47 protein-coding genes, 1 tRNA gene and 1 pseudogene are annotated in these 40,697 nt (G+C 68.8%); 27 read left to right on the top strand and 22 right to left on the bottom strand.

What is annotated here, in order from left to right:
- The 3 genes and pseudogenes from FE811_RS14210 to recR all read left to right on the top strand — a co-directional run.
- Positions 1-553 (top strand): annotated as a pseudogene (locus FE811_RS14210) (DNA polymerase III subunit gamma/tau); the annotation flags it as partial.
- Between the two features lie 3 nt (positions 554-556).
- Positions 557-901 (top strand): YbaB/EbfC family nucleoid-associated protein, encoded by a 345-nt coding sequence (locus FE811_RS14205; protein WP_036759723.1) that lies wholly within the window; start codon positions 557-559, stop codon positions 899-901.
- A 3-nt stretch (positions 902-904) separates the two neighbouring features.
- Positions 905-1,507 carry a recombination mediator RecR gene (gene recR, locus FE811_RS14200; protein ID WP_116222260.1) on the top strand — a complete coding sequence of 201 codons (603 nt, stop codon included), beginning with the start codon at positions 905-907 and terminating at the stop codon, positions 1,505-1,507.
- A 179-nt stretch (positions 1,508-1,686) separates the two neighbouring features.
- Here recR and FE811_RS14195 read toward each other — a convergent pair whose 3' ends face one another.
- Both FE811_RS14195 and FE811_RS14190 read right to left on the bottom strand, forming a co-directional pair.
- Positions 1,687-2,133, bottom strand: coding sequence for an Hsp20 family protein (locus tag FE811_RS14195; protein WP_036759727.1), 447 nt, complete (start codon positions 2,131-2,133; stop codon positions 1,687-1,689).
- 212 nt (positions 2,134-2,345) lie between these two features.
- A complete protein-coding gene (locus tag FE811_RS14190) occupies positions 2,346-2,588 on the bottom strand; it encodes a YdcH family protein (RefSeq protein WP_072461994.1) in 243 nt (80 codons plus the stop codon).
- Positions 2,589-2,681: 93 nt separating this feature from the next.
- On the opposite strand from FE811_RS14190, the gene FE811_RS14185 reads away from it, so the two are divergent.
- The gene (locus FE811_RS14185) at positions 2,682-3,449 is read left to right on the top strand and encodes a DUF599 domain-containing protein (RefSeq protein WP_116222259.1); all 768 of its coding nucleotides are present in this window, start codon (positions 2,682-2,684) and stop codon (positions 3,447-3,449) included.
- On the opposite strand, the gene FE811_RS14180 is transcribed toward FE811_RS14185, so the two are convergent.
- From FE811_RS14180 to FE811_RS14150, 7 genes are all read right to left on the bottom strand, one after another.
- The gene (locus tag FE811_RS14180; protein ID WP_036759730.1) at positions 3,360-4,556 is read right to left on the bottom strand and encodes an MFS transporter; all 1,197 of its coding nucleotides are present in this window, start codon (positions 4,554-4,556) and stop codon (positions 3,360-3,362) included. The genes FE811_RS14185 and FE811_RS14180 overlap by 90 nt on opposite strands.
- Before the next feature lie 279 nt (positions 4,557-4,835).
- Entirely contained in the window at positions 4,836-5,621 is a 786-nt protein-coding gene (locus tag FE811_RS14175; RefSeq protein ID WP_116222258.1) for a crotonase/enoyl-CoA hydratase family protein, read from the bottom strand.
- Positions 5,618-6,472, bottom strand: coding sequence for a hydroxymethylglutaryl-CoA lyase (locus FE811_RS14170; RefSeq protein WP_072461997.1), 855 nt, complete (start codon positions 6,470-6,472; stop codon positions 5,618-5,620). The genes FE811_RS14175 and FE811_RS14170 overlap by 4 nt, the downstream gene beginning before the upstream one ends.
- The gene (locus tag FE811_RS14165) at positions 6,459-7,112 is read right to left on the bottom strand and encodes a glutathione S-transferase family protein (RefSeq protein ID WP_036759735.1); all 654 of its coding nucleotides are present in this window, start codon (positions 7,110-7,112) and stop codon (positions 6,459-6,461) included. The genes FE811_RS14170 and FE811_RS14165 overlap by 14 nt, the downstream gene beginning before the upstream one ends.
- A complete protein-coding gene (locus FE811_RS14160) occupies positions 7,109-9,037 on the bottom strand; it encodes a biotin carboxylase N-terminal domain-containing protein (protein ID WP_116222257.1) in 1,929 nt (642 codons plus the stop codon). Before FE811_RS14160 ends, FE811_RS14165 begins: the two co-directional genes overlap by 4 nt.
- 79 nt (positions 9,038-9,116) lie before the next feature.
- A complete protein-coding gene (locus FE811_RS14155; RefSeq protein WP_036759738.1) occupies positions 9,117-9,617 on the bottom strand; it encodes an O-acetyl-ADP-ribose deacetylase in 501 nt (166 codons plus the stop codon).
- A gap of 5 nt (positions 9,618-9,622) precedes the next feature.
- Positions 9,623-11,227 carry a carboxyl transferase domain-containing protein gene (locus FE811_RS14150; protein WP_116222256.1) on the bottom strand — a complete coding sequence of 535 codons (1,605 nt, stop codon included), beginning with the start codon at positions 11,225-11,227 and terminating at the stop codon, positions 9,623-9,625.
- A 143-nt stretch (positions 11,228-11,370) separates the two neighbouring features.
- Between FE811_RS14150 and FE811_RS14145 the strand changes: the two genes are divergently transcribed.
- The gene (locus tag FE811_RS14145; protein WP_116222255.1) at positions 11,371-11,979 is read left to right on the top strand and encodes an OmpW family protein; all 609 of its coding nucleotides are present in this window, start codon (positions 11,371-11,373) and stop codon (positions 11,977-11,979) included.
- A gap of 62 nt (positions 11,980-12,041) precedes the next feature.
- Here the strand turns inward: FE811_RS14145 and FE811_RS14140 are convergent, their stop codons facing one another.
- The 3 genes from FE811_RS14140 to FE811_RS14130 are packed head-to-tail and all read right to left on the bottom strand — an operon-like array spanning position 12,042 to position 14,136.
- Positions 12,042-12,479, bottom strand: coding sequence for a lysozyme inhibitor LprI family protein (locus tag FE811_RS14140; RefSeq protein WP_072462002.1), 438 nt, complete (start codon positions 12,477-12,479; stop codon positions 12,042-12,044).
- Positions 12,479-12,976: a lysozyme inhibitor LprI family protein gene (locus FE811_RS14135; protein ID WP_116222254.1), complete on the bottom strand. Its 498-nt coding sequence runs from the start codon at positions 12,974-12,976 to the stop codon at positions 12,479-12,481. Before FE811_RS14135 ends, FE811_RS14140 begins: the two co-directional genes overlap by 1 nt.
- Positions 12,976-14,136, bottom strand: a complete 1,161-nt coding sequence (locus FE811_RS14130) for an isovaleryl-CoA dehydrogenase (RefSeq protein WP_072462004.1) — start codon at positions 14,134-14,136, stop codon at positions 12,976-12,978. Before FE811_RS14130 ends, FE811_RS14135 begins: the two co-directional genes overlap by 1 nt.
- A 184-nt stretch (positions 14,137-14,320) precedes the next feature.
- Here FE811_RS14130 and FE811_RS14125 point away from each other — a divergent pair, with 184 nt between their 5' ends.
- Both FE811_RS14125 and cbiB read left to right on the top strand, forming a co-directional pair.
- A complete protein-coding gene (locus tag FE811_RS14125; RefSeq protein WP_116222253.1) occupies positions 14,321-14,875 on the top strand; it encodes a histidine phosphatase family protein in 555 nt (184 codons plus the stop codon).
- The gene (cbiB, locus tag FE811_RS14120) at positions 14,872-15,801 is read left to right on the top strand and encodes an adenosylcobinamide-phosphate synthase CbiB (protein ID WP_116222252.1); all 930 of its coding nucleotides are present in this window, start codon (positions 14,872-14,874) and stop codon (positions 15,799-15,801) included. The genes FE811_RS14125 and cbiB overlap by 4 nt, the downstream gene beginning before the upstream one ends.
- Here cbiB and hemC read toward each other — a convergent pair.
- The gene (gene hemC, locus FE811_RS14115) at positions 15,798-16,739 is read right to left on the bottom strand and encodes a hydroxymethylbilane synthase (RefSeq protein ID WP_181180870.1); all 942 of its coding nucleotides are present in this window, start codon (positions 16,737-16,739) and stop codon (positions 15,798-15,800) included. The genes cbiB and hemC overlap by 4 nt on opposite strands.
- Before the next feature lie 75 nt (positions 16,740-16,814).
- Here hemC and hemE point away from each other — a divergent pair, with 75 nt between their 5' ends.
- From hemE to FE811_RS14100, 3 genes are all read left to right on the top strand, one after another.
- Positions 16,815-17,843, top strand: coding sequence for a uroporphyrinogen decarboxylase (gene hemE, locus FE811_RS14110; RefSeq protein ID WP_116222251.1), 1,029 nt, complete (start codon positions 16,815-16,817; stop codon positions 17,841-17,843).
- A 16-nt stretch (positions 17,844-17,859) separates the two neighbouring features.
- Positions 17,860-18,738, top strand: a complete 879-nt coding sequence (locus FE811_RS14105) for an EamA family transporter (RefSeq protein WP_116222250.1) — start codon at positions 17,860-17,862, stop codon at positions 18,736-18,738.
- Positions 18,739-18,925: 187 nt separating this feature from the next.
- Positions 18,926-20,461, top strand: coding sequence for an ATP-dependent RecD-like DNA helicase (locus tag FE811_RS14100; RefSeq protein WP_036759760.1), 1,536 nt, complete (start codon positions 18,926-18,928; stop codon positions 20,459-20,461).
- On the opposite strand, the gene FE811_RS14095 is transcribed toward FE811_RS14100, so the two are convergent.
- Positions 20,458-21,279 carry an EcsC family protein gene (locus FE811_RS14095; protein ID WP_114536686.1) on the bottom strand — a complete coding sequence of 274 codons (822 nt, stop codon included), beginning with the start codon at positions 21,277-21,279 and terminating at the stop codon, positions 20,458-20,460. The two genes, FE811_RS14100 and FE811_RS14095, sit on opposite strands and share 4 nt — an antisense overlap.
- Before the next feature lie 156 nt (positions 21,280-21,435).
- Here FE811_RS14095 and FE811_RS14090 point away from each other — a divergent pair, with 156 nt between their 5' ends.
- The gene (locus tag FE811_RS14090) at positions 21,436-21,999 is read left to right on the top strand and encodes an Ivy family c-type lysozyme inhibitor (protein WP_116222249.1); all 564 of its coding nucleotides are present in this window, start codon (positions 21,436-21,438) and stop codon (positions 21,997-21,999) included.
- On the opposite strand, the gene FE811_RS14085 is transcribed toward FE811_RS14090, so the two are convergent.
- Positions 21,987-22,547 carry a GNAT family N-acetyltransferase gene (locus tag FE811_RS14085; protein WP_036759764.1) on the bottom strand — a complete coding sequence of 187 codons (561 nt, stop codon included), beginning with the start codon at positions 22,545-22,547 and terminating at the stop codon, positions 21,987-21,989. The genes FE811_RS14090 and FE811_RS14085 overlap by 13 nt on opposite strands.
- 231 nt (positions 22,548-22,778) lie before the next feature.
- Between FE811_RS14085 and FE811_RS14080 the strand changes: the two genes are divergently transcribed.
- The 6 genes from FE811_RS14080 (at position 22,779) to FE811_RS14055 (ending at position 26,720) form a co-directional block, all read left to right on the top strand.
- Positions 22,779-23,375: a flavin reductase family protein gene (locus FE811_RS14080; RefSeq protein WP_036758073.1), complete on the top strand. Its 597-nt coding sequence runs from the start codon at positions 22,779-22,781 to the stop codon at positions 23,373-23,375.
- Positions 23,375-23,938, top strand: coding sequence for an adenine phosphoribosyltransferase (locus tag FE811_RS14075; RefSeq protein ID WP_140847953.1), 564 nt, complete (start codon positions 23,375-23,377; stop codon positions 23,936-23,938). Before FE811_RS14080 ends, FE811_RS14075 begins: the two co-directional genes overlap by 1 nt.
- Before the next feature lie 39 nt (positions 23,939-23,977).
- The gene (gene ispH / locus FE811_RS14070) at positions 23,978-24,928 is read left to right on the top strand and encodes a 4-hydroxy-3-methylbut-2-enyl diphosphate reductase (RefSeq protein WP_036758077.1); all 951 of its coding nucleotides are present in this window, start codon (positions 23,978-23,980) and stop codon (positions 24,926-24,928) included.
- Between the two features lie 93 nt (positions 24,929-25,021).
- Complete coding sequence (locus tag FE811_RS14065) at positions 25,022-25,627, top strand: glutathione S-transferase family protein (RefSeq protein ID WP_036758079.1); 606 nt, start codon at positions 25,022-25,024, stop codon at positions 25,625-25,627.
- The gene (gene rnhA, locus FE811_RS14060) at positions 25,624-26,091 is read left to right on the top strand and encodes a ribonuclease HI (RefSeq protein WP_072462013.1); all 468 of its coding nucleotides are present in this window, start codon (positions 25,624-25,626) and stop codon (positions 26,089-26,091) included. Before FE811_RS14065 ends, rnhA begins: the two co-directional genes overlap by 4 nt.
- Positions 26,088-26,720 carry a trimeric intracellular cation channel family protein gene (locus tag FE811_RS14055; RefSeq protein WP_114536690.1) on the top strand — a complete coding sequence of 211 codons (633 nt, stop codon included), beginning with the start codon at positions 26,088-26,090 and terminating at the stop codon, positions 26,718-26,720. The genes rnhA and FE811_RS14055 overlap by 4 nt, the downstream gene beginning before the upstream one ends.
- 6 nt (positions 26,721-26,726) lie before the next feature.
- Here FE811_RS14055 and FE811_RS14050 read toward each other — a convergent pair whose 3' ends face one another.
- From FE811_RS14050 to FE811_RS14040, 3 genes are read right to left on the bottom strand one after another with little or no spacing between them, the layout of a single operon-like run.
- The gene (locus FE811_RS14050; protein ID WP_116222248.1) at positions 26,727-27,050 is read right to left on the bottom strand and encodes a VOC family protein; all 324 of its coding nucleotides are present in this window, start codon (positions 27,048-27,050) and stop codon (positions 26,727-26,729) included.
- A gap of 48 nt (positions 27,051-27,098) precedes the next feature.
- Complete coding sequence (locus tag FE811_RS14045) at positions 27,099-27,500, bottom strand: group III truncated hemoglobin (protein ID WP_114536691.1); 402 nt, start codon at positions 27,498-27,500, stop codon at positions 27,099-27,101.
- A gap of 40 nt (positions 27,501-27,540) precedes the next feature.
- Positions 27,541-28,713, bottom strand: coding sequence for an NAD(P)/FAD-dependent oxidoreductase (locus tag FE811_RS14040; protein WP_116222247.1), 1,173 nt, complete (start codon positions 28,711-28,713; stop codon positions 27,541-27,543).
- 182 nt (positions 28,714-28,895) lie between these two features.
- Between FE811_RS14040 and ileS the strand changes: the two genes are divergently transcribed.
- Positions 28,896-31,826: an isoleucine--tRNA ligase gene (ileS, locus tag FE811_RS14035; RefSeq protein WP_116222246.1), complete on the top strand. Its 2,931-nt coding sequence runs from the start codon at positions 28,896-28,898 to the stop codon at positions 31,824-31,826.
- A 56-nt stretch (positions 31,827-31,882) separates the two neighbouring features.
- Here ileS and FE811_RS14030 read toward each other — a convergent pair whose 3' ends face one another.
- Positions 31,883-33,097 carry a hypothetical protein gene (locus FE811_RS14030; protein WP_116222245.1) on the bottom strand — a complete coding sequence of 405 codons (1,215 nt, stop codon included), beginning with the start codon at positions 33,095-33,097 and terminating at the stop codon, positions 31,883-31,885.
- A gap of 710 nt (positions 33,098-33,807) precedes the next feature.
- Between FE811_RS14030 and FE811_RS14025 the strand changes: the two genes are divergently transcribed.
- From FE811_RS14025 to FE811_RS14005, 5 genes are all read left to right on the top strand, one after another.
- On the top strand, positions 33,808-34,008 hold the full coding sequence (locus FE811_RS14025; RefSeq protein WP_116222244.1) for a CsbD family protein: 201 nt from the start codon (positions 33,808-33,810) through the stop codon (positions 34,006-34,008).
- Between the two features lie 209 nt (positions 34,009-34,217).
- Entirely contained in the window at positions 34,218-36,635 is a 2,418-nt protein-coding gene (gene lon / locus FE811_RS14020) for an endopeptidase La (RefSeq protein ID WP_036758095.1), read from the top strand.
- 71 nt (positions 36,636-36,706) lie between these two features.
- A complete protein-coding gene (locus tag FE811_RS14015; RefSeq protein WP_072462018.1) occupies positions 36,707-37,000 on the top strand; it encodes an HU family DNA-binding protein in 294 nt (97 codons plus the stop codon).
- Positions 37,001-37,056: 56 nt separating this feature from the next.
- Positions 37,057-37,131, top strand: a tRNA-Val gene (locus FE811_RS14010).
- A gap of 269 nt (positions 37,132-37,400) precedes the next feature.
- On the top strand, positions 37,401-37,781 hold the full coding sequence (locus FE811_RS14005; protein WP_140847951.1) for a DUF6180 family protein: 381 nt from the start codon (positions 37,401-37,403) through the stop codon (positions 37,779-37,781).
- 66 nt (positions 37,782-37,847) lie between these two features.
- Here FE811_RS14005 and FE811_RS27485 read toward each other — a convergent pair whose 3' ends face one another.
- The 3 genes from FE811_RS27485 to FE811_RS13995 all read right to left on the bottom strand — a co-directional run bounded on the left by FE811_RS27485 (position 37,848) and on the right by FE811_RS13995 (position 39,151).
- Positions 37,848-37,997: a hypothetical protein gene (locus FE811_RS27485; protein WP_166435543.1), complete on the bottom strand. Its 150-nt coding sequence runs from the start codon at positions 37,995-37,997 to the stop codon at positions 37,848-37,850.
- A 194-nt stretch (positions 37,998-38,191) separates the two neighbouring features.
- Positions 38,192-38,752 (bottom strand): hypothetical protein, encoded by a 561-nt coding sequence (locus FE811_RS14000; protein WP_140847948.1) that lies wholly within the window; start codon positions 38,750-38,752, stop codon positions 38,192-38,194.
- 57 nt (positions 38,753-38,809) lie between these two features.
- Positions 38,810-39,151: a helix-turn-helix transcriptional regulator gene (locus FE811_RS13995; protein ID WP_140847945.1), complete on the bottom strand. Its 342-nt coding sequence runs from the start codon at positions 39,149-39,151 to the stop codon at positions 38,810-38,812.
- Positions 39,152-39,250: 99 nt separating this feature from the next.
- On the opposite strand from FE811_RS13995, the gene FE811_RS13990 reads away from it, so the two are divergent.
- The 4 genes from FE811_RS13990 to FE811_RS13980 all read left to right on the top strand — a co-directional run bounded on the left by FE811_RS13990 (position 39,251) and on the right by FE811_RS13980 (position 40,696).
- Positions 39,251-39,538, top strand: a complete 288-nt coding sequence (locus FE811_RS13990) for a hypothetical protein (protein WP_140847942.1) — start codon at positions 39,251-39,253, stop codon at positions 39,536-39,538.
- The gene (locus tag FE811_RS13985) at positions 39,510-40,031 is read left to right on the top strand and encodes a hypothetical protein (protein ID WP_140847939.1); all 522 of its coding nucleotides are present in this window, start codon (positions 39,510-39,512) and stop codon (positions 40,029-40,031) included. The genes FE811_RS13990 and FE811_RS13985 overlap by 29 nt, the downstream gene beginning before the upstream one ends.
- Positions 40,028-40,168: a hypothetical protein gene (locus tag FE811_RS27480; protein ID WP_181180869.1), complete on the top strand. Its 141-nt coding sequence runs from the start codon at positions 40,028-40,030 to the stop codon at positions 40,166-40,168. The genes FE811_RS13985 and FE811_RS27480 overlap by 4 nt, the downstream gene beginning before the upstream one ends.
- 105 nt (positions 40,169-40,273) lie before the next feature.
- The gene (locus FE811_RS13980) at positions 40,274-40,696 is read left to right on the top strand and encodes a hypothetical protein (protein WP_140847936.1); all 423 of its coding nucleotides are present in this window, start codon (positions 40,274-40,276) and stop codon (positions 40,694-40,696) included.
- The last annotated feature ends 1 nt before the right edge of the window (position 40,697 follow it).

The following is a 40,697-nucleotide window of genomic DNA, read 5'->3' as shown; positions in this document are numbered from 1 at the left end:
CGCCGCCGCGCCCCGCGCGCCCATGGCGGTGCGCCAGGACGGCAGCGCCGCGGCGCTGGCGGTCTCGCCCGATGCGCTGGCGGGGTTCCCGGACTTCGAATCGGTGATCGAGTTGATCCGGCGCATGCGCGACATGAAGCTGCTGCTCGATGTCGAGGATCACCTGCGTCTCGTGCGCTATTCCCCCGGCCGGATCGAGTTCCAGCCGACCGAGCAGGCGCCGCGCGACCTGGCGCAGCGGCTGGCGGAACGGCTGCGCGGCTGGACCGGCGGCCAACGCTGGGCGGTGACCGTGACCTCGGACCCCGGCCGGCCCTCGATCAGCGAACAGCGCGCCGAACGCGAGGCCGAGGCCCGCGCCCGTGCCATGCAGAACCCGACCGTGCAGGCGATCTTCGCCGCCTTCCCCGGCGCCAGGATCACCCGGATCCGGCCGATCCCGGTGCCGGTCGCGGTTGAAAAACCGGCGGGCGAGGATACATCCCCGCATGAGCTGACCGAAGGCCCGGTGGCCGAGGTCGAGGAATGGGATCCCTTCGAGGACGAGGATTAGGCGATGTTCAAGGGCCTTGGCGACATGGGCGACCTGTCGAAGATGATGGAAGCCGCCCAGCAGATGCAGACCAAGATGGCCGAGATGCAGGAAGGGCTGAACCGCCTGACCGTCACCGGCGAATCGGGCGGCGGGCTGGTCAAGGCTACCGCGACGGCCAAGGGCGAGTTGACGGCGCTCGACATCGACCCCTCGATCTTCCGGGCCGAGGACAAGGAAGTGGTCGAGGACCTGATCCTGGCCGCGGTCAGGGATGCGCAGCGCCGGGCGCAGGACAAGGCGGCCGAGGAGATGGCTCGCCTGACCCGCGAACTCGGCCTGCCCGCCGACATGAAGATGCCGTTCTAGGCGATGCCGCCCACCTCCGGCGACGAGATCGAGACGCTGATCGCCACCATGGCGCGGCTGCCGGGGCTCGGGCCGCGCTCGGCCCGGCGCATCGTGCTGCACCTGATCCGCCGCCGCGCCGGGCAGATGGCCCAGCTGGCGGCGCTGATGGCCAGCGTGGCGGAGCATGCCCGCGAATGCCTGGTCTGCGGCAATATCACCCAGTCCGACATCTGCCCGATCTGCGAGGATCCCGGCCGCGCCATCGGCGAGATCTGCGTGGTGACCGACGTGGCCGACCTCTGGGCGCTGGAACGCGGCCGCGCCTTTCACGGCCGCTACCACGTGCTGGGCGGCAGCCTCTCGGCGCTGGACGAGATCGGCCCCGAAGACCTGCGCATCCCCCAGCTCATCGCCCGCATCGCCGAGGAAAAGGTCACCGAGGTCATCCTCGCCCTCTCGGCCACGGTCGAGGGCCAGACCACCGCGCATTACATCGCCGAGGCGCTGGCACCCACCGGCGTTGCCGTCACCGGCCTGGCGCAGGGCGTGCCGATCGGCGGGGAACTGGACTATCTCGACGACGGCACCATTACCGCCGCGCTCCGCGCCCGCCGCCAGTTCTAGCGGCGCCCGCCGAGCCGGGGCTCTGCCCCGGACCCCGAGGGTATTTTCACAACAGAGAAAGACGCAGGACACGGATCGGCGGTGTGCATGAGAAAAGGGGCTCCGAAACCGGCGCCCCTTGGCTTTCACCGTTCTGCAAATACTCCGGGGGTCCGGGGGCGGCGCCCCCGGCCGCGCCGTCAGGCGTCCAGCTTTTCCACCGCCTTGGCCGGCTTGGCGATCTCGATGCGGCGCGGCTTCAGCGCCTCGGGGATCTCGCGCACCAGGTCGATGTTCAGCATGCCATCTTCGTGGCTGGCGCCCTGCACCCGGACATGATCGGCCAGGGTGAAGCGGCGTTCGAAGGCGCGGGTGGCGATGCCGCGATGCAGGTAGCTGCGGCCCTCGTCCTCGGCGGCCTTGCGGCCCGAGACGATGACGGCGCCGTCCTTGACCTCGACGCTCAGTTCGTCGGCGGAAAAGCCGGCGACGGCGATCGAGATGCGATAGGCATTCTCGCCGGTCTTCTCGATGTTATAGGGCGGGTAGCTGGCGATGTCGGCCGACAGGGCACGGTCCATGACATCGGCCATGCGGTCGAAGCCGACCGAGGCACGATAAAGCGGAGTCAGGTCGAAATTGCGCATGTTTCGCATCCTTCTTCAAGCGATACAAAGGCTTGCCCCCCGGTGCGGGCGGGCAGGTCCGTCGGCGCCCCAGGGGCCCTCCGACAGGGTTGAAGTAGGAATGCGCCCGGCGGCTTTCAAGCCCCGGCCCACGGGCCGGACAGGCAAGGAAAAAGGGCGCGCGGACCCGCCGCACGCCCCATCCAGCCCCAGGCCGGCAGCCGGGCGGCCCGTCAGGCGCGGGCGGCGGCCAGCATGCGGGCGATCTCGTCCTTCAGCCCGGCGCGCTGCTTGCGCAGCTGGGTCTCGGCCTCTTCCGACATCGGCGTATGGCGGCTTTCGGCCGCGGCGACCTGGTCGTTCACCTCGTCATATTCCTCAAGCAGGCGCGCGAAATGCGCGTCCGAGAGCTTCAGCTCGTGAATGCGCTCCGCATCGTTGGGAAATTCCTCGTGGATGGCGTGGGGTGCTGCCATTTTCATCTGCTCCGGTACAAAGATAACCAGGTTGCTGGATAGACGCCGCGACGCAGGCTGGCAACAGCAAGACCACGAGGATAGAACCGCGCCATGGACCCGAACACCGCCCTGCCCGGCCTGCCCGCCTTTGGCCCGCTGTCGCCGGCCGACCTTGCCGCCCTGCTCTGGCTGTTCCTGGCCTGGCTGGGCATCGGCTGGATCACCGAGAACCCGCCAAGGGCCCATCCCTCGGTCACGGTGCTGATGAAGACCTATCGCCGCGAATGGATGCGACAATTCATCACACGCGACCCGCGCATCTTCGACAGCGCCATCCTGACCACCCTGCGCGAGGGCACGGCCTTCTTCGCCTCGGCCTGCCTGATCGCGGTCGGGGGCGGGCTGGCGCTGATCGGCAATACCGACCAGCTGGCCGGCGTGGCGCGCCAGTTCGACCTGGGCCACGTGCCGACACTGAAATGGGAAATCAAGATCGTCGTGGTGCTGTTCTTCGTGGCCAACGCGCTTCTGCGCTTCGTCTGGTCGCACCGGCTGTTCGGCTATTGCGCGATCATCATGGCCTCGGTCCCGAACGAGCCCGACGACCCCCGCGCCGTGCCGCTGGCCATGCAGGCGGCCGACATCAACATCACCGCGGCGAAAAGCTTCAACTCGGGGCTGCGCTGCGTCTATTTCGCGCTGGGGGCGCTTGGCTGGCTGGCGGGGCCCTGGGGGCTGTTCCTGGCCACCAGCTACGTGCTTTTCATCTCGTGGCGGCGCGAATTCGCCTCACACTCGCGCCGGGCGATCATGAAGCCGGTTCCCGGCAAGACGGGCCTGCTGCCAGGCAAGCCCGAGGGCGAGCATCCCCGCCCCTGACAGCGCCACCGCCACCAGCCCCGAGGAACGCCAGCCCCAGCCCGCCGCCAGCGCCAACCCGGCGAGCCAGGGCCCCAGCGCATTGGCGGCGTTGAAGGCGGCGTGGTTCATCGCCGCGGCCATGCTCTGCGCCTCGCCCGCGACCTCCATCAGCCGGGTCTGCAAGGGCACCACCATGCCCGAGCCCAGGCCCAGCAGGAAGGACGAGGCCAGCATCATCCCCCAGTCGCCCACCGCCCAGGCGGCGAAAGCCTGGGTCGCGGCCATGAACAGCATCAGCCGCAGCGCCGCGCCCCAGGTGCCATGGCGCATGGTCAGCCGGGCGGCCAGGATGCTGCCCAGCGTGCCGCCGATGCCGAAGGCCGACAGCGTCGCCGGGATCGCCCAGCCCGGCGGCTGCGTCGTCGCCAGCATCGCGGCCGAGAGATAGGAATAGACCGCGAAGAGCCCGCCGAAGCCGATGGCGCCGACCAGCAGGATCAGCATGACCGCCGGATTGCGCAGCGCCTTCAGCTCGGCCAGCGGCCGCGCATCCCTGGGCGCGCCGACCCGCGGCGCCAGCCGCAGGATCAGCCAGCCCGCCAGCAGCGCCAGCACGCCGGGCAGCGCAAAGCCCCAGCGCCAGCCGAGCCCCTGCCCCAGCACCCCGGCCAGCGGCACCCCGGCAATATTGGCGACGGTCAGGCCCAGAAGCACCTGCGTCACCCCCTTGGCGCGCTGGTCCCGCGGCAGGGCATCGGCGGCAAACAACATGGCCACGCCCAGGAAGCCGCCATGCGGCAGGCCGGCCAGGAAGCGCGTGCCGACCAGCGTGCCATAGCCCGGCAGCACCGCCGCCAGCAGGTTCATCACCCCGTAAGCCGCGATCAGCCCCGCCAGATAGCGCCGCCGCGGCAGCCGCGCGCCCAGGATCGAGGTGATCGGCGCCCCCACCACCACGCCCAGCGCATAGGCCGACACGACATGGCCGGCCTGCGGCTCGCTGATGCCCAGGTCGCTCGCATACCAGGGCAAGAGCCCCATGGCGGCGAATTCCGAGGTGCCGATGGCGAAGGCGCCAAGGCCCAGGGCAAGGATGGCAAGCTTGAGATTGGGCTGCGGCGGCATGGCGGCACCTTCGGGGCTGGCGGATGTGGGAAAATCAGGCCCGCTAGCGTTAACAGATGCGACCATATGCCGCCAAGCCGCCCGCCGCGAAGCCCTGACATGCAATAGGCGCAAGGCTGCGACGGCATGCCGCCGGTTGTCTTCTTCGTTCCCCAAATACTCAAATCCCGCAGCGCGGGCAGGCGCAGCGTCGATGCGGCGACTGAACCTGCAATCCCGGCGCTGCAGAAAACCTTCCGATGAGTATTTTCAGAACGAAGAAGCTGTCGGGCCAGCGCCTCAGCCCGGCTGCCAGCGCGGCTTGCGCTTGTCGAAGAAGGCGGCGATGCCTTCCTGGGCCTCGTCGCCTTCCCAGACATCGACCAGGGCCTGGATGCTGGCCTCGATCTCGGCCTCGCCGATGGGCGGGCCGAGGCGGCGGGCCAGGCGCTTGGCCGCCGCCACCGCGCCGGGGGCGCAGGAGAGATAGGGCGCGATCTCGGCCTCGACGGCCGCGTCCAGCACCGCGGCATCGGCAAGGCTCGCCAGCAGGTTCAGCCGCATCGCCTCGCCCGCGTCGAAGAGGCGCGCGGACATGAAGACGCGGCGCGCCCTGTCCTCGCCCATGCGGGCCAGGACATAGGGGCCGATGGTGGCGGGGATCAGGCCGAGCCGGGTCTCGGTCAGGCCGAAGCGCGCCTCGGGCACGGCCACGGCGACATCGCAGACCGAGATCAGGCCGATCCCGCCGCCGAAGGCATTGCCCTGGACCCGGCCGATCAGCGGCTTGGGCAGGGTGTTCAGCGCATTCAGCATCATCGCCAGTTCGCGCGCGCCGGCCCGCCGGGTCTGGGCATCGGCGCGCATCTGCTCCTGCATCCAGCCCAGGTCGCCGCCGGCGCAGAAGCTGCGCCCCTCGGCCGCCAGCACCACCGCGCGCACGGCCCGGTCGGCGCCTAGCCGCTGCGCGGCTTCGGTCAATTCGCGGATCATCCGGGCCGAAAGCGCATTGTGCTTGTCCGGGCGCGCCAGCCACAGATGCGCGACGCCGCGGACATCGGTCTCGATGCGGATCGTTTCCATCATGCGCCTCCTCTCATGCCGCGGGCCATGGCGGCGGCCTTTTCGATCACCGCCATGTCGAGCCCGGTGTCGTGGCCGCCCAGGGCCAGGTGCGCGGCGAGTTTCTCGGTCGCGACATTGCCCGCGGCGCCGGGCGCATAGGGACAGCCGCCCAGGCCCCCCACGGCGGCGTCGAATACCCGCAGCCCGCGCGCGAGGCTCGCGTCGATATTCTCCAGCGCCCGACCGGCGGTGTCGTGGTAATGGCCGGCCAGGTTTTCGGGCGGCAGTTCCTCCAGAACTGCGGCCAACATGGCGTCGATCGCCTCGGGCCGGGCCTGGCCGATGGTGTCGCCCAGGCTCACCTCGTAGCAGCCCATGTCGCGCAGGCTGGCCGCGACGCGGGCGACGCTTGCGGGCGCCACCTTGCCGTCGAAGGGGCAATCCGTCACCACCGAGACATAGCCGCGCAGCGGGATGCCGTCGACCCGCGCCGCCTCTGCCACCGGCGCGAGCCGCGCGAGGCTTTCGGCGATGGTGGCGTTCAGGTTCGCCCTGGAAAACCCCTCCGAGGCCGAGGCGAAGATCGCCACCTCGTCCGCGCCGGCGGCCCGCGCCGCCTCGTAGCCGCGCAGGTTCGGGGTCAACACCGCATAGCGGATGCCCGGCCGGCGGGCGATGCCGGCCATGACCTCGGCCGCGTCCGCCATCTGCGGCACCCATTTCGGCGGCACGAAGCTTGTCACCTCGATGCGCCGGAAGCCGGCCTGCGACAGCAGGTCGACCAGGGCGATCTTTTCCGCCGCCGGGATCAGGCGCTTTTCGTTCTGCAACCCGTCGCGCGGGCCGACCTCGAAGATCTCAACCTTGGACATCGGGCACCTCGTAGAAATCGCGGTCATAGATGGCGTCGCCCCCGGCGCGGGCCAGGGCGCGGCGATAGGCCGGCCGCGCCAGCATGCGGTCGCGATAGGCGGCCAGCGCCGGATAGCCGGCGGCGGGCAGGAAGCGGAACAGCGCCTCGATATTGAAACCCAGCATGCAATCGGCGGCCGAGAAGGTGGAAAGCAGCGTCTCGCGCCCTGCCAGATGCGCGTCGAGCGCCTGGGCGGTCACGGCCAGCCGCCGGGTATCGAGCCGCATCAGCGGCACCGAGCGCGCGCTTTCGGGCCGCAGGAAGATGTGGTGGATGTTCAGCGCCTGCAGGATATTGGCCTGGGTTTCGGCGAAATGGACCCATTCCAGGAAATCGGCGCGCTCGGGCTCGCCCGGTCTGGGGGCCAGCCTGCCCTCGCGCTCGGTCAGGTATTGCAGGATGGCGCCGGATTCGAAGATGGCGCGGCCGTCGATTTCCAGCGCCGGGATGCGGCCGGCAGGGGACAGCGCGCGAAACTCGGCGCTGCGCAGGCTGCCGTCGGTCAAGGACCAGGAGCGCAAGGTGCAATCGAGCCCCAGCTCCTCGATCAGCCAGAGCACGCGCATGGAGCGCGAGCCGGGGACATGGTGCAGGATCATGCGTCCTCTTCCTCCTCCAGCCGGATCAGGGCGGCGCCGGCCTCGACCTGGTCGCCGGCAGCCGCCAGCACCTCGGCCACGCGGCCGTCGCGGGCGGCGGTCAGCGTGTGCTCCATCTTCATCGCCTCTAGGATCGCCAGCGGCTCGCCCGCCGCCACCTGCTGCCCCGGCTCGACGAAGATCGCCTTGACGAGCCCCGGCATGGGCGACAGCGTCATGCCGCCCCCCGCCTCCTCGCCGCCGCGGGCCAGCGGGTCGAGCGGGATGAGCGTCAGCGAGCGGCCGCCGAAGACGCTGGTGCCCGCGGCATGGTTCACGATGCGCGAGCGGCGCGGGCTGCCGTCGACCCACCAGCGCCCGCCCTCATAGCCGATCTCATGCGTGCCGCCGTCCAGCGTGACGCGGGCGGCGCCGGGGCCCAGCACCTCGAGCAATGCCTCGCCGCCGTCCCAGGCGATGGTGCGGCGCAGCGGCTGCCACAGCGTGATGCCGCCGCGCAGCGTCGGATCGTCGAGCCCGGCAAGGCCGAGGACTGCCAGCGCCTTGGCCCGCGGGTCGGGTTCGGCGGCCTCGACCAGCGCCTGGAGGTCGCGGGCGATCAGGCCGGTGTCGACCTCGCCCCGGCCAAAGCCTTCGTGGCGGGTCAGCGCGATCAGGAAATCGACATTGGTGACCGAGCCCGCCACCTCGGTATCGACGAGCGCCGATTCCAGCGCCCGCAGGGCGATGGCGCGCGTCGCGCCATGGGTGACGATCTTGGCGATCATCGGGTCGTACCAGGGCGAGATGGCGTCGCCCGGCCGCACCCCGGTCTCGATCCGGGCATGGTCGGGAAAGCGCAGATGCGCCAGCCGCCCGGTGGCGGGCAGGAAGCCCGCGGGCACGTCCTCGGCATAGAGCCGGGCCTCGAAGGCATGGCCGGTGATGGCCAGGTCTTCCTGCCGGGACGGCAGCGGCTCGCCGCTGGCGACGCGGAGCTGCCATTCCACCAGGTCGATGCCGGTGACGAGTTCGGTCACGGGATGTTCGACCTGGAGGCGGGTGTTCATCTCCATGAACCAGAAGCCGTCGGGGCGAAGGCCCCGGCTGGCATCGACGATGAATTCGACGGTGCCGGCACCGGCATAGCCGATGGCCTCGGCGGCGCGGGTGGCGGCGGCGCCCATGGCCGCGCGCATCTGGGGCGTCATGCCGGGGGCCGGGGCCTCCTCGATCACCTTCTGGTGGCGGCGTTGCAGCGAGCAGTCGCGTTCGAAGAGGTGGACGGCGCGCTGGCCGTCGCCGAAGACCTGCACCTCGATATGGCGAGGCCTGGAGATGTATTTCTCGATCAGCACCGCCGGGTTGCCGAAGGCGGTGGCGGCCTCGCCCTGCGCGGATTGCAACGCGGCGGGGAAGTCCCCGGCCCGTTCGACCAGGCGCATGCCCTTGCCGCCGCCGCCGGCCACCGCCTTGATCAGGACGGGATAGCCGATCCTGTCGGCCTGGGCCTGGAGGTGGTCCGCGTCCTGGTTCTCGCCGTGATAGCCGGGGACGACCGGGACGCCGGCCTCTGCCATCAGCGCCTTGGCGGCGTCCTTGAGGCCCATCTTGCGGATCGCCTGCGCCGAGGGGCCGATGAAGGTCAGCCCCGCCGCCGTCACCGCATCGACGAAATCCGGGTTCTCGCTGAGAAAGCCGTAGCCGGGATGGATGCCTCCGGCGCCGGTGTCGAGCGCGGCGCGGATGATGGCATCGCCGCGCAGGTAGCTGTCCTTGGGCGCCGGGCCGCCGATCGGCAGGGCCTCGTCGGCCAGGGCGACGTGGCGGGCGCCGCGGTCGGCCTCGGAATAGACCGCGACGGTCCGCACGCCGAGCTTGCGGGCGGTGTCGATGACGCGGCAGGCGATCTCGCCGCGGTTGGCGATCAGGATCTTCTGGAACATCCGGCGGCTCCTGTGGCAGCGGTCGGGCCGGGGGTTTCACACCCCCGGACCCCCGTGGGGTATTTGGAAAACGGAGAAATCATCGGCGGGCCTCGTCCACCGCCTGGCGGAGCGTGGCATGGCTGCCGGCGTCGAAGCCGACCAGGATCACTTCGAGACCGGCGGCATGGTCGAGGATGGCCGCGACCGCGATGCGGGCGGCGCGCTCGGCCGGGAAGCCGTAGATGCCGGTCGAGATCGCCGGGAAGGCGATGCGGGCGATGTCATGGGCCTGGGCAAGAAGCAGGCTGTGGCGATAGGCGCTGGCGAGCAGGTCGTCCTCGCCCGCCGTGCCGCCTTGCCAGACCGGGCCGACGGCATGGATGACGTATCGGGCCGGCAGGCCGTAGCCCCTGGTGATGCGGGCCTCGCCGGTCGGGCAGCCGCCGATGGCGCGGCATTCCGCGAGCAGTTCGGGGCCGGCGGCGCGGTGGATGGCGCCGTCGACGCCGCCGCCGCCCAGCAGCGTGCGATTGGCGGCATTGACGATGGCGTCCATGGCGAGCCGGGTGATGTCGCCTTGCAGGGTGGAAATGCGCATCGGCGTCACATCCTGAAGATGCCGAAGCGCGTCGGCTCGATCGGCGCATTGAGGCTGGCGCGCAGGCTGAGCGCCAGCACGTCGCGGGTCTTTCGGGGGTCGATGACGCCGTCGTCCCAGAGCCGGGCCGAGGCATAGAGCGGGTGCGACTGGCGCTCGAACATCTCGATGGTGGGGCGCTTGAACTCGGCCTCTTCCTCGGCACTCCAGCGGCCGCCCTGGCGCTCGATCCCCTCGCGGCGCACGGTGGCCAGCACGCCCGCCGCCTGTTCGCCGCCCATCACCGAGATGCGCGAATTGGGCCAGGTCCAGAGGAATCGCGGCGAATAGGCACGGCCGGCCATGCCGTAATTGCCGGCGCCGAAGCTGCCGCCGACCAGCATGGTGATCTTGGGCACATTGGTCGTCGCCACCGCCGTCACCATCTTGGCGCCGTGCCGGGCGATGCCCTCGTTCTCGTATTTGCGCCCGACCATGAAGCCGGTGACGTTCTGCAGGAAGACCAGCGGGATGCCCCGCATCGAGCAGAGCTCGATGAAATGCGCGCCCTTCTGCGCGGCCTCCGAGAAGATCACGCCGTTATTGGCCACGATGCCGATGGGACAGCCTTCGAGATGGGCGAAGCCCGTCACCAGCGTCTCGCCGAAGCGGGCCTTGAACTCGTCGAAGCGCGAGCCGTCCACCACGCGCGCGATCACCTCGCGGATGTCGTAGGGGGTCTTGAGATCGGCGGGGACGAGGCCGAGAATTTCCTCGGGGTCATGGGCCGGGGGTTCGGGGGATTGCCATGCGACGCCCTCCGGCCGGCGGCGGTTCAGGTTGGCGACGGCACGGCGGGCGATGGCCAGCGCATGGGCGTCGTCCTCGGCCAGGTAGTCGGCGACGCCGGAAAGGCGGGTGTGGACATCGCCGCCGCCCAGGTCTTCGGCCGAGACCACCTCGCCGGTGGCGGCGCGCACCAGCGGCGGGCCGGCCAGGAAGATCGTGCCCTGGTTGCGGACGATGATGGTCACGTCCGACATGGCCGGGACATAGGCGCCGCCCGCCGTGCAGGAGCCCATGACCACGGCGATCTGCGCGATGCCCTTGGCCGACATGCGCGCCTGGTTGTAGAAGATGCGGCCGAAATGGTCGCGGTCGGGAAAGACCTCGTCCTGGTTGGGCAGGTTCGCCCCGCCGGAATCGACCAGGTAGACGCAGGGCAGATGGCATTCCTCGGCGATCTCCTGCGCGCGCAGGTGCTTTTTCACCGTCATCGGGTAATAGGTGCCGCCCTTGACCGTCGCGTCATTGGCCACGACCATCACCTCTTGCCCATGCACCCGGCCGATGCCGGCGATCACCCCGGCCGAGGGCGCGGCGCCGTCATACATGCCATGCGCCGCCGTCGCGCCGATTTCCAGGAAGGGCGAGCCGGGATCGAGCAGGTTCGCCACCCGCTCGCGCGGGGGCATCTTGCCGCGGGCGACATGGCGCTCCAGCGCCTTCGTGCCGCCGCCCGCCGCCGCGGCCAGCGCCGCCTCGCGCACCGTCTCGAGCATGGCGAGATGCGCCGCGCGATTGGCGCGGAAGGTTTCCGAGGAAGGCAGGACCGAGGTGCCAAGCTTCATCGCATCATCCTTTCGGTCGAAGCGCCGGAGGTCTGCGCCAGTTTGTCGCAGGCCGGCCAAAAGCGGAAATATTGATCCAGATCAACGTCGAAGCCCGAAACAAGGCGCGATGAGCGAGCATGCGACAAGAAAAGAGGATCGCCATGAGACACAAGCTTGCCATCGCCGCGGCACTCGCCGCGCTTGCCTCCCCCGTGCTTGCGCAATCGCAAGGCGACTGGACGCTTGGCTTCGGGATCGCGCATGTGAACCCGAAATCGGACAATGGCGTGCTGGCGGGGCCGACGCCGGTGGATGTCGGCAACAGCACCCGCCCCAGCATCACCTTTGAGTATTTCATTCGCGACAATATCGGTATCGAGGTGCTGGGCGCCCTGCCCCTCAAACATTCGATCAAGTCGAACGGGACCGAGATCGGCACGGTCAAGCACCTGCCGCCGGTGGTCTCGGTGCAATATCACTTCGACGTGCATCCGCGCTGGAAGCCCTTTGTCGGCCTGGGCGTGAACTTTACCGGCTTCTGGGACGGCGAGGCCAAGGGGCCGCTGGCCGGCCAGGATCTGCGGGTCAAGAACAGCCTGGGCCTGGCTGCGCATCTGGGCGTGGATCACTGGATCAACGACCGCGCCGCGCTGCGCGCCGACCTGCGCTGGATCGACATCGACCCCGATGTCGAGCTGAACGGCACCAAGATCGGCACCGTGGAGGTCGATCCGCTCGTCGCCGGCATCAGCTATGTGATGAAATTCTAGGCCGCCGTCACGGCCTGGACGGGGGCGCCGCCACCGGGCGCGCCCCTTTTCCCCACCGCCGCTCATTGCAGGTCCGCCAGCGACATGAGCAGCGCCACCTGCCGCGCCGTCTCGTCGCGGATGCAGCGGGCGCGGGCCAGATCGCCGGCGCCTTCGCACAGCGCCTCGCGAAAGGCGATCCAGCTGCGCTCCATCCGGCGCAGCGGCTCTGGCGGATCGGCGGCCTCCAGCGCCGCCTGGTAGACGGCGGTCAGCTTCGCCTCCCATGCCTGGTGCGAGGCGTCGAGGCAGTTCGCCATCGGGAAATCCGGGTCGTCGCCAGTGTATTTCTGCCGGGCGTAATCCAGGCAGGCATCCATCCCCGTCCCGGCGCAATCGGCCCGCGCGCCCTGGGTTTCGGCCGCGTCGAGGCATTGGTCGATCGCCGCCGGATCGAAGCCCGAGGCATCGCCGGCCAAGGCGGGCGCGCCCAGCAGCAGCAGGAAGGCCAGCGCGCGCATCAGCCCTCCTCCTCGGCAAGGACGCGCAGCCGCAGCGCCTGTTCGGCAGAAAGCTGCATCATGCAGCCGGCATGAGCGATGCCGCGCATGGTGCCGCCCTGATAGCGCAGCGCCTCGAACCGGCAGCTTTCGTCGCGAAAGGCGATCCAGTTGCGCTGCGCCTGCTTCAGCACCGGCGCCGCTTCTTCCATGTCCTGGCCGTCGCCCTGGCCGGCATCCATGGCCTCGGCCCGGTTCATCGCCGCGGAATACCAGCGGTTGAGCAGCCGGTCCCAATCCGCCGCCTCGGCCGTCAGGCATTGCACCATGCCCGCGGTCGTCTGGCCGCCCGGCTGGTCCATGCAGGGCCCCGAGGCCGCGCCGATGCAGCTGCGCCGGTCGCCCCCTTCGCCGGCCATGCGGTCGAGGCAGGCGGCAAGCGGCTTGCCGCCATAGCCGGGCCCGTCCTGGGCCAGCGCCGGCGCAGCCATCAGCAGGAACAGCGCCAGCGCGCGCATCAGGCGATCTCCATCAGCTGGCGGCCGATCAGCATCCGGCGGATCTCGGAGGTTCCGGCGCCGATCTCCATCAGCTTGGCGTCGCGGAACAGCCGGCTGACGACCGAATCGTTCAGGAAGCCCGCGCCCCCCAGCGCCTGCACGGCCTGATGCGCCTGCACCATGGCCTGCTCGCTGGCGTAAAGCACCGCGCCCGCGGCGTCCTGGCGGGTGACGCGGCCGGCATCGCAGCTGCGCGCCACCTCGTAGACATAGGCGCGCGCCGTGTTCAGCGCGACATACATGTCGGCGATCTTGCCCTGCATCAGCTGGAACGACCCGATGGGCTGGCCGAACTGCTTGCGTTCCTTGACATAGGGCATGACCTCGTCGAGGCAGGCCGCCATGATGCCGGTGCCGATGCCCGACAGCACCAGCCGCTCGTAGTCGAGGCCCGACATCAGCACGCGCACGCCCTTGCCCTCGGCGCCCAGCACGTTCTCGAAGGGCACTTCGCAATCCTCGAAGATCAGCTCGCCGGTGTTCGAGCCGCGCATGCCCAGCTTGTCGAAATGCGGGCTGCTCGAGAAGCCCTTCATGCCGCGCTCGACGATGAAGGCGGTGATGCCGCGGCTGCCCGCCTCGGGGTCGGTCTTGGCATAGACCACCAGCGTATCGGCGTCGGGCGCGTTGGTGATCCAGTATTTGCTGCCGTTCAGCACATAGCGGTCGTTGCGCTTTTCGGCGCGCAGCTTCATGCCGACGACATCGCTGCCCGCGCCCTCCTCGGACATGGCCAGCGCGCCCACGGCACGGCCCGAACACAGGTCGGGCAGGTATTTCCGCCGCTGCTCGTCGGTGCCGTTCAGCTTGATCTGGTTCACGCAAAGGTTCGAATGCGCGCCATAGGACAGGCTGACCGAGGCCGAGGCGCGGGCGATCTCTTCGGTCGCGATGACATGCGCCAGATAGCCCATGCCGCTGCCGCCGAATTCCTCGGACACGGTGATGCCCAGCAGGCCCAGGTCGCCCATCTCGCGCCACAGCTCGTTCGGGAAGGCGTTCTTGCGGTCCACCTCGGCCGCGATGGGCCTCACCCGCTCCTGCGCCCAGCGATGGACGGTCTCGCGCAGCGCGTTCACGTCCTCGCCCAGGTCGAACTGCATTCCCGCGGTGAACATCGGCCATCTCCTCCGTTTATTGAACGAGTGTTCATTTAACTGGTTTATGCCGCCGGAACCGGGCCGGCGTCAAGCCTGCTGTCGCGGCACCTCTTCTTGCCGCCGATCCTGCGCCGGCCGGGGCTTCGTTGACAAGCCCGCGTCCCCGCGCCATTCCTGCCGCGCCCAGCCGCAAGGATGCCCGATGAGCCCGCCTTTCGATACCGCCGCACGGCTGCTGATCCTGCGCCATGCGCCGCTGGCCGGGCCGGGGCTGGCCGGGCGGCGCGATGTGGCGGCGGATTGCAGCGACCGCGCCGCGCTCGACTGGGCGCGCGCGGCCTTGCGCGGCGCGGGCAAGCATTGGTCCAGCCCCGCCCTGCGCTGCCGGCAGACCTGCGCGGCGCTGGACCTGGCCCCCGAATGGCATCCCGGCCTGTGGGAGCAGGATTTCGGCGCCTGGGAGGAGCCCGGCGCCATGATCCCCGACCTGGGCCCGCTGCCGCCCGAGGCGCTGGCCCGCCAGCGCCCGCCGGGGGGCGAAAGCTTCCTCGACATGGCGGCGCGGGTGCAGCCGCTGCTGGAGCAGGCCCGCGGCACGGTGGCCATCGTCGCCCATGCCGGCACGGTGCGCGCTGCGCTGGCCCTGGCGATCGGTCCGGCGGCGCTGTCATTCTCGGTGGCGCCGCTGTCGCTGACCATCCTGTCGCGCAGCCCGGCCGGCTGGGCCGTCGAGGCCGTCAACCGGGTCGCGCCATGACGCCCGAGACCTTGACCATCGCCCTGACCGCCCTGCTGGTCGATGCGCTGATCGGCTGGCCCGATGCGCTCTATCGCCGCATCTCGCATCCGGTGGTGTGGATCGGCCGGCTGATCTCGGCGCTGGATGCGCGCTGGAACCGCGGCCGGCACCGCATCGCCCGCGGCGCGCTGGCGGTGGCGGTGACGCTGGGCGCGGCGGTGATCCCGGCGCTGCTGCTGACCTGGGCCCTGGCGGGGCTGCCCTTCGGCCCGGTGATTCTGGGCGTGCTGGCCTGGCCGCTGGTCGCCACCCGTTCGCTGCACGATCACGTCGCCGCCGTGGCCCGCCCCCTGACCGCCGGGGATGTTCCGGCGGCCAGGGCGGCGGTGGCGATGATCGTCGGCCGCGACCTCGACGACCGGCCCGAGCCCATCGCCCGCGCCGCGCTGGAAAGCCTGGCCGAGAACGCCTCGGACGGTGTGGTCGCGCCCCTGTTCTGGGCGGCGGTGGCCGGGCTGCCGGGGATCGCCGCCTACAAGGCGATCAACACGCTCGATTCGATGATCGGCCACATGAGCCCGCGTCACGCGCTGTTCGGGCGGGTGGCGGCGCGGCTGGACGACCTGGTGAACCTGCCGGCCTCGCGCCTGACCGGGCTGCTCTTTGTCGCGGCGGCGGGGTCGCGGCGGGCCTGGCGGGTGATGCGCCGCGACGCGCGCCGCCACCGCTCGCCCAATGCCGGCTGGCCCGAGGGTGCCATGGCCGGCGCGCTGGACGTGCGCCTGTCGGGCCCGCGCCGCTATCACGGCGTGGAAAGCCTCGAACCCTGGCTGAACACGGGCGCCCGCGACCCCGGCGCGGCGGACCTGCTGCGCGGGCTGGCGCTGTATCGCCGGGCAATGGCGCTGCTGGGGCTGGGCCTGGCGCTGGCCCTGGCGCTCTAGGACCAGTCGAAGAAATCGGCAGGCGCGCGACCGCGCAATTCCTCGGCCAGGTCGGTGCCCATGGCCGCGCCGTCCGCGGCCGGCCCGATGCGCTCGCCGGCGATCACCTCGCTGCCGTCGGGGCGCAGGATCTCGCCGCGCAGCCGCAGCCGGTCGCCATCGAGTTCCGCCAGCCCGGCGATGGGCGTCTGGCAGGAACCGTCCAGCCGCGCCAGGAAGGCGCGCTCGGCCGTCACCCGCAGCGCGCTGTCGCGGTCCGAGATCGCGCCCAGCATCGCGGCGAGACGCGCGTCATCGCTGCGCCGCTCGACGCCGATGCAGCCCTGCGCCACGGCCGGCAGCATCTCGTCGGGCGCGACCGCGCCGCGCGCCACATGCAGCATCCCCAGCCGCGTCAGCCCCGCCATGGCCAGGAAGGTCGCCACGGCGACGCCTTCCTCAAGTTTTTTCAGGCGGGTCTGCACGTTTCCTCGAAACTCCACCAGCTTCAGGTCGGGCCGCCGTGCCGCCAGCTGCGCCCGCCGCCGCAGGCTTGAGGAACCGACGACAGCCCCTTGGGGAAGCTCGGAAATCGCCGCGAACTGCGCGCTGACGAAGGCGTCGCGCACATCCTCGCGCGGCAGGTAGCAGTCGATCACCAGCCCGTCGGGTTGCAGCGTCGGCATGTCCTTCATGGAATGCACGGCGATGTCGATCTGCTGCGCCAGCAGCGCATCCTCGATCTCGCGGGTGAACAGGCCCTTGCCGCCGATCTCCTTCAGCGGGCGGTCCAGCACGCGGTCGCCGGTGGTCTTGATCACCACGATCTGAAAGGCGTCGGCCGCAAGGCCATGCGCAGCCATCAGCCGGTCACGGGTTTCATGCGCCTGCGCCAGCGCCAGGGCCGAGCCACGGGTGCCGATGCGGATGGGGTTCTGGGGGTCGGGCATCTGGGTCATGGCACAGGGCTTAGCGCCCCCCCTCGGCCTTGACAACGGGGACGCGCGCGCCATGAAGGGGGCGAGAGGTGAATTATGTCCGAAAAAACCATCCTGCGCGCGCTCAAGGGCGAGCGTTTGCCCGTTCCGCCCGTCTGGATGATGCGCCAGGCCGGCCGCTACCTGCCGGAATACCGCGCCACCCGCGCCCAGGCCGGCGACTTTTTGTCGCTGTGCTACACCCCCGACCTGGCGGCCGAGGTCACGCTGCAACCGATCCGCCGCTATGGTTTCGACGCGGCGATTCTCTTTGCCGACATCCTGCTTTTGCCGCAGGCGCTGGGGCTCGACCTGTGGTTCGTGACCGGCGAGGGGCCGCGGCTTTCCACCGTCATCACCGCCGCCGGGGTCGCGGCGCTGAAGCCGACCGGGGCGATCCACGACACGCTGGCGCCGGTCTATGAAACCGTGCGCATCCTCGCGCGCGAACTGCCGCGCGAGACCACGCTGATCGGCTTTGCCGGCGCGCCCTGGACCGTCGCGACCTACATGGTCGCCGGCCGCGGCACCCCCGACCAGGCCCCGGCACATGCCTTCAAGGCCGAGGACCGCGCCGCCTTCACCGCGCTGATCGACCGCATCACCGAGGCGACCATCGACTATCTCTCGGCCCAGATCGAGGCCGGGGCCGAGGTGGTCAAGCTCTTCGACAGCTGGGCCGGCTCGCTCAAGGGCCGGGACTTCGACGATTTCGCGGTCGAGCCCGCGCGCCGGATCATCGCCGCGCTGAAATCGCGCCATCCCGGCATCCCGGTCATCGCCTTCCCGCGCGAGGCCGGGCCGCGCTATGCGGGCTTTGCCCGCGCCACCGGCGCCGATTGCGTGGCGCTGGACAATTCGGTCAGCGCCGACTGGGCGGCGGCCGAGGTGCAGAAGGACGGCTGCGTGCAGGGCAACCTGGACCCGCGCCTGCTGGTGACGGGCGGCGACGCCCTGGTGGCCGAGACGCGCCGGATCGTGCGGGCCTTCTCGCAGGGGCCGCATATCTTCAACCTCGGCCACGGCATCACCCCCGAGGCCGACCCCGAGAACGTCACGCGGATGCTGGAGGCGATCCGGGGCTGATGGGCGAGGCCGGGGCTTGAGCTGGATCCTCGCCACGCTGATCGCCGCCGCGGCCCAGACCGGGCGCAACGCGGCGCAGCGGCGGCTGACCGCGGAACTCGGCACCATGGGCGCGACCGCGGTGCGCTTTCTCTTCGGCCTGCCCTTTGCTGCGCTGGCCCTGGCCGGCATGGCGGTGCTGGTGCCGGTCCCCATGCCCGATGCGGCGGTGCTGGGCTGGGCGGCGCTGGGGGCAAGCTCGCAGATCGCCGCCACCGCGCTGATGCTGCTGACGATGGAAAGCCGCGGCTTCGGCGTCACCACAGCGCTGATCAAGACCGAGCCGGTGACGCTGGCGCTGATCGGCGCCCTGCTGCTGGCCGAGCCGCTGGGCCCGGTGCGCATGGCGGCGATCGCCACGGCCACGCTGGGCGTGGTGCTGATGTCGGGGGCCGACTGGCGGCGCGGCGGCTGGCGCGCGGGCGGCCTGGGCATCGCGGCCGGGGCGCTCTTCGGCCTCTCGGCCATCGGCTTTCGCGGCGCGATCCTCGCCCTGCCCTTCGGCGCCGAGCCGGTGCGGGCCGCGACCGTCCTGCTGCTCAGCCTGGCGCTGCAAAGCGCGATCATGCTGGCCTGGCTGGGCGCCGCCGACCGCAGGGCGCTGGCGGGCATCGCCCGGCACTGGCGCGGCTCGCTGGGCGCGGGCGCCCTGGGGGCGCTGGCCTCGCTGTTCTGGTTCCTGGGCTTCGCGCTGACCGCGGCGGCCAATGTCCGCACGCTGGCCCTGGTCGAGGTGGTGATGGCGCAGCTCGTCTCGGGCCGGCTGTTCCGCGAAGGCATCTCGGGGCGGCAGATGGCGGGCATGGCGCTGATCGTGCTGGGCGTCGCCGCGCTGATCGCGGCAAGCCACGGATAAGCCCGCCCGCCTGCGCCCCGAAAGACCCCTGCGCATGACGAACGCGCGCGCGCCCCGCATGGGTATTTGGAGAACAGAGAAGATCGGGGCCGCACCCGGCTTCTTCTTCGTTGCACAAATACCCAAATCGCGGCGGCGCCACCGGATCGGCCTTTCCGCCCCTCGCGCCGCGGGCTAACAAGGGCGCATGACCCTGCCCGCCCTTTCCCCCGATCAGGCCGAAGCCTGGGATGCGCTTGCCGCCGCGCTCGAGGAGTCCGGCATCGACCTCGTCTCGGAAGAGATCGCGCCGCCGAAGCCCGGCAAGGGCCGGGTCATGGCGGTGATCGGCAAGGCCGGCTCGGGCAAGACCCTGCTGCTTGCCGAGCTGACCAAGGCGCTGAAGGCGGCCGGGGTCGATGTCGTCTCGGGCGATTACGAGGGCAAGAAGCGCAAGGACCGCCGCACCGTCGCCATCCTGGCCCCCACCAACAAGGCGGCCTTCGTGCTGCGCATGCGCGGCGTGCCGGCGACCACCATCCACCGCATCCTCTATACCCCGGTCTACGACCCGGAATACGAGCGCATCGCCGACTGGCTGACCGGCGTGGGCGAGCGCCCTTCCGTCGAAGGGTTGATGGAGGGGCTGACCGAGGCGGCGCTGGACCGGGCCAAGGCCTTCTACGACCAGCATGCCTCAATCCCCGGCGCCCTGGCCGCGGCCGGCCTGCGCGGCTCGGACTTCATCCGCGGCTGGAAGCGGCGCGAGGACGGGCTGGACATCGGGCTGGTCGACGAGGCCTCGATGCTGGACGAGCGCCAGTTCGAAGACCTGCGCGAGATCTTTCCCCTTCTGATCCTGTTCGGCGATCCGGCGCAGCTGGCCCCGGTCGGGCAATCGGGCGAGATGGTCTTTGATCGGCTCGCGGCCTCGCAGCGGCTGATGCTGAGCCGCATCCACCGCCAGGAGGGCGACAGCCCGATCCTGGACCTCGCCCATGCGCTGGCCGATCCCAGGCTGGAGTTCGACGCCTTCGAACGCATGATCCGCGAGGCCGCCGCCCGCGATCCGCGCGTGACCTGGGCCGAGCGGGTCGAATCCGACCTGATGGCGCAAAGCCCGGTCCTGGTCTGGCGCAACATCACCCGCATCAAGCTGATCCAGGCCTTTCGCTCGGCCTATGGCGCGCCGGGCGATGCGCTGCTGCCGGGCGAGCCCCTGATCTGCGACGGGCTGGAACTGCCCTTGAAGCACCGCAAGAAGCGCATCGACCTGGAGGCGCGCGGGCTGATCAAGGGGGCGCAGGTGGTCTATCTGGGACCGGGGCGCAAGCCCGGCTTCTCGCGCCTGCATGTCGTGGGCGCCGAGGAGCCACGGCTTTCCGCCGCCAGCATCGTCAAGATCGAGATCCCGGATGTCGAGGAGCCCTTCATCCCCTTTGCCGCCCGCATGGGCGCGACCTTCCTGCATGGCGCGGCGGTGACGATCCACAAGGCGCAGGGCAGCCAATGGCCCGACGTGCAGGTCTTTGCCCCCGACATCGCCGCCGCCGCCTGGTCGGGCCGCTCGGAAGCCGGCATCGCGCTGTGGAAGCGGCTGGCCTATGTCGCCATCACCCGCGCGCAGGAGCGGCTGCATTGGGTGGTGAAATCGCGCCTCGCCCGGCCCTCGGCGCCGCTGGGCATCGAGCACCTTGAGGCGCCGGCCGCGGTGCTGGAACTGGCCGCCGAGCCCGAGGCCTAGGCGCGCCGCGACAGCTTGCGCGCCGCCGTGTTCGGGCGCAGCTGGATCATGCGCAACTCCAGCGCCTCGGCCAGCGCCTCGCGCGGGATGCCGGTTTCCTGCGACAGCCGCAGCAGGCCGAAATGCACCCGCGCCAGTTCCTGGTAGTAGCGGGTGAAACTGTAGTTGATCGAGGCCCCGGCAAGCGCGCCCAGCACCGGCACGGCCTGCGCCGCCAGCTTCTGCGCCAGCGAGGCGGACAGCCGCGGCGCCACCCGCGCGATCAGCGCCTGCACGGTCTGGCCTGTAATGGTCATCCGCGCGGCCAGCAGCCCCAGGTCGGTGCCGTCGTCATCCGAAAGCGGCCCGGCCGAGGCAAAGACATGCAGCGCCTCGCGCCGGGCCTCGTCCGAGACCGGGTCGAAGCCATGCTCGGCGGCGATGTCCATGATCGCGCGCAAGAGCAGCGTTACCGTCACCGGCAGCTCCAGCGCCGCGCCGCCGATCCCGGCCAGCCCGCCCACCGCGCCCGAGGTGGTCGAGAGCAGGCGGTTGAACAGGTCGCCCCGGTCCCGCAGCACCCCGCGCGACCGCGAGGCGGCGTCGAAGGCGCGGTTCAGCGCCGCCAGCGTAAGCCGGTCCATGCGCCCGCGCACCGGGGCCGGAAGGCGTTCCAGCAACCCCTCGGCCTTGCCGCCGATGGCGGTCAGCAGTTCCATCGCCACGCCGCCCGCCTGGAGATAGCGCCGCGCCAGCCGGTCGATCGCCGCATGCACGGTCGGGTCGTCGATCGGCGGCAGGACGGTTTGGCGGACGGGGATCTGGCTTTGTTCGGTCATCCTGTGGATACCCTGCGATGTCATGGCTGTGCTAGAACTGGGCACTGGCAAAGGAACCCGCAACCCGTGCCGCGGGTTCCTGTGGCGAATCGGCAGCCCGCCGCCGGAAGGACGGGACGCAAGAACGACGCAAGAACAAGGACAAGGAAGACCGCCATGAACATCCGCCGCACGATCCCGGCCCTGACCCTGACCGCCGCGCTGATGCTGGGGCCCGCCGCCCTGGCGCAGGAAAGCGGGACGCAGGAGACGGGAACGCAAGACACGGGCGCGCAAGCGACGGTCGAGCAACCGGCAGAGCAGGCGACCGCCCAGGCCGCGGCGCCCGAGACGGGGCTGACGCTGGCCGATCTGGGCAAGGACCAGGGCCTGACCGCGGCGGTCGAGAAGATGGCCGAGGGCCACCAGATGCCCGAATGGCTGCGCGAGGGCGCGGTGATCTCGCCCAGCCAGAAGGTCGCCTTCGGCGGCCGGGAATACCTGGCCATGACCGCCTGCAAGCAGCACGACTGCGGCGAAAACCAGTTCGCGGTGCTTTACGCGCCCGCCGGCGGCACGGCCTATGGCGTGCTTTCGGTGCGCGATGGCGAGGGGGCGGAGCTGCTGACCTGGCTCGGCATGGCCGGCGGGCCCGAGACCATCGACGGCCGCACCATCCTTTATGCCGCGCTGACCGGCAGCCTGGCCAATCACCCGCAGGATTTCCTCTATGCCGAGTGATCGGGCGGCGCGACCTGGGTGCAGCCCTCGCGGCGCATCTCGCGCTGGCCGGGCGCGGATTCGCCGGTCTCGCGCTCGACCAGGCCGGTGACGCCCGCCCAGGCGCCGGGCACCAGCTCCAGCCCCAGCACGCGGTCGGGGTTGGTGGGCGGCGGCATCTCGACATCTTCGAGCTTCCAGAAGCCAAAGCGTTGATAATAGGGCAGATCGCCGACCAGCATCACCCGCTGCCAGCCCATCTCGGCCGCGCGGGTCAGGCTTTCGCGCATCAGAAGCGCGCCCAGCCCCTCGCCCTGCGTCGTCGGATGCACGGCGACCGGGCCCAGCAGCAGCACCGGCCGCCCGGCCACGCGCACCGGCCAATAGCGGATCGCGCCCATCAGCGCGCCGAAATCGTCGCGCAGCATCAGGCACAGCGGCCCGACCGGCGCCACCCCCTCGCGCAGCCGATAGGAAGACAGCGCCGTGCGCCCCGGCGCAAAGCACAGGTCCAGAAGCGCCTCGACCTCGGGCGCGTCGGCGGGGGTTTCGGGGCAAAGTTCGTACATCCTGCCTCCGGTGCTGGGGTCGGGATTCGGGTGGTCTGGGCGCGGCGCAGGGACCGCGTAACATGCAGGCGCGGCCGCGAAAACCGCCTGCGGGACCGGGGCGGCAAAATTCGCCGGACTGTCGCAAGGGCGGGCGGGGGCGGGCGGGCAAGGCGGCAAGAACGCTTGACGCGCCGCGCGCATGGGGTCACTTCTGGGCCCCGCATCACTGAGCGACCAGCGAGGCACGCCATGTTCTACCGACCCCAGGACGGCCACGGGCTGCCGCACAATCCGCTGAACGCCATCGTCGCGCCGCGGCCGATCGGCTGGATCTCGACCCGCGGGCGGCAGGGCGACAACCTGGCGCCCTATTCCTTCTTCAACCTGACCGCCTATGTGCCGCCGCAGGTCATGTTCGCCTCGACCGCGGCCAAGCCGGACCGGAACGGGACCAAGGACAGCGTGGCCCAGATCGCCGAGTCGCGCGTCTTCTGCGTCAACATCGCCGACGGGCCGCTGAAGGACCAGGTCAACGCCAGTTCCGCCGCCCTGCCCGCCGGGGTGAACGAATTCCAGGCCGCCGGCATCGAGCCCGCCGAATGCGAGAGCATCGACTGCCCGCGCGTGGCCGGCGCCGCCGCGGCGCTGGAATGCCGCGCGACCCGCATCCTGCGGCTGGCGGGCGAGGCGAACTACATGGTGCTGGGCGTCGTCACCGGCATCCACCTGCGCGAGGATTGCCTGAAGGACGGCCGCTTCGACCTGCGCGCCACCGGCTGGCTGTCGCGCATGGGCTACAAGGACTACACCATCACCACCCAGACCTTCGAGATGGAGCGCCCCTGATGGAGAACCGGCCCGAAAAGCGCCGCCGCGACACCCGGACGGTGCGCGACTATATCCGCACCATCGTCGATTTCCCGCATGAGGGCATCCTGTTTCGCGACGTGACCACGCTTTTTGCCGATGCGCGCGGCTTTCGCATGGCGGTGGACCAGCTTCTGGCCGCCTATGCCGGCGAGGCCATCGACAAGGTGGTCGGGCTCGAGGCGCGCGGCTTCATCCTGGGCGGCGCGGTGGCGCATCAGCTTTCCGTGGGCTTCGTGCCGATCCGCAAGAAGGGCAAGCTGCCCGGCGCCGTCATCAGCCATGCCTATGCGCTGGAATATGGCGAGGCGGTGATGGAGATCCACGACGACGCGCTTCGCCCCGGCGAACGGGTGCTGATCGTGGACGACCTGCTGGCCACCGGCGGCACCGCGGCGGCCGGGATCTCGCTTTGCGAGCGGCTGGGAGCCGAGGTCGTGGGCTGCGCCTTCGTGATCGAGCTGCCCGAGCTGGGCGGGCGGGCGCTGCTGGAGGGGCTGGGCCACGAGGTCCATGCCCTGACCAGCTTCGAGGGCGCCTGATCCCTTGCGAGGCGCCCCTGCCGGGGTTAGGTGAAGCCCATGGACAAGAAACCGCCCCTGATCCTTTACCTGGCCGCGCCGCGCGGCTTTTGCGCCGGCGTCGACCGCGCCATCAAGATCGTCGAGATGGCGCTGCAGAAATGGGGCGCGCCGGTCTATGTCCGCCACGAGATCGTGCATAACAAGTTCGTCGTCGACAGCCTGCGCGACAAGGGCGCGGTCTTCGTCGAGGAGCTGGACGAATGCCCGGACGACCGGCCGGTGATCTTTTCCGCCCATGGCGTGCCCAAGGCGGTGCCGGCCGAGGCGCGGCGGCGCGAGATGGTCTTCGTCGACGCCACCTGCCCCCTGGTCAGCAAGGTCCATGTCGAGGCCGAGCGCCACCACGCCGAGGGCCTGCAGATGGTGATGATCGGCCATGCCGGCCACCCCGAGGTGCTGGGCACCATGGGGCAATTGCCCGAGGGCGAGGTGCTGCTGGTCGAGACGGTCGAGGACGTGGCCGGGATCGAGCCGCGCGATCCTTCGCGGCTGGCCTTCATCACCCAGACCACGCTGTCGGTCGACGACACCGCCGCCATCGTGGCCGCCTTGCAGGCCCGGTTTCCCGGCATCAGGGGGCCGGCCAAGGAGGACATCTGCTATGCGACGACCAACCGGCAGGCCTCGGTCAAGGCCATCGCCGGGCAGATCGACGCGCTTCTGGTGATCGGGGCGCCGAACAGTTCCAACTCGCGCCGGCTGGTCGAGGTGGGCAGCGCCGCCGGCTGCGCCTATTCCCAGCTGGTGATGCGCGCCGACCAGATCGACTGGCGCGCCATCGAAGGCGCGCGGGCGGTGGGCGTGACCGCCGGTGCCTCGGCCCCCGAGGTGCTGGTGGACGAGGTGGTCGCGGCCTTTCGCGAACGCTACGACGTGACGGTCGAGATGGTCGAGACGGCGCGCGAGAATGTCGAGTTCAAGGTGCCGCGGGTCTTGCGCGAGGCCTGAGCCGGGCTTGCCGGGCGGTGCCGTCGCGGGGGGCGCTGCCCCCGGCCCTGCGGGCCTCCCCCGGAGTATTTTGGGAACGAAGAAAGGGTCGGGATGAAGCTCTGGTCGATGCCGTCATCCGGCAACAGTTACAAGGTTCGGCTGGCCCTGGCGCTGCTGGGGCGCGATTGCGAGATCGTGGATGTCGAATATCTGACCGAGGCGCTGGCGGCGGCCAAGGCGACGGGGCGGCTGCCCTTTGGCAAGGCGCCGGTGCTGGAGCTGGACGACGGGCGGCTGTTGCCGGAATCGAACGCGATCCTGTGCTGGCTGGGCGAGGGCACGCGCTTCGTGCCGCAGGACGCCTTCGAGCGCGCCGCCATGCTGGGCTGGATGTTCTGGGAGCAGAACCAGCACGAGGGCGTGATCGCCGTGCGCGCGGCCTTGCAGGTCTATCCGCAGCGCCGCGCTCAGGCGACGCCCGAGCGCATGGCCGAACTGCTGGAGCGCGGCCATGCGCTGCTCCAGGTGATGGAGGACCGGCTGGCCGGGCATGACTGGCTGGTGGGCGATGCCGTCAGCCTCGCCGATATCTGCCTTTACGGCTATACCCATACGGCCGGCAGCCTGGGCGGGTTCGACATGGCGCGGTTCCCCGGCATCGGGCGCTGGCTTGGCCGCATCGCCGCCCTGCCCGGCTACAAGGGACTGGAGGCGTGAGCGCGCTGTTCGCCTGGACCGACGGCGCCTGCAGCGGCAATCCCGGCCCCGGCGGCTGGGGGGTGCTGATGCGGGCCATGGAAGGCGAGACGGTGCTGAAGGAGCGCGAGCTGTCGGGCGGCGAGGCCGAGACCACCAACAACCGCATGGAGTTGATGGCGGCGATCTCGGCCTTGGAGGCGCTGACCCGGCCGAGCGAGATCACCGTGACCACCGACAGCGCCTATGTGAAGAACGGCGTCACGCAATGGATCCACGGCTGGAAGAAGAACGGCTGGCGCACCGCCGACCGCAAGCCGGTGAAGAATGCCGAGCTGTGGCAGCGGCTTGACGCGGCGCAGGCACGCCACAAGGTGCGCTGGGAATGGATCAAGGGCCATGCTGGCCATCCCGAGAACGAGCGCGCCGATGCGCTGGCGCGGGCGGGCATGGCGCCCTTCAAGCCGGCCAGGGCCGCGGGATGAGCGTCGAGGCGCTGGTCCCGCTTCTGGATTATGCCAGCGTGCTGGTCTTTGCCCTGACCGGCGCGCTGGTGGCGAGCCGCGGGCAGCTGGACGTCGTCGGCTTCATCTTCTTCGCCACGCTGACCGGGATCGGCGGCGGCACCCTGCGCGACCTGGTCTTGGGCCGGGCGCCGGTGTTCTGGGTCGGGCGGCCCGAGCTGCTGCTGCTGACCGCCGGCGCGGCGATCGTGGTGTTCTTCACCGCGCATCGGCTGGAGAGCCGCTATCGCGCCATCCTGTGGCTGGATGCCTTTGCCCTGGCCGTGGCGGTGCCGGCCGGGGTCGGCGTGGCGCTGGAGGCGGGGGTGAGCCCCGTCGTCACCGTGCTGATGGGGGTGATGACCGGCACCTTCGGCGGGCTGATGCGCGACGTGGTCGGGAATGAGGTGCCCCTGGTGCTGAAGCAGGGCGAGCTTTACGTCACCGCCGCCTTTGGCGGGGCGGTGGCGGCGCTGCTGTTGCTGGCGTTGGGTGCCGGGCGCGGCTGGGCGCTGATCGGCTGCGCGGCGGTGGTGCTGCTGCTGCGCGCCGGGGGCCTGGGCTTCGGCTGGCGGCTGCCGGTCTACAAGGCGCGGCCACCGCGGATGTGACCGGCCTCAGCGGTCGGACCAGATTGCCATCTCGGTGCCGCCCGGCTCGCGGAACTGGAAGCGGCGGCCGCCGGGAAAGGCGAAGATCGGCCGGGTGATCGCGGCCCCCGCCTCGGTCACGCGGGCCAGCGCAGCTTCGAGGTCGTCGGTGCGCAGGATCACCAGCGGCGGCGCCGGGGAACCGGCGGCGATGCCGCCCGCCAGGCCGGCATCGGCGAGTTCCTGGTAGTCGGGACCGTAGTCGTTGAAACGCCAGCCGAAGGCTTGGCCGAAGAAGGCTTTCGTGGCCGGCAGGTCGGGCGAGCTGAATTCGAGATAGTCGATCTTCATCGGGAAGCCCTTTCGGATGTTCCCGTTTTGTTTACACCTGCGCGCGGCCTAGCGCAAGACCGGGGGGCCGGGACGGCGTTCGCGCAGATCCTCGACCCCCATGCGCAGCCCGGCGCCGATGCGATGCGCAAGCGCCGACCAGGCTTTGGCCGTCTCGGGCGGCAGGGTGCGGCGCAGGGTTTCGTCGAAAAGCATCAGCCAGGGCGCGAAATGCTGCGCCTTCACGTCGCCCGTGCGCATGTGGACCTGCATCGGATTGCCGTCATAGCCGCGCTCGTAAAGGATGGCATTGCGCCAGAAGCGGGCGATCTTGGCCTCATGCTCGGGCCAGTCGGCGACATGGGCGGCGAAGACCGGGCCCAGCACCTCGTGCCGGCGCACCGCGGCGTAGAAGGTGGCGACGACGCGGTCGATCTGTTCGGGTGTGACGTCGAAACGGGGCGGGATCATGCGCCGGATATGGACCCCTGCGGCCCGCGCTGCAAGCCTGTCACGGATCGCGCGTGCCCGAAAGCGGCGGGATCATGGTGCCGGCGACCAGATGCGTCAGCCCGCGCCGCAGCAGCGGCAGGGTCGAAAGCGGCGCCAGGACCAGGTCGCGCAACCAGGGCAGGCTGCGGCTGCCCGACTGATACATCGGCGTGAAGGCCGCGCTCATCGCCTGGTAGATGCGCACATGCCAGCGGCGCATGGCGGCGTAATCCGGCAGGGCTTCCGCCAGCGGGCGGCGCAGCGCATGGGCCAGCGCAAAGGCGTCGAGCAGCGCCATGTTCGCCCCCTGCCCCAGCTGCGGGCTGGCGCGATGGGCGGCATCGCCGATATGGACCAGGCCCGGCGCAAAGGGCCGGCGCAGGGTGCCGTGGCTGTAGCGCGCCGGCGTCATCTGCGCATGGTCGCGGATGGTTTCCAGGAAGGGCGCCATCTGCGGCCAGAGCACGGCGACCTGGGCGCGCCAATCCGCGACCGGGGTCTGCGGCCAACGGTCCAGCTCGGCCAGCGGCATGGACCAGAAGACGGCCGCGCGCGGCGTCGGGTCGCCGGGCAGGCAGCCGATCGGCAGCACGCCGGCCATGCGGCTGGCGGCGCGGTAGCGCTGGCGCAGCTGGTCGCGGGGGAAATCCGTCTCGGGCCAGGGCACCGTGCCCCAGATCGCGCCATAGCCCAGCGGCCGCGCCCGTAGCGGCGACAACCGCGAGCCGGCACCGCTGGCATCGACGACAAGGTCGAAGGGGCCGAAATCGCGCCCATCCGCCAGCGCAAGGCGCCGTCCCGCCCCGTCCGGCGGCGCCGCGGCGATCTCGGCCCCGGTCACCACCGGCAGGCCGAGCGCGGCGACCCGGTCCCAGAGCAGCCCGAACAGCGTGGCGCGATGGATGCCGCGGCCCGGCGCGGCGGCGGGATAGGAGACGTCCAGCACCTTGCGGCCCCGCGCCTCGTGCCCGAGCATCCGGGCGATGGGGCTGGAGAGGCGGCGGGTCTCCTCGCCCGCGCCGATCCGGTCCAGCACGGCCAGCCCGACCGGCTGGACCACCAGGCCCGAGCCCAGCGGGCGCGGCGCGGCAAAGCGCTCGAACAGGGTGACGGCATGGCCCTCGCGGGCCAGAAGCGCGGCAGAGGCCAGGCCGCCGATCCCGGCGCCGGCGATGGCGATCCTGTAGCTCATGGCCGCTTGCTGCCCGAGCCGGGCCGCGGGTGCAAGCCGCGCTTGCAGGGTTCGGGGCGGTTTCCTATAACCCGCGCATGTTCAGCAGGGCGCGGATATTCCGAATTATTCGCCCGGCGGCGTAGGGAGCCCTCGCCGCCGGGTCATGCATGCCTGCCCTGCCACCGAAGGATTCCCGCCAGATGAGCGACACCACGACCGAGACCCAGGCCGCGACCGATTACCGCGACACCGTCTTCCTGCCCCAGACCGATTTCCCGATGCGCGCCGGCCTGCCGCAGCGCGAGCCCGAATGGCTGGCCCGCTGGGAGCGCATCGGCATCTACGACCGGCTGCGCGAGAGGGCGGCGGGGCGCGCGCCCTTCATCCTGCACGACGGCCCGCCCTATGCGAACGGCAACCTGCATATCGGCCACGCGCTGAACAAGACCATCAAGGACATCATCGTGCGCAGCCACCAGATGATGGGCCGCGATGCGCGCTACGTGCCGGGCTGGGACTGCCACGGCCTGCCGATCGAATGGAAGATCGAGGAGAAATACCGCAAGGAAGGCCGCGACAAGGACGCGGTCGACGTGGTCGAGTTCCGCCAGGAATGCCGCCGCTTTGCCGAGCATTGGGTCGATGTCCAGCGCGAGGAGTTCAAGCGGCTGGGCATCACCGGCAAATGGGACGATCCCTACCTGACCATGGACCATCACGCCGAGGCGGTGATCGCGGCCGAGTTCATGAAGCTGCTGATGAACGGCTCGCTCTACCAGGGCTCGAAGCCGGTGATGTGGTCGCCGGTCGAAAAGACCGCGCTGGCCGAGGCCGAGGTCGAGTATCACGACCATACCAGCCACACCATCTGGGTGCGGTTCCCGGTGGAATCGTCGCAGGGTATTTGGGCAACGGAGAAACCCGCCAGCGTGGTGATCTGGACCACCACCCCCTGGACCATTCCGCAGAACCGGGCGGTGGCCTATAATCCGGGCGTCGCCTACGGGCTTTATCGCGTGGGCGCGGTGGCCGAGAATGCGACGGCGAAAAGCGGCGAGTTGCTGGTGCTGGCCGATGCGCTGGCCGAAAGCGTGCGCGCTGCGGCCAAGGTCGAGGAATGGGAGCGGGTCCGCGACGTGACCGCGGCCGACCTGGAGGGGCTGGTGCTGGCCCATCCCCTGCGCGGCGTCGAGGGCGGTGCGGGCGAATGGGACTATGACGTGCCCATGCTGCCGGGCGAGCATGTGACCGAGGATGCCGGCACCGGCTTCGTCCATACCGCCCCCAGCCATGGCGACGACGACTATCAGCTTGGGCTGCGCTTCAAGCTGCCGATGACCTATAACGTCGAGCCGGACGGCTCCTATCGCGCCGACCTGCCGCTGTTCGGCGGCCAGGCGATCATCGGTGCGGACGGCAAGGAAGGCCCGGCCAATGTCAGCGTCATCAAGCAGCTGGCCTGGGCCGGCGCGCTGCTGGCCAAGGGCAAGATCAAGCATTCCTATCCGCACAGCTGGCGGTCCAAGGCGCCGCTGATCTATCGCAACACGCCGCAATGGTTCGCGGCCATCGACCATGCGCTGGCCGACGGCATGGGCGAATATGGCGACACCATCCGCACGCGGGCGCTGACCTCGATCGACAGGCTAGTGAAATGGTGGCCGCAATCGGGCCGCAACCGCATCCATGCCATGGTCGAGAACCGGCCCGACTGGGTGCTGTCGCGCCAGCGCGCCTGGGGCGTGCCGCTGACCTGTTTCGTGAAGAAGGGCGCAAAGCCCGGCGACCCGGAGTTCCTGCTGCGCGACCAGCGGGTGAACGACCGCGTCATCGAAGCCTTCGAACGGGACGGCGCCGATGCCTGGTATCGCCCCGGCTTTGCCGCCGAGGTGCTGGAGGGCGTGGCCGATCCGGCGGATTACGATCAGGTGATGGACGTGCTGGACGTCTGGTTCGACAGCGGCTCGACCCATGCCTTCGTGCTGCGCGACCGCGCCGACGGGGCGCCGGACGGCATCGCCGACGTCTACCTGGAAGGCACCGACCAGCATCGCGGCTGGTTCCAGTCCTCGCTCTTGCAGGCCTGCGCGACCAGGGGCCGGGCGCCCTATCGCAACGTGGTCACGCACGGCTTCACGCTGGACGAGAAGGGCATGAAGATGTCCAAGTCGCTCGGCAATACCATCGTGCCGGCCGAGGTCATCAAGCAATACGGCGCCGACATCCTGCGGCTCTGGGTGGCGCAGACCGACTATACCGCCGACCAGCGCATCGGCCCCGAGATCCTCAAGGGCACCGCCGACAGCTATCGCCGGCTGCGCAACACGCTGCGCTTCGTCCTGGGCAACCTGGCCGGATTCGACGAGGCCGAGCGGGTCGAGGCGGCCGAGATGCCGGAACTGGAGCAATGGGTGCTGCACCGGCTGGCGCAGATCGACCAGCAGCTGCGCAAGGGCTATGACGGCTTCGATTTCCAGGGCGTGTTCCAGACCGTGTTCCAGTTCGCCACCGTGGACCTCTCGGCCTTCTATTTCGACATCCGCAAGGACGCGCTTTATTGCGACGCGCCCGATGCGCTGCGCCGGCGGGCGGCGCGCACGGTGCTGGACCTGCTGTTCCACCGGCTCGTCACCTGGCTGGCGCCGATCCTGCCCTTCACCATGGAGGATGTCTGGCTGAGCCGTTTCCCCTCCGAGGATGACAGCGTGCATCTGCGGGACTTCCCCGTCACCCCGGCGGAGTGGCTGAACGCATCGCTGGCGGCGAAATGGGACACCATCCGCCGCATCCGCCGCACCGTGACCGCCGCGCTGGAGATCAAGCGCACGGACAAGGTGATCGGCGCCAGCCTGGAAGCCGCGCCGGTGGTGCATGTCGAGGAGCCCGAGGATCTGAAGGCGCTGAAATCGGTGGATTTCGCCGATATCTGCATCACCTCGGACCTGAGCCTGACCGCCGATCCGGCGCCGGGCGAGGCGTTCCGGCTGTCGGACGTGCCCGGCATCGGCGTGGTCTTCGAGGCCGCGGAGGGCGAGAAATGCCAGCGCTGCTGGAAGATCCTGCCCGATGTCGGCAGCCACCGCCATCCGGGCACCTGCGCCCGCTGCGATGCGGTGCTGGCCAAGGGGTGACGGTCCCGCCGATGGTTCCCGGCAGCGCCCTGCCGGCCGGGAACCGTCGCTCGCGGCTAGCGCAGCCAGAGGCCGGCCTTCTTCAGGATTTGCCGCGTGCGGCCTTCGTTCAGCGGCATGCGGCGGTCGAACATGGGGCGGATGCGGTCCCGGCCGGTTCCCTCCAGCACGATCTGCCGCGAGGGCGCCCATGCCTCGGCCAGCGGGGCCAGCCGCGGATCGCGCAGCAGCGTCTCGACCGTCTCGACGGCAAGGTCGCTTTCCCTGGCATAAAGCAGCGGCAGGTCGCGATAGTGACAGGTCACGTCGCCGTCGAGCCCGGCGAGGCCGGGGCCCGGCCGCCCGCCGCCAAGCGCGTGGATCACCAGCGGAAGCGCCACCTGGTCCAGCAGCACGTCCAGCTTCTGGCTGGCCAGCGCCTCGCCGGGATCCTCGCGGATCGCCAGCGCCCAGTCCAGGAAGCGGCGGCCGAATTCCTGCGGGTCGGCGCCGAAGAACCAGCCGGCGTTGAAATACAGGTAACGCTCCCAATGCTCGTCGGGCTGGCTGGTGTCCAGCGAGCTTTCGTAATCCAGCCCGAAACGGTCATAGAGCGACTTCCAGATCGCGCCATAGCCCGGACCGTAAAGCGGCGGCTCGGGCCATGTCGCGCTGCGGCGCATCGAGGCCGAGGGGCGCGAGAAGTCGAAGGGCAGCCGGTCCAGCGGCCCGGTCACCAGCGTATCGCTGTCGAAGAAGACGAAGGGCTCGCCGGGCGGCAGCACCGACAGCGCCTCGATCTTGTTGCCGAAGGGATAGCTGGCGCCGAAATGCCGGGCGGTAAAGGGCAGGATCTCGGCCCCGAAATCCAGCAGCGCCAGGCGGATCGGGGCCGGTATCTTGGTCCGCTCGCCGCTCCAGGCGCCCTCGGCGGCGGGCTCTGCGACGATCAGCCGGCCGCGCCAGTCGGGGGCGTGGTGGCGCAGGCTGGCGGCGAACAGCGCCGCCTCCATGCTCAGGCGGATGTCCTGGCCGATCAGCAGGATATTGAAGGGGCCGGCCTGCACCGGCGCGGGGGCCTTGGCCGCGGCTTTGCCCTTGGCCTTTGCCTTTGCCCTGGTTCCGGCCTTGGCCTTGGCTGCCGGCTTTTTGCGCTGTTCTGCGCGTTCGGCATGGCGCGACTGGCGCTGCGCTTCGCGCTCGGCACGGTTGGCGGCCTGCTGAGCGGCCCGCTTGGTCGTCGGGGGCGTGTCCGCCCGGTCCTTGTCTTTGTTCTTGCCCACGTTACACATACCCATCTTGCGAATCTTTACCGCGACGGGTTTAGCAACAGGAGGGGGTTTCGTTCCAGAGGCGAATTCGTCTTTTCCCACTCAACCACCATGCGATGCGGTGGGGAAAGAATAGGGAACGGAAACACCCTTGAATTGCATCAAATGCGGAAATTCGTCGGAAACCTCACCAAAAAGGCAGGTTCCCGCTCAACGGCTTTCATTGCAGGGTGACTTCAGCCGTTGAACGATTTCCACTTTTACAGGTACGGCAAGACCGGGTGAGACGTGGGCACCGTGCTCATCCGGTCGCTCTTTATTCGAATTTGACATTCTACCCGAGACTTGTCGATCATTTCGATAAAACCATGGCGCTTTTCCGCCGATGCTCTTGTGCTGGTTTATTGAATCGCGCGCCCTGCAACCGCACCGGCCAAGGATTTTTCGCGCCCCTCGGCCGGGATCCGGTACCGCCTTGCAGTTGAAATGACGGAATTTGGCTCGCCCATCGTCGGCCGGCAGTCCCTACCCGTTGCCCAAGGCGAGTTTCCGCCATTTCCCGGCCGGACATTTTCCCTTTCCAGATCAGCCCGTTTTCCCGGAATCCGGCGGCGGCACAGCAGGGAGGCGGCGAATCCTGCGGCAGATTTCCGGCCGCATGCGGGAACCTCCTGCACGGAACGGTCGTTCAATTCCCACATGCAAACTCAATCCGCTCGAAAGGAGTGCCGATGAACTGGGATATCATCGAAGGCAAATGGAACCAGCTCAAGGGCAGCGTCAGGGAAAAATGGGGCGACCTGACCGATGACGAACTGACCGAGATGGCGGGCAGGAAGGACAAGCTTGCCGGCAAGCTGCAGGAGAAATACGGCTGGACCAAGGAAAAGGCCGAAGAGCAGATCGACCACTTCTTCCGCGACAAGGTCTGACCCCGCTTTCACCCAGGTCCGACGACCCTCGGGGCCTCCGGTTCGCGCCGGGGGCCCTTTTCTTGCCACGGCCCGGCGGGATCAAGAACAAAATGCGAACAAATCCCCCATTGAACCTCTTGCGCGGGCTTCCTATCTTGTCTGCCAGCAGGGGGCGCAGACTGCCTGTCTTTAGGGGTTGCGCCTCTTGGCGAGAAAGGACTGATTCCATGAACGAATTCGCCCAAACCACCCATCCGGTCCTGCCCTTGCGGGACATCGTGGTGTTTCCGCACATGATCGTGCCGCTGTTCGTCGGGCGCGAAAAATCGGTGCGGGCGCTCGAGGCCGTGATGGAGCAGGACCGCCCGATCCTTCTCGCAGCCCAGAAGGATGCCGCGGTCGACGAGCCCGCCGCCGAGGGGATCTTCCGCACCGGCGTTCTGGCCAATGTGCTGCAGTTGCTGAAACTTCCCGACGGGACCGTCAAGGTTCTGGTCGAAGGGCGCGAGCGCGTCACCATCACCGATTTCGTGCCGAACGACGCCTATTTCGAGGCCCGCTGCGAGATGCTGCCCGAAGAGCCGGGCGACGAGGAAACGCTGGCCGCCCTGACCCGCGCCGTCGCCGAGGAGTTCGAGCGCTACGTGAAAGTGCGCAAGAACATCCCCGAAGAGGTCGTCTCGGCCGTAGCCGAGGCCCGCGATGCGGCGCGCCTGGCCGACCTGGTCAGCGGCCATCTGGGCATCGCGCTGGACAAGAAGCAGGAACTGCTGGAAACGCTGGTGACTGCCGAGCGGCTGGAAAAGGTCTATGGCCTGATGCAGGGCGAGATGTCGGTCCTGCAGGTCGAGAAGAAGATCAAGTCCCGCGTCAAGACGCAGATGGAGAAGACCCAGCGCGAATACTACCTGAATGAGCAGATGAAGGCCATTCAGAAGGAGCTGGGCGACGGCGAGGACGGCTCGAACGAGATCACCGAACTGGAAGAAAAGATCGCCGCGACCAAGTTCAGCAAGGAGGCCCGCGAAAAGGCGGAAGCCGAGCTGAAGAAGCTGAAGTCGATGTCGCCGATGTCGGCCGAGGCCACGGTCAGCCGCAACTATCTCGACTGGCTGCTGGCGCTGCCCTGGGGCGTGAAATCGCGCATCCGCAAGGATCTCGGCAAGGCCGAGGAGGTGCTGGACGCCGATCACTACGGCCTGGAAAAGGTCAAGGAGCGGATCGTCGAATACCTGGCGGTGCAGAACCGCTCGGCCAAGCTCAAGGGGCCGATCCTGTGCCTCGTCGGGCCTCCGGGCGTCGGCAAGACCTCGCTGGGCCGTTCGGTGGCCCGCGCCACGGGGCGCGAGTTCATCCGCATCAGCCTTGGCGGGGTGCGCGACGAATCCGAGATCCGCGGCCACCGCCGGACCTATATCGGCTCGATGCCCGGCAAGATCATCCAGGCGCTGAAGAAGGCCAAGACTACGAACCCGCTGATCCTGCTCGACGAGATCGACAAGATGGGCCAGGATTTCCGCGGTGACCCGGCCAGCGCGATGCTGGAGGTGCTGGACCCCGAACAGAACGCGACTTTCGTGGACCACTATCTCGAGGTGGAATACGACCTGTCGAACGTGATGTTCGTGACCACGGCCAACAGCTACAACATGCCGGGGCCCCTGCTCGACCGGATGGAGATCATCCCTCTGGCCGGCTATACCGAGGACGAGAAGCGCGAGATCGCGCGCCAGCACCTGCTGCCCAAGCAGATCAAGGCGAACGGGCTGCGCAAGGGCGAGTTCTCGGTCAGCGACGAGGCGCTGACCCATGTGATCCGCTACTACACCCGCGAGGCGGGCGTGCGGTCGCTGGAGCGCGAGATCGCCAAGCTGGCCCGCAAGGCGGTGACCGAGATCCTCAAGGGCAAGGTCAAGTCGGTCGAGGTGACGCCCGAAAAGGCCGAGGAATACCTGGGCGTGCGCCGCTATCGCTATGGCCTGGCCGAAAGGGACGACCAGGTCGGCGTGGTGACGGGCCTGGCCTGGACCCAGGTCGGCGGCGACCTGCTGCAGATCGAGGCGCTGAAGCTGCCCGGCAAGGGCCGGATGAAGACGACCGGCAAGCTGGGCGAGGTGATGAAGGAATCGATCGACGCCGCATCCTCCTTCGTCCGCTCGATCAGCCCCGAGCTGGGGGTGAAGCCGCCGAAGTTCGAGAAGGTGGACATCCACGTCCACGTCCCCGAAGGCGCGACGCCCAAGGACGGACCCTCGGCGGGCATCGCCATGGTGACCTCGATCGTGTCGGTGCTGACGCAGATCCCGGTCCGCAAGGACGTGGCCATGACCGGCGAGGTCACGCTGCGCGGCAACGTGCTGGCCATCGGCGGGCTCAAGGAAAAGCTGCTGGCGGCGCTGCGCGGCGGCATCAAGACCGTGCTGATCCCGGCCGATAACGAAAAGGATCTGGCCGAGATCCCGGCCAACGTCAAGGAAGGGCTCAGGATCATCCCGGTCAGCCATGTGCGCGAGGTGTTGCAGCAGGCGCTGGTGCGGATGCCCGAGCCCATCGAATGGGACGAGGCCGCCGAGGAAGCGGCCGAGGCCAGCCGGCTGGCCGCGACCCGTGACCAGGGCAGTGGCGGCGCGGCGGTCGCCCATTGACACAAGCAACCGCGCGGGCCATCCCGCGCGGTTTTTTCTTGACCGAGGCTCCATCAGAAAGGAGTTCGCTCATGGCAAGATCGGAGGGAAAACCGAAAAGGGAAAGCACAGCCGAGCCTGAGCCGGCAAGGGTTCTGCAAAAGCGGCAGCTGCTGGCCCAGGTCGCGCGGCGGACCGGCCTGCGCAACAGCGAGGTCAAGGCCGTCGTCGAGGCCACCCTGGCCGAACTGGACGAGGCGATTGCGGCGGGCATGACGCTGGCGCTGCCGCCCTTGGGCCGGGCGCGGATCAGCCGGCGCAACGACAGATCGGGCGGCGAGGTCATCACCCTGCGCCTGCGCCGCCGCGCCGCCGGCGAGGCATGATTTTTCGTCCAAAGCCTCTTGCAGCCCGCCGCGGCTGCGGCTATCTAGCGCGCATCGGGCGATTAGCTCAGCGGTAGAGCGCTTCGTTCACATCGAAGATGTCAGCGGTTCAAATCCGTTATCGCCCACCATGATTCCAAAGGCGCTAAGGCAGGTTTAACAACCCCTTAGCGCCTTTCTCATACCCCTTCCGACATCTTGCCACCCTTTCCGAAGTTGTCAGCGGTCACCGCGCGGTCACCGGAATTCGGGCCACCGTGTCATGGGGCCGCCCGGCGCGGTGCCTACCATCCTTCACCGGTGCGTTTCCGCCTATATCCTTCACCGGCTGGTATTCATCCTTCAAGGTTTCGCTCCCGATGCATTAGCATGAGCCCTATTGGACGATGGAGATTTCCCGATGACACGTTTCGCTCTGCTTTTCGGCGCCTGCGGTTTGATTGTCCTGGCGACTCCCTCAGTGGCGCAGGGCACCGATTTCAATGTGACCTATCATGTCGAGCGCACCCCCGCCGCGCAACTGAGCATCGAGACCTGCGGCAAGGCCGTCGTAGAGATCGCCACGAAAGCCGGGCTGCACACCGCAACCCAGAGCTATCCGGGCCAACTCGTGACCGTCAGCGGCGGCGCCGAGGGTAGCGGCGCTTTCATCGCGCAGTGTATCGCTGTCGATGACAAAACGGTCAGCGTCGTGCAAGGTATCGATTATCGCCCGCACAAAGGCGCCTTGGGCGAATTCGCCGATCAGGCCTTCGCGGCGGTGAAGGCGGCTGTACAATAGCCGGTCTCCGTGTTGGCTCGCGGTGCAACCGCCTTACAGGATTCGGATGCATTGCGGTTTCTTCTGTTACAGGGAAACGAATAGGTTGAGCCGCAGCACCGCCTCGCGCCCTTCCCTGGCCGATACCAGGGCGGTTACAAACTCCTCGAGGCTGTGCTCTTCGAGCTTTTCCTTGCCGCCCTCGATCTGCCATTCGATCAATTGCGGCATCGCCATGGTCACGGTGCCTCAGACCGCATTGTCCTTAGATCGTGTCATTGTGACAAATCCCTGCCATTACCAGGAAATCAATAGCTTATCCAAGGATCGGCGCGCAAAAGGGACCGAAGCGCTTTTCCGGCCAAATGTTGTCACTGAAACACAATGGCGGGGCGCGGCATGTTTCCCCCGCTCATACGGAACCGGCCTTCTCAGCCGTTGCGCCGGGGCGCGGTGCCGTGGAAAACCGCGCCGAACTTGTGGTCCTCGCTGATGATGCCATTGTCGGCGAACAGCGTGTTCAGGGCCTGAACGTCCGCGACCGTCCGCTTGTTGTCGAGCAGCACAGTCAGCTTGAGGCTATCCATCGTCTTGGCGAACCAGTCGCCGTTGTTGTTCGGGTGCCCGTCCTCGGCGTATTGGCGCTTGTAGGACGGGTCGACTACTGAGCCGCCCTTCCGGTCCTCGTCCTCGTCGTAGCCCTCGCTGGGATCGATGCCCAGTTCTGCTGCGTAGTCGACGATTTCGGCCAGATCGGCGGGCTTCGGCGGCACTGAGGCGAAGATCGTTTCCCCGTCGCCAGCGAGGGGCCACAGGTGTTCCTCGCTGGCCGTGACCCAGAAGCCTTCGTCCGTGCGTTCCAGCGCCAGCGCCGGGTATTCCGCGCGGATCAGCGCATCGAAGATTGCAGCATCCAGCGCCACGGGCGCGTGTTCGTCGGTCCAGCGGGCTTCGCCCTTGACCCCGACCCAGAGGTCCCCGTCAGTTCCCATCGTGACGCCGTTTTCCTCGGCGCGTTTCGCGGTTGCGTGGTGCAGTCGAAAGCTGCCTCACGCCTCGGCCAGCGCCCGCAACTGGCTAAGAGCGATCCTGGCGCGCTCGTCGCTGAGCCCCCTGATGATGGCCGTGGCCTCGGCATCCAGCTTCAATCGGTTCGGGCTCTTGTTCTCGGTCGCCCCATCATCTGGAAAGAACTCCCGGATGGGCACCTCCAGCGCAGCGGCAATGGCAATGAGCGTGTCAAGCGCCGGAAGCGACTTGGCGCGCTCGATGTTGGAGATGGCTTCCGAGGTGCGGCCGATGGCCTCCGCCAGCCCGGCCTGACGCAAGCCGCGTTGCTTGCGAAAGGTCCGCACCTGCCCGGCAATGAAGTGTTTGAGCGCTTCGGTCATGAAACCGGAGTAGGCTTCATGGATTGACAGATTAAATCGTGCGTGGTTTGAATTTTGTAGAAATATGAAGTGCGGTTTAAATTTGTGGAAAGATTAGAGATGAAGGCGAAGAACTGGCTTGGAATGGGTTGCTCGCTGGTGCTGCTCGGTTGTGCCGCGGCCCCGGCACAGCAGGCAGGGCCGCATCCCTCGATCTGGCCCTGCTCGACGGTGCATCAGGAGCTTCAGCGACAGGAAGCGACCAACCGACAGGGCAAGGAGGCCCAGAACACCGTGACTTGGATTCCGGTCGTCGGTATCGCCGGCTTTGCCATCCAGCCAGATCGCACGCGTGAGACACATCTGCAGACCCGAGCCTATGAATGCAAGCGGCGGGCTGGGCTATGATCCCAAATCGCTTGGCATTGTCATGAATATGCAGCCTCAAGACATGATGCAGAGCTTTCGTACAGGGTTGCTCGGCGTCACGGCGGCTATGTTCATTGCGGGCAATCCAGCAGCATCCGAAGATCTTCATGCCCAGGCAATGCATCGTGCGCCTTACGTCATGGATCATGCTTGCGCGCTGATCGATATGCTGCGTGTTCAGAAGATAGATGGGCAATGGGTGGGGAGACGGTCGCTATGGCGGGGCGAGTTACCTGCTTCCGGTCCCATTTCGAGATTTTTGACAAGGTATTATGGCTTTTCCGACGCAATCGCCTTCCGTCACCATATGACGCAATTCGATATCGCTGCCAAGCATTGGAGTGTTATTGGCGCTTTGGACCCAGACATGCTCGGTTCCGAGGAGATAATACAGGAAATCGACACTGTTTTGATCCAGATTCTTGAGGGGTCGGAACGTGATCCATGGGAAATTTGCGGGCAGAATAAATGAGCAACGATAGCTTTCGCCTTGTCATAGCCATCTCCGCCGTCCTGATAACGCTCGGCTATTTGGCTTCGGTAGATGCCCAGCTCATGGGCATGGTAGTCATTCTGGAAATGATTGCGGGTCTTGGCTGGCTCTTCTGACGCGGCGTCCATTGGGCTTGGCGGAAATGGGGTCATTGGGACTGAGGGAAGCGCCCCAGCATACAGGCGCGGCAGCAGGAGCAGGCTGGAAAGGAACGATGCAGCATGGCAAATCGGGAGGACAAGCCGAATCCCACAGGATTTGAAGCGTTCAAGGCCGCGGTGGAGGGACGGGAGGCCCGTCTCACGGCAGCGCGGGCGATATGGCAGCATCGGGTCCGGGATTGCCTGCTCCGTCTCTTTGCCGATCTCGGGCAGTTGCAGCACGGACCAAGCCAAGACGAACTTACGGGGTGTGTGCTGGAGGTGATGGCGGAGCAAAGTAGCGATCCCGACTTTCTGGCGTTGGTCGCCCCCTTCGCGCGCGGACTGCCCGCCGCCTATCGGAAGCGCGTGGAGGACAGGCGATCGGTCGAAGCGTTCGACGAAAGGCAAGAAACGATCAGAGCGGGAAAACCCCCTCCGCTTGAGCCGTTGCCGCTCGCCTCAGAACCAGTTGCCGGGGTGAGAATGGCGGTGCGAAATTAGT

The organism is Paracoccus sp. FO-3 (assembly GCF_006386455.1).
In the GTDB taxonomy this organism is placed as follows: Bacteria; Pseudomonadota; Alphaproteobacteria; order Rhodobacterales; family Rhodobacteraceae; genus Paracoccus; species Paracoccus versutus.
The sequence above is the reverse complement of the archived record's forward strand: the minus strand, read 5'-3'. Positions and strand labels throughout refer to the sequence as shown.

What these genes read in the sequence shown, in the direction of transcription:
- FE811_RS14205 (WP_036759723.1), top strand. Translation starts at nt 557, where the DNA reads ATGTTCAAGGGCCTTGGCGACATGGGCGACCTGTCGAAGATGATGGAA.
- recR (WP_116222260.1), top strand. Translation starts at nt 905, where the DNA reads ATGCCGCCCACCTCCGGCGACGAGATCGAGACGCTGATCGCCACCATG.
- FE811_RS14195 (WP_036759727.1), bottom strand. Translation starts at nt 2,133, where the DNA reads ATGCGCAATTTCGACCTGACTCCGCTTTATCGTGCCTCGGTCGGCTTC.
- FE811_RS14190 (WP_072461994.1), bottom strand. Translation starts at nt 2,588, where the DNA reads ATGGCAGCACCCCACGCCATCCACGAGGAATTTCCCAACGATGCGGAG.
- FE811_RS14185 (WP_116222259.1), top strand. Translation starts at nt 2,682, where the DNA reads ATGGACCCGAACACCGCCCTGCCCGGCCTGCCCGCCTTTGGCCCGCTG.
- FE811_RS14180 (WP_036759730.1), bottom strand. Translation starts at nt 4,556, where the DNA reads ATGCCGCCGCAGCCCAATCTCAAGCTTGCCATCCTTGCCCTGGGCCTT.
- FE811_RS14175 (WP_116222258.1), bottom strand. Translation starts at nt 5,621, where the DNA reads ATGATGGAAACGATCCGCATCGAGACCGATGTCCGCGGCGTCGCGCAT.
- FE811_RS14170 (WP_072461997.1), bottom strand. Translation starts at nt 6,472, where the DNA reads ATGTCCAAGGTTGAGATCTTCGAGGTCGGCCCGCGCGACGGGTTGCAG.
- FE811_RS14165 (WP_036759735.1), bottom strand. Translation starts at nt 7,112, where the DNA reads ATGATCCTGCACCATGTCCCCGGCTCGCGCTCCATGCGCGTGCTCTGG.
- FE811_RS14160 (WP_116222257.1), bottom strand. Translation starts at nt 9,037, where the DNA reads ATGTTCCAGAAGATCCTGATCGCCAACCGCGGCGAGATCGCCTGCCGC.
- FE811_RS14155 (WP_036759738.1), bottom strand. Translation starts at nt 9,617, where the DNA reads ATGCGCATTTCCACCCTGCAAGGCGACATCACCCGGCTCGCCATGGAC.
- FE811_RS14150 (WP_116222256.1), bottom strand. Translation starts at nt 11,227, where the DNA reads ATGAAGCTTGGCACCTCGGTCCTGCCTTCCTCGGAAACCTTCCGCGCC.
- FE811_RS14145 (WP_116222255.1), top strand. Translation starts at nt 11,371, where the DNA reads ATGAGACACAAGCTTGCCATCGCCGCGGCACTCGCCGCGCTTGCCTCC.
- FE811_RS14140 (WP_072462002.1), bottom strand. Translation starts at nt 12,479, where the DNA reads ATGCGCGCGCTGGCCTTCCTGCTGCTGCTGGGCGCGCCCGCCTTGGCC.
- FE811_RS14135 (WP_116222254.1), bottom strand. Translation starts at nt 12,976, where the DNA reads ATGCGCGCGCTGGCGCTGTTCCTGCTGATGGCTGCGCCGGCGCTGGCC.
- FE811_RS14130 (WP_072462004.1), bottom strand. Translation starts at nt 14,136, where the DNA reads ATGTTCACCGCGGGAATGCAGTTCGACCTGGGCGAGGACGTGAACGCG.
- FE811_RS14125 (WP_116222253.1), top strand. Translation starts at nt 14,321, where the DNA reads ATGAGCCCGCCTTTCGATACCGCCGCACGGCTGCTGATCCTGCGCCAT.
- cbiB (WP_116222252.1), top strand. Translation starts at nt 14,872, where the DNA reads ATGACGCCCGAGACCTTGACCATCGCCCTGACCGCCCTGCTGGTCGAT.
- hemC (WP_181180870.1), bottom strand. Translation starts at nt 16,739, where the DNA reads ATGACCCAGATGCCCGACCCCCAGAACCCCATCCGCATCGGCACCCGT.
- hemE (WP_116222251.1), top strand. Translation starts at nt 16,815, where the DNA reads ATGTCCGAAAAAACCATCCTGCGCGCGCTCAAGGGCGAGCGTTTGCCC.
- FE811_RS14100 (WP_036759760.1), top strand. Translation starts at nt 18,926, where the DNA reads ATGACCCTGCCCGCCCTTTCCCCCGATCAGGCCGAAGCCTGGGATGCG.
- FE811_RS14095 (WP_114536686.1), bottom strand. Translation starts at nt 21,279, where the DNA reads ATGACCGAACAAAGCCAGATCCCCGTCCGCCAAACCGTCCTGCCGCCG.
- FE811_RS14090 (WP_116222249.1), top strand. Translation starts at nt 21,436, where the DNA reads ATGAACATCCGCCGCACGATCCCGGCCCTGACCCTGACCGCCGCGCTG.
- FE811_RS14085 (WP_036759764.1), bottom strand. Translation starts at nt 22,547, where the DNA reads ATGTACGAACTTTGCCCCGAAACCCCCGCCGACGCGCCCGAGGTCGAG.
- FE811_RS14080 (WP_036758073.1), top strand. Translation starts at nt 22,779, where the DNA reads ATGTTCTACCGACCCCAGGACGGCCACGGGCTGCCGCACAATCCGCTG.
- FE811_RS14075 (WP_140847953.1), top strand. Translation starts at nt 23,375, where the DNA reads ATGGAGAACCGGCCCGAAAAGCGCCGCCGCGACACCCGGACGGTGCGC.
- ispH (WP_036758077.1), top strand. Translation starts at nt 23,978, where the DNA reads ATGGACAAGAAACCGCCCCTGATCCTTTACCTGGCCGCGCCGCGCGGC.
- FE811_RS14065 (WP_036758079.1), top strand. Translation starts at nt 25,022, where the DNA reads ATGAAGCTCTGGTCGATGCCGTCATCCGGCAACAGTTACAAGGTTCGG.
- FE811_RS14055 (WP_114536690.1), top strand. Translation starts at nt 26,088, where the DNA reads ATGAGCGTCGAGGCGCTGGTCCCGCTTCTGGATTATGCCAGCGTGCTG.
- FE811_RS14050 (WP_116222248.1), bottom strand. Translation starts at nt 27,050, where the DNA reads ATGAAGATCGACTATCTCGAATTCAGCTCGCCCGACCTGCCGGCCACG.
- FE811_RS14045 (WP_114536691.1), bottom strand. Translation starts at nt 27,500, where the DNA reads ATGATCCCGCCCCGTTTCGACGTCACACCCGAACAGATCGACCGCGTC.
- FE811_RS14040 (WP_116222247.1), bottom strand. Translation starts at nt 28,713, where the DNA reads ATGAGCTACAGGATCGCCATCGCCGGCGCCGGGATCGGCGGCCTGGCC.
- ileS (WP_116222246.1), top strand. Translation starts at nt 28,896, where the DNA reads ATGAGCGACACCACGACCGAGACCCAGGCCGCGACCGATTACCGCGAC.
- FE811_RS14030 (WP_116222245.1), bottom strand. Translation starts at nt 33,097, where the DNA reads ATGTGTAACGTGGGCAAGAACAAAGACAAGGACCGGGCGGACACGCCC.
- FE811_RS14025 (WP_116222244.1), top strand. Translation starts at nt 33,808, where the DNA reads ATGAACTGGGATATCATCGAAGGCAAATGGAACCAGCTCAAGGGCAGC.
- lon (WP_036758095.1), top strand. Translation starts at nt 34,218, where the DNA reads ATGAACGAATTCGCCCAAACCACCCATCCGGTCCTGCCCTTGCGGGAC.
- FE811_RS14015 (WP_072462018.1), top strand. Translation starts at nt 36,707, where the DNA reads ATGGCAAGATCGGAGGGAAAACCGAAAAGGGAAAGCACAGCCGAGCCT.
- FE811_RS14005 (WP_140847951.1), top strand. Translation starts at nt 37,401, where the DNA reads ATGACACGTTTCGCTCTGCTTTTCGGCGCCTGCGGTTTGATTGTCCTG.
- FE811_RS27485 (WP_166435543.1), bottom strand. Translation starts at nt 37,997, where the DNA reads ATGGCGATGCCGCAATTGATCGAATGGCAGATCGAGGGCGGCAAGGAA.
- FE811_RS14000 (WP_140847948.1), bottom strand. Translation starts at nt 38,752, where the DNA reads ATGGGAACTGACGGGGACCTCTGGGTCGGGGTCAAGGGCGAAGCCCGC.
- FE811_RS13995 (WP_140847945.1), bottom strand. Translation starts at nt 39,151, where the DNA reads ATGACCGAAGCGCTCAAACACTTCATTGCCGGGCAGGTGCGGACCTTT.
- FE811_RS13990 (WP_140847942.1), top strand. Translation starts at nt 39,251, where the DNA reads ATGAAGGCGAAGAACTGGCTTGGAATGGGTTGCTCGCTGGTGCTGCTC.
- FE811_RS13985 (WP_140847939.1), top strand. Translation starts at nt 39,510, where the DNA reads ATGAATGCAAGCGGCGGGCTGGGCTATGATCCCAAATCGCTTGGCATT.
- FE811_RS27480 (WP_181180869.1), top strand. Translation starts at nt 40,028, where the DNA reads ATGAGCAACGATAGCTTTCGCCTTGTCATAGCCATCTCCGCCGTCCTG.
- FE811_RS13980 (WP_140847936.1), top strand. Translation starts at nt 40,274, where the DNA reads ATGGCAAATCGGGAGGACAAGCCGAATCCCACAGGATTTGAAGCGTTC.